The organism is Armatimonadota bacterium (genome assembly GCA_036504095.1).
Lineage (GTDB): Bacteria > Armatimonadota > DTGP01 > JAKQQT01 > JAKQQT01 > DASXUL01.
In genome coordinates this window covers 114,339-170,713 of sequence record DASXVS010000048.1, presented here as the reverse complement: position 1 = coordinate 170,713, position 56,375 = coordinate 114,339, and the positions used below count along the sequence as shown (strand labels likewise).

Here is a 56,375-nt window from a genome sequence, read left to right as displayed (position 1 = left end):
ACGGGCCCTTTCCTGGGTGAATCGCACCGATACCGGTGCGGGAATTCCACTCCAGATTGAGTGCATAGAACGTGCCAGCCCGCTTAACACGGTCGTAAGAGTCTGGGAGGCGATGTAACCTATTCGGTCGCTCAACCCAATCGCCAGTTGACACAACCGGTCCCGTTTGCTATTAATCAACGAGGAGATTAGCAGTCCATTCAGTCGAGTGCTAACAGTCCGCAGGGGCGAGCGCTATAGGCTGACGTCCCACCAAGGAGGATCGTTGTGATCAAACCCATCGGAGACAAAGTTGTGGTACAGGCGGTAGACGCCCCGGAAACGTCCATAGGGGGCATCCTGCTGCCGGACACCGCCAAGAAGCGCCCGCAAGAGGGCAAGGTCATTGCCGTGGGCCCGGGCCGCGTTCTCGATAGCGGCCAGCGCGCCCAGATGAACGTGAAGGCCGGCGACGTGGTGATATACGCCAAGTATGGCGGAAACGAAGTGACCGTTGAAGGCGAGGACTACGTCATCCTCGACCAGGACCAGATTTACGCAGTGAAAGAGTAGGATCCAGGATTCAGGATCCAGGATTCAGCAACCGGTTCGGCCTGAATCCCGATTCCTGAACCCTGAATCCTTCGGAACGAAGGAGCATAATAATGGCAGCGAAAGACCTGTTGTTTGATGAAGAGGCCCGCAGGGGCCTGGAGCGCGGTGTTAATAAGGTAGCGGATGCCGTGAAGGTCACGCTCGGACCGCGCGGCCGCAACGTCGTATTAGACAAAAAGTGGGGCGCGCCCACCATCACCAAAGACGGCGTAACGGTGGCCAAGGAAATCGAACTGAAGGACCCGTTCGAGAACCAGGGCGCCCAACTGGTGCGGGAAGTGGCCAGTAAGACCAATGACGTGGCGGGTGACGGCACCACGACCGCGACCGTTCTGGCGCAGGCGATGGTCAATGAAGGCCTTCGCGTGGTCGCCGCCGGCGGCAATCCAATGGCCATCCGCAAGGGCATCGACGCCGCCGTGGAAAAGGCCGTCGGCATCCTCAAGGAGAAGGCGATCAGCATCTCCGAGAAGAACGAAGTCGCCGACGTCGCCAGCATCGCGGGCAACGACCGCGAAATCGGCGAACTCATCGCCGAGGCGATGGACAAGGTCGGCAAGGACGGCGTTATCACGGTTGAAGAGTCCAAGGGGACCGATACCACCCTCGAGTTCACCGAAGGCATGCAGTTCGACAAGGGCTACATCAGCCCCTATTTCGTCACCGACCCCGAGCGCATGGAAGTCGTCGTCGAAGACGCCGCCGTGCTCATCTACGAGAAGAAGATCAGCAGCGCCCAGGACCTCGTCCCCGTGCTCGAGAAGGTCGCCCAGAGCCGCCAGCCGCTCCTCATCATCGCTGAAGACGTTGACGGTGAAGCCCTGGCCACCCTCGTGGTGAACAAGATTCGCGGAATCCTGAACGTGGTTGCCGTGAAGGCGCCCGGATTCGGCGACCGCCGCAAGGCGATGCTCGGCGATATCGCCGTGCTCACCGGCGGCCAGTTCATCTCCGATGACCTCGGCATCAAGCTGGAGAACATCACGCCGGATATGTTCGGCAAGGTGAAGCGCCTGGTTGTGACCAAGGAAAACACCACCCTCGTTGAGGGCGGCGGAACCGTGGACGGCGTGAAGGGCCGCATCGCCCAGATCAAGGCACAGATCGAGACCACAGACAGCAACTACGACCGCGAGAAGCTCCAGGAGCGCCTGGCGAAGTTGGCGGGCGGCGTTGCCGTGCTGAAGGTCGGCGCGGCCACCGAGACCGAGCTCAAAGAGAAGAAGCACCGCTTCGAGGACGCCCTTTCGGCCACCCGCGCGGCGGTTGAGGAAGGCATCGTCCCCGGCGGCGGCGCCACGCTGGTCAAGATCGCTCCCGAACTTGATTCCCTGCTGAAAGGCGCGGATGCCGAGTTCAAGGTGGGCGTGAACATCGTGAAGCGCGCTCTCGAAGAACCGCTTCGCCAGATCGCCGGAAACGCGGGCCTCGAAGGCTCCGTCTGCGTCGAGAAGGTCCGCAACCTGCCGTGGGGCGAAGGTTTGGACGCCAGCACCGAGGAGTACGTTGACCTCGTGAAGGCGGGCATCGTGGACCCGGTGAAGGTCACCCGCTCCGCCCTGCAGAACGCGGCCAGCATCGCGAACATGGTGCTGAGCACCGAGTGCGTGGTGGTGGAGAAGCCGGAGAAGAAGCCGGCCCCGCAAGGCGGCGGTGGCGGCGAGGACTACGACTACTAAGCGAACGATGAACGCGGAACGATGAGCGATGAATGGGGGAGCGGACCGGTTGGTTCGCTCCCTCTTTCGTGCCGGGTCGGCACTGGAGCGAACTGATTCGCTCGGTGTACGCTGATGATGGGAACACGAAGCAGGCAACGAACGCGTATAGTGTGGTGCGCGCCTGGCAGTGAGGAACAGCGGATGGATGTCACGGCCGTATTGAAGGAAGTCGGTACCTGGCCGGTTGAGCAGCGGCTCCAACTGATGGACGCCGTATGGGACAGTCTGGATGACGCGGGGACGTTACCGGAGCTAACCGACGCTCAACGGTTGGAGCTCGACCGGCGGATCGCCGAAGCCGACGCGCATCCCGAAGATGGAATACCTCGGAAGAGCTAAAGGAACGCCTGATGTCGCGTCGACCTGTCACCCCTGCAAAGATGAAATTGTGAAAATAGTCAGCCCGGTTCACAGGACGAACTCCGCCCTGAATACGATCTGGCTGGTCTGACCGTCAGACGGCTGGGGGCTGGTCGCAAGAGCTTCGGTGGAGTCGTTCGGATCGAGCCCGATGTTGCGGAGGTTTTCCCGGATGCCGATTCGGTGAATGAGGCACTGCGGTTCCTCGCGCGCATCACTCGGGAAAACCAGACTCCCGTACGCGAAGCGTAGGATCCGGTGTCGGGCACGGAGGCCCGACCTACCTTGACATGAGTCATCCCGAGTTTTCGGGAGGGTGGTAACGGGCTATCACTTTGATTCCGGCCCGTACGGGCGGCTCTGACCGGCACGAAGCCCGCCTGCGCGGGCTGATTCCGCAATCGGCGAAGGCCGACATGGGGCTCTTCATAGCCGTGACTTCAGTCGCCGGGACGAGCGCCCAGCCACGCGCTCAAAACCCGGGATGGATAAAGTTGCATCCGGCGCCGCGCCCTCTCTCCGCCGCTGCGCCGCTGCACATAATACGGCATGGCACTTCACACAGTTCTTGGAGCCGGAGGCGCGGTGGCGAATGCGCTGGTCCCGATCCTCCTGGATGCGGACGAACCCGTTCGCCTGGTCTCACGGCGCGGATACGCGGTTCCGGGGGCGGAAGCCGTAAAGGCGGATCTCACCGACGGCCAGGCCACCATGGACGCCGTGCGCGGCTCGTCCACCGTTTATCTTCTTGCCGGTCTGGCCTACGACATACGAGCGTGGCGCGATCAATGGCCGAAGATCATGGCCAGCGTGATCGCGGCCTGCCGGGAAGCGTCCGCCAGGCTGATCTTCTTTGACAACGTGTACATGTACGGCATCGTCGATGGGCCGATGACGGAGGAAACGCCGTTCAATCCGAGCAGCCGGAAAGGGGAGGTTCGAGCGCAGATTGCGCGCCGGCTCCTCGATGAGATGGCTGCCGGCAACGTGAACGCGTTGATTGCCCGGAGCGCGGATTTCTACGGCCCCGCAATCGGCGCCACGAGCGTCCCCAACCTGCTGGTGTTCTCGAATCTCGCCCGTGGCAAGAAGGCTCAGTGGATGGGAAGCGCGGACGCGGCGCATTCGTTCACGTTCATCCCCGACGCCGCCCGGGGATTGTACGCGCTCGCTCGGCGGGACGATGCTTTCGGGCAATCGTGGCATCTGCCGACGGCCGCGCCTCCCCTCACCGGTCGGGAATTTGTCGCGCGGGCGGCCGCCGCCATGGGCGGTCCGGATGGCGTCGCGCTCCTCCCGAACTGGCTGCTTACCGTCGGCGGTCTGTTCAACAGGACGATCAAGGAGACCGGCGAGATGGTGTACCAGTACGATCGCCCGTATCTGTTCGATTCCGGCAAATTCGATCGGGCATTCGGGTCGATGGCAACGCCTTACGACGATGGCATCAGGATCACGGCGGAACACTATCGTCCCAGAGCTTGACCGCGGATTCCGGCGGTGAAAAGTCTCGGGCAGGAGCGTCGGGCACGGAGGCCTGACATACTGAGGGCGGACGCGTCGGGCACCGCGGCCCGACCAGGAACGTCGGGCACGGAGGGCCAACCTGCTAAGAACGCGAACAGCGGTCAGTCGATTTGTTTCGGCTGACCGCTGTTGGTTTGGTTATAGCTGTCCGCTTCGCTAAAACAGGGATCCGTGGGCGCGGCCCAGCACGTTGAGGTCGGTTACCTCCACGTTGCCGGCCGGATCGTCCGGGCAATCCGCTTCAACGTAGACGCACGCCGCGGAGTTGTTTGGCTGCATCAGCAGCGCCTCGACTATCTTGCGGAGTTCCTCGGTGTTGAACGGTTTGGTGGATTCGTTGTCCACCAAGCCGTTGGCCGGGATGGTGACGTCGAGGATAACCTGCGCCTGTTCCGGTACCTGGCCGTTGACCACGGGAGGGCAGTCTCCAACGCTGGTGCCAAGCGTCGCCCAAAGCCTCACGCGGACCGGAGCCGTCGCTGTGGTGTGGGCTTTGTACGTCAGGTAAGCGTAATCCACGCCTCCGTGATACTTGTCATATTTGTCTCGCACGTCGCCGGTAATGACGATGTCGAAAGGTAATGGCCCGATAGGGCCGCCGGTGTCGGAGAAGCCTGTGTCGTACTTGTCGCCGTGATTACGCGTAGGGATCAGGTTCTGGGTGAAATCGAATTTCCTGGTGGTGACCTGGCGAGCGAGGGTGCAGCCCGAAAGGGTTATCGTGGCCAGGAGCGCTGCGGCCAATATGGCCCGTGTCCTCATCGTGGAGTATCCTCTCTGATACAGGGTTGGAGTTGGTGAGGCGAACAAACGCCTCTCTCCTAATATACCACGCCGGAAAGCGCAAACGGGGAATTTGAAGCAAGCCGGATCATAAGGAAGCCGGGAGACCGGTGGACTTGAGAGTTTACCGATCGCCTGGCTTCCGGATTCCTGCCGAAGGCTTCGGCTACGCGGCCATGGCGATAACCGGCGCTTCGACGTCTCGCCGGGAGATGTCGGCGCCAACGCCGGCCAGTTTGCGCACGATCTGGCTGTAGCCGCGATCGATGTAATGGACCTTATCGACCTCGGTTTCGCCCTCGGCCACCAACCCCGCGAGAACGAGCGCGGCCCCGGCGCGGAGATCGCTGGCCTGGACCTGGCAGCCGATGAGGCGATCCACTCCGAGGATGATGGCGCTCTGGCCGTCGGTGCGGATGTTGGCGCCCATGCGCTGGAGCTCGTTGACGTACTTGAATCGGCGCTCGAACAGGGTCTCGGTGATGAGCGAGCAGCCGTCCGCGATGCAGAGCAGCGAGGCCATGGGTTGCTGCATGTCCGTGGGGAAGCCAGGGTGCGGCATGGTGCGGATGTCGACCGGTTGCGGGCGCTTTGGCCCCACGACCATCAGGCCGTGCGCGGCGACGGCGGTATCGGTTTCAATGCGGCCTTCAGGCTCGAACATGCCGGCGATGGTACCGCTGGCCAGGTGATCCTGGCGGGCGGGCAAACCGAGCGGTTCGACGACGGTGCCTGTCTGCTGAAGTTTCAGCAGGGTGGCCGTCATCTGCTCGGGAATGGCGCCTTCCAGGAATATCTCGCCGCCGGTGATGGCCGCGGCCAGCGCAAACGTGCCGGCCTCCATGCGGTCTGGAATCATGTTGTGGCGGCACGGGCCCAGTTCGCCGACGCCTTCAATCTCGATTGTCTTCGTTCCCGCACCCCAGATGCGCGCGCCCATTTTGCTCAGGAAAGCGGCCACATCCATCACTTCCGGCTCCATCGCCGCGCTTTCGATCACCGTTCGGCCTTCGGCGAGGCAGGCGGTGGCCATCAGGTGGCTGGTCGCCGTCACAGACGGGTAATCCATCAGGATGTTGGCGCCGCGCAGACGCGGACACACGGCTTCCACGTAACCCTTGTTCACATGGATAACCGCGCCCATCGCCTCCAGCCCCTTGAGGTGGAAATCCACGGGGCGCGCCCCGATGTCACATCCGCCGGGCAAAGCCACACGAGCGTGGCCGTTGCGGGCAAGAAGGGGACCCAGGACGTTGAACGATGCGCGCATCCGGTTGACGATATCGTAAGGCGCTTCGCTGGTGGCCAGATTCGCGCAGTTGAGAGTGATCTCGGTCGGATCCTGGGGAGTCCGGCGGATCTGGACGCCAAGGACTTCGAAGAGTTCCAGCATGGTATCGATGTCGCCAATCTCGGGAACGTTTCGGAGGGTGACTTCCCCCTTGCTGGTGAGAGCGGCGGCGAGAACGGCCAGTGTGGCGTTTTTGCTGCCGCTGATGCGGACTCTGCCTTCAAGCCGTTTTCCGCCGGTTATATATATCTTGTCCAACTGTGAATCCCCTGAATGAGTGCGGGTAATGAGTCTTGGGGCACGCGGGGCGGGCTGAGTGCCCGGGCGCCGCGGCCGGTTTATGATGGATGAATTCTGAATGGGTTAACGGTAGTGCTGAGCGTGTGTCACGCGGTTTCTCGAGAAAAATGATCTGAAACCGCAAAGAGCCGTGGTTCTATGTTCGGCGGGCGCTTAACTTAGCATGAGAGAGTGGTTCGTCACATTTTAACCCGGCCCGGTGTCTATTTCCTTAACACGCACGCACGTTTGGGGGAGAGGTCCTACGGCAGATTGGGCGATCGCATACCATTTGCGACGGTGCAGTTTGCCTGGGGCGGCTTGCCGCCGGTTTCTACCGGCCGCAAGGGACGGTGGTTTTCGCTAGGACCACGCCATTCGGGAAATTGATGGCGTATGCCGGATCCCTGCGCCGGGATCCTACGGCTCAAGGACGCGCCAGCGGAGGATGATGAGGCGCGTCGAAAGCCAGAACTCGCGGGTGTCTGGGGATCGATACGTCTTGACAACCCGGAGCATCGGATCGGCGGCGATCCAAGTCCCGCCGCCAAGATAGGCGAGAGTGTGGTTGCCGCCAGGCGTCACCGCGAAATCGCCCGGGGCGAGCAGATCCGCCCGAGCGTTATTCAGGGTGCGAACCTCGTCCACACGCCGCGCGCGGTCATTGTATCCATCGCGTAAGGACATGGCGGTCGCATCGTTGCGCCAGAGCGCAAAGGCTCCTCTCAACAGCGCCGGGTTCAGCGTTCGGGCGCCTAGCCGGAACTCAGCTTCCGCGAGAGCACCGCGCACGAGCCCGGAGCAATCGACACCCCGATGGTTTTCCCCGCCCCACACGTACCGTATGCCCTCGTAACCGCGCAGACTCGTCACATATTGGTCGCGGAGTGCTCTGGGGTCCGACGGGCGACCAGGCACAAATGCAATCGCCAAGACGAGGACCGCTGCGACGGCCAAAAGAACGAGGGCTACCGCCCGGCGGCGCCAGACGAGGAGGCCGACAACCCATACCAATGCCGCGTCGGCAAGGATCGCATTCCGAAGCGTTCCCGAGCGGATGGGGCAAAGCCACAGGAGGACGAGAACGGCAACGAGAACGTACCAGCCCAAAGCCGGCGCGCGGCGCTGAAAGGACGTTCCGGCGGGCAAAGGGGCATTCGATGGTGCGGACGTGGGAATGGACATGGCGGCCTCGTAAATGGAGTGGTAATCGGGTTAACGGGCGTGCGGGGTTGATGTCACGTCGCGCAGTATAGGCGGAGTCGTCGCCCGCCCCCCTCCGGGCACCGACTTTGACGGCCCTTCGGCTGCAGTGGTACAATGAGCGTGGCGCTGAACGCGGCCGATACCGTTGCCCTCGTAGCTCAGTGGATAGAGCTGGGGCGTCCTAAGCCTTGAGTCGGGGGTTCGACTCCCTCCGAGGGCGCCAGTTGCACGTTAGAAAATGGAGGTTGGAGGCCGGATGAAGATATCCGGTTTCCAACCTCCATTCTGCATTTCAACCCTCTAGCTTGTTACTTGCGCCGGCGAAGGCCAAGAAGCGGCAGGAGTCCCGTCGCCAGGAAGGCGAGGCTGCCGGGTTCCGGAATGGCCGATCCAACGGTCACGTAGTGATGCGGCACGTTCGTGAAGGTTCGCAGGTCAACCGGCCCGTTGTTCAGGTTTCCCGTTCCGTTCGGCAATCCGGGCAGGAACTGGTTGGACAGCCATTGCCCGTTCTGGTTCTGCAGATAGACCATCATCTTGAAGGAGCCGGCCGCCCCGATCTTCGCGCTGCCGATCAGCATTTCGAGTCCGGTATCCGCGGTGTCCGCGCCGGAGGGATCGGACGATGTGACGCCCATCGTGTTGGTATTGTTGAGTGCAAACTGAACCGCCGGGTCGCTTCCGCCCGGTCCGCCGTTCACGGGAGCGTTGCCGATATAGGTTGACGTGGCGCCGCCGAAGTCAACCATGTCCGCATAAAGTGTGCCGCCGCTGTTGTTGAGGGCGAAGCCAAAGTCCGGCATGAAATCGTCGTCGAAGGTCAACGCGCCATTGTGTCCGGCAATCGAGGAGCCGGGGGCATTCAGCACGCTGCTGCCGCCCGGCATGGTATCGAACAGCACCACAACACTGTTTCCGTTCGCCTCCATGTTTCCCGAAACGCCGAGGTGGACGTTCGTCCCGTCACTGGTGGCCCAGAGTTGGTCCAGCTCCGAGAAGTTGTCTCCGTAGCCGGTGCCGTTGGTCTGAATGGCCTTTGAGTCGCCCACGAATTTGGCGTGGAGACCTGCGCCGTCGATGGGCGAGATCGCGAGGGCCGGAACTGCGAGCAGCGGTCCGGCCGCGAGGATAGCTATCCACAATCGCATTGGATTGTCCTTTCCGCCGCCATGGCGGCTGTTGAACGTGTCCGCCACGGGGGGCGGGTGGGCCCCGTTTTCAAAAGACGGAGCCCGTGACCTTACTGGCGCAAGCGTGTGACAAATTCCGCCACGCCGCGCGCGCATGGCCGCTCCCAGAGCCACACATGTGGCCCGAGCCTGCTTGCATACGTATTCACGTGCAAGATTCACGCCGATACGGCCCACCGAGGTGGCGCACGCGGAACGTTCTCGCCGCGAGCCCAAAAACGACGAATGCCGACCCTTTCGGATCGGCACTCTTTCTGGGAGCGGGGGTGGGATTCGAACCCACGACCTTTGGGTTATGAGCCCAACGAGCTACCAGGCTGCTCCACCCCGCGTCAACAGAGATTATTATACCGGGTTCAGCGTGGTATGTCAAGGCGTTATGCGGGAGATCTTGAACAGCCACGCCCGGGACACGCCGCGGCAAGACACGGGCATGACCCGGGACACGCATATAATGCTGTGACCTATGAACTGCCTCGAATGGGATCATGTGTGGGCGCGATACGGACGGCCGTGGGCGCTGAAAGACCTGTCGCTGGCCGCCGAGCCCGGCTGCCTGCTCGCCGTCATGGGTCTGGCCGGCGCCGGCAAATCCACGCTGCTTCGCGTGGCGTCCGGCGGGCTGGGCGCGGAATCGGGCCGCGTTTGGGTGGATGGGCGAAGCGCCAATCGCGGCCGGGCCCGCGTCCTGGGCAGCGAGGAGACCGTGCCGGGCGCGGCGACCGTTGAGAGGTTCATCGAACGGCGGATCCACAAGGCCGCACCAACTGGGCGCGGCGCGGACCGCCGGGTGAAGAAGGCGTTGCGGGCGTGGGATCTCGACGGAGTGCGGGGCGCCCGGATTCGGACGCTTCCCGATTCGGTGCGCGCGCGGGTCTCCCTGGCCGCGCAATGGGCCGCGCCGGCCGCTGCGTGGCTGCTGGACGACCCGGGAGCGCGCCTCGACCCGGAATGGCGGTCGGCCCTGCCGGCCCTGCTGAAAGCCTGGCTGGAGGCCGAGCAGGGCGCCATCGTTCTGGCCACCCACGATGCGGAAACGGCGGCTTCGGCCGACCGCGTGGCCATCCTCAGCGCCGGGCGCGTGGCTGTTGTCGGCGCGCCCCCGGTCCTCTGCTCGGCGTGTGCCCGCGAGGAGGTGCTGGTACGCACCCTCGACAACGACGCGGCGGCGGCAGACCTGCGATCGACGCTCCACATCGAGGCGGAACACGTGGCGGATGGCCTGCGCATGCGGCTTCGGCGGGCCGACGCGGCGCTGCCGGGCATCCTGGAGACGCTGGGGCCGCGCATAGAAACGGTGTGGATCCGAAAGCCTACCCTTCGCGACGCCGTGCGGCACTTCTCCTCGCTGCCCGCGGCCGCGGACGCGCCGGTTCGCCCCCCGCGCTGAGGGGGACTTTTCACGGCAGGACCGCTGTCCCGCCGGAACGCCACAAAGTAGGTTTGTCCGCGTCACATGCCCGCTCGCTCAGCGTGAAACACGGTTGGCTCCCAAAAGATTCTTTGCGTTTCGCGCATATTCTTGCTTGACCATTGTGTATTCGAGCGTGAGTGTGCTATAAACGTTGTAGTGCGACGCTTAGGCGTCCGCTGTCAGTCTCACTTCCATCCGCCGTGAAAACGGCAAAAGGAGGCACCCCGTTGCAAGGCTACTGCGTAAAGTGTAAGGAAAAGAAGGACATCAAGGACGCGAAGCAGATCGAGACCAAGAATGGTCGACCTGCGGTCCAGGGCCTCTGCCCGTCCTGCGGCACGAAAATCACCGTCATTGGCGGCAAGCTGGCGTAAGCCGGACTCTACCCAGCGGGCCGCTCTCCACACGGGGGCGGCCCGATCTGGTTTTTGGCCGGCCGAAGGACACCGGCCCGCGCTCCCATCACGACGCTTTGCCGGTGCAGAGCATCCACATGAGAAGCCCCCCCGCCAGCGTCATAAGGACCACGGCGAGCCAGCCCAGGGCATTCGATAGCCAACCGTTCGCGTTCTTGCCGACGATCTTGCGGTTATTGCAGATGAAGAGCAGAATCACGATCAACGGAGGCGCCACCAGGCCGTTGAGAACGGCGGAGTACAGAAGGGCTTTCACCGGGCTGATCGCGTGCACGAAGTTCAGCAGGTAACCCACGATGATGATGACGGCGATGGTGCCGTAAAACCCCTTCGCGCGCTTGAATCGCCGGTAAAGGCCGAAGCGCCATCCGGCGGTCTCAGCAACCGCGTAAGCGGCTGACCCGGCGAGGGTTGGCACGGCCAGCAGCCCGACGCCCAGGATGCCCAGAGTGAACAGCCAGTAGGCTGACGCGCCCAGCGGCAGCAGCGCCTGCGCCGCGTCCTGCGCCGTGTTGATATCGGTCTTGCCGGAAGCGTGCAGCGTCGCCGCGGTGGAAACGATGATGAACACCGTGATGATCTGCGAGAGGATCATCCCGACGGCGGTGTCCGCGCGAACAGCCCGTATCTCGGAACGCTTGACGCGGCTCGCGCGGTGGCCCGCATCGTCGGTGAGGCCATCGGCGATATCATCCTCAACCTGCTCCTCCGCCTGCCAGAAGAACAGATAGGGAGAGATCGTCGTGCCCAGAAAGCCGACGATGGTCAGGATGTATTCCGGCCTGGAACTCCAATGCGGGATAAACAGATGGTGGGCGACCGAATGCCAATCGGCGTGGACCTTCGGCAGGACCGCGATGACGACATACGCGAGCAGTGACAGGCAGGCATACTTCAGGAACTTGACGTAATGTTTGTACGGGATGGTGATCTGGGCGACCACCATCCCGAGCGTCAGCGCCGTCGCCCACAGCGCGAACGGCAGACCGAACAGCATCTTCATCGAAGCGGCCATGACGTTGATGTCCGCATAGACGTTGACGGTGTTGGCGACGACCAGAAGCACCAGCACGCACCACAACAGCCATCGGGAATAGTGCTCCTTGATGATGGCGGCCAGTCCCTTGTTCGTCACGAGGCCGACACGCCCGCACATTTCCTGCACCGCAATCATCAGCGGGACGCACAACGGCGCCAGCCAGAGCAGCTGGTAGCCGAACTGAGCCCCCGCGACGGAGTAGGTGCCTATTCCGGATGGGTCGTCATCCGCCGCGCCCGTGATCAGGCCCGGGCCGATTCTCAGCAGCGGGGTTCGCTGCTTCGGCTTCTCTTCCGTGATTTCCGTCTGCGCGTTCTTGATGTCCACGAGGTCATCGGCAGCGCCCTGCGCCACGGAAACGGCGTCTGTCGGCTCGATGATGTCACCAGGCGTCTCGGCTGGCGGCCCGTTAGAGTGCAATCTTGTATCTCCCTGTCTTTCGTCCGGCAGGCGCCCTTTCCTGGGTTAGCCGTGCGGGGCTTGAACGTCAGCTCGCCTCCAGAAAGCGCTGACGGACCTTTGCCGCTATCTGACGATCCGTCATTCTGTCGGCCGTCTCAATGCCCACGATACGTTTGCCGAGGCCCTCACTTTGAAGCTGTTTCGCGAATTCGCGTTTGGCCTCGCCCGGGCCGATAATCAAAATGGATTCCGCACCCTTGATGCTCGCGATTACCCCTGCGTAATACTTTGCGAGGTGGTCCAGGTATTTGCGGTCCAGCCGGTCCTCGGCGATGACTTCCTTCGCACCGCCGGAATACTCGACGCGCTTCTCCACGTTTGACGGAATCAGTTTCGTTTCATCCGTTTTGCCCGAGACCGTGACAACGACGGCCTCCCGGTGGTCAATCCACAGTCCCACTGCTTTTTCCATTGGTTCTGGCCTTCCGTGTGAAGCCCTGCCCCCGCGGCGGTTTGTTCACCTGGACGTCGCCGTCGCCGAGGCCCGATCCGATGCGGGCCGCTCGGGAAGCGCACGGGCATGGGCTGTCCCGCCCGTACGCTTCCCATCGGGTCCCTCGCTCATTCCGAGTGGTCGGTCACGCCCTCGTGGCGTGTCAAATGCAAGAGGACCTTGGCTCTGGCTGTTTCCTCCCGCGTCCCGTCGACGATGAGGACGTACTTGCCGGCGGCGATGTCCGTCTCATAAGCGTTGGCGCTCTCCCGGGGAACTCCCATGCTGACGAGAGCCGCGTTCAGCGCGTTCGCCCCTCCCATCACCACCGCGCCATCCAGCACGCTGATGATGGCGGCGACCACCGGGCCCGCCATCAGGAGAGGGCCAATGCCCGGGATGACGAAGAAGGCGCTCCCGAACAACAGCCCCCATACGCCACCCCAGAAAGCCCCGAACTTGCCCCAAGCCATCATACGGTCGCCGGTGGTGTAGTAGCCGGTTACGTGCTCCTCGGTGTGGTAGTCTTTTCCCACAACGGAGAGCTTCCTGATATCGAAGCCGGACCTCTCCAGTTCCTTGATGGCGGCTTCCGCCCCCTCATGGGTTGGGTAGATCGCGACGGTGACGTTCCTGCCGATTCTGGGTTGTTCGGGCATCTGCTCTGGCATTGGCTTTCACCTCCGACGTTTATCGCTGTACGCCTGCTCGGGCGCGGACGCCCTCATTCGATGCGCAGGACCCCGGACTTCTGGTTCCAGTACGCGGTTCTGCCGGTCAGGTGCTCGATGAAACCGGCGGGAACGTAGATGGCGCCATTGATGATTCGCGACGGGACATCCATCTTGGTCTCTTTACCGTTCGTGTCGATGATCCGTGTGCCTACCGTGTGGGTCGTCTGCACGTCATAGTTGTTGACGCTGATCTGCTTCGTCGCCGAGTCGTAGTCGAACGGCATCTCGATTGAATTCATCACCGAGCGGAACGGCACCATCAGTTCGTTCCCCCGCATCACCGGCCGCAGGTTGTCGAAGGTTACCTGCCAGCCTGCGCCCGTTGGGATAGCGTCGGTGGAGCGGGGCGAGGGGGTACCCGAGGAGTCGGGAATGGTGGCATCTTCCGTGAGGAGAATCCCGAACTGTGTGCCGGCCGGTACGACCACGTCTTTCCCGACGGCGGGTTTCGCGGCTTTCTCACCATAGAGGTAGCCCGCGGCCGCGCCGAGTACGGTGAGGAGCGTTTTGTTCTTTCCAGTGAGTTGGCCAAGAAGCCACCCGCCTCCTGCGCCATAGGCGATCATCTTCAGGTCCGCCTTGCGTGCTTTGGTGGTGCCCACAAGCCGGCCCGTTGCTTCGTCGGTCGTGACGCTGGTGTCATCGAGGGCAGTGAGCTTGCCCACGATGGGTACGCGTGTGCCATCGGGCAGCCTGGCGCCCGAGAAACTGACGCCGATCTGGCCGGCCGTTTTGCCGGACGCCCTCGTCACCGAATCGACGCTCCCCGTGAACCTCGTCTGGTCGGGGAATCCCGCGCCGTTAACGCCCGTGTGGTGAGCGTAGAATGTGCTGCCGGCCCGGCTCGTCGCGGAACCCAGAGCGGCGTCGAGTGTGACGGGGATGACCGTATCCCTCGGGACAACGGTCGCGCCCGCGATTGAGGCGGCCGGCGCTATCAACAATGCGGCTATAATCAGCCGTCTACATGTGTTCTTCATCTTTCCTACCTTTTCCATCATTCAGTTGTTGTGCCAGATCTGCCGGTTTACTGGCCGCTCGGCGGTGCCGGGGCGGAAGGCGCAGCAGGAGCAGGCGCGCCGGAAGGGCCAGGCGTGCCGGACGGGCCGGGAGTGCCCGACGGACCGGGAGTGCCCGACGGACCGGGCGCGCCGGACGGACCAGGGGCGCCGGACGGGCCGGGCGCGCCGGACGGGCCGGGGGCGCCGGATGGTCCGGGCGCGCCGGATGGTCCCGGAGCGCTTGGTGTGACGGCCGTGGGTTGCGGTGTCACTACCACGGTCTGCTGGCCAGGGGCCCACCAGGCAAAGTAACCAATTGCCAAAACGACGACGATCGCCACAAGGACCAACACAATAGCCGTCCAGGCAGATCGTTCACCCGATGACGGATCTTCTACGTAAGCACCCATACATATTCCTCCATTCCGAGTCGAAACTATGGTTTCCGCGAGGGGGCGATGAAGGCATGAGCCTTGCCCCCCCACGGGTAGTTGTTGAGCTCCGACGCTTCGTGCGCCGGTGTAAGGTAACCGGGGCTACTCCGATAGCGGTTATCCGCGATCCTTGTTGCCCTTCGCCTTTCCGTTGCCATTCCCTTTTTCGTCGCCCGAGTTACCGGGTGAATTGTCGTCGCGCCGACCTTTGCCGTTACCGTTTCCACGGGCGTCGGAGCGATCCTTGCCAGAGTTGCCGGGCGAATTGTCGTCGCGCCGCCCCCTGGCGTTCCCGTTTCCACGGGCGCCGGGGCGATCTTTGCCCGAGTTGCCCGGCGCGCCGTAGTCGCGCTGCCCTCTGCGGTTTCCATTACCGCCTGCTCCAGGTCTGACGTAGATTGGGTGGCCTTTCGCGCCGACCCCGCGCTGACTCCTCGGGTACCCGTTTTCGCCGGCTCCCGGTTTCAGGTAGATTGGGTGGGCTTTCGCGCCGACCCTGCGCTGACTCCTCGGGTAACCGTTTTCGCCGGCGCCCGGTTTCAGGTAGCCCGAGTGGCCTGGCGGAGCGTAGCCACGTCGACCCCAGGCCGGCGCCCACGGCGGAGGTCCGCCGTGCCAGGGTGGCCGGTTGTTCACCTGCATGGACCGCCAGCCGCGCGAGCCCTTGATCTTCATCACGGACTTGTTCTTGTCCCACTGCACCGGGACGTTGTAGTACTTCCTGAACGTCTCCACGGGGACATACGTCACGCCCTTCACAACCACGGGTGGTGACGGAAGCTTGACTGATCGGCCGGCATACTTCGCTGCCGTCTTGTTGGGGGTCAGCACAAGGTCTTTGCCTTGATACCGGATCGTCGTGTGGCCGGTCGCCGTATTCTGCTTCACTGGCGCGCCAAGCAATCCGGCCGTGCTCTTCAGTGGGACGTAGTTTCGGCCCAGATACACGAATGGCTTCTCTCCTGTCGTAACGACGGCGTTGGCGGAAACACCCGCCAGGCTCACGCCGGTCGCCACGAGTAGCGCCATCCGAAAGGTTCTTTTGTGCATCGCGATTCGCTCCTTCTGCAATTCCGATTTGTGCGTGATCCTCCTTCGGAGAGGATGCGCAATTGTCAAAGTTTCCAGTTCTCGAGTTCCCATATCGCCTTTGAAAGGGCGGGGCAGCCCCGCTGCAACCTCCTCGGCGCTGTTATTCGATAGACGCCCGGCCCTGCGGGTTGTTCCAACGGCCCCGGGCCGGCGGTACGCTCCGCCTGCGGCGAAAGCGCCCCGCCGGCATGCCGTAGACCTCGCCGGCCATGGCGGCGCGACCGCTAGCGCCCGCGGCCGGCCGGCCGGCTGGCCACCTTGGAGTACCGTACGCCGTTGCCCAGGAGAACGCCGATCTGCGTCCCGGGCTTGAGGGTGACATCATTGACCTGCGAGGGGCCCTTGAGAATCGAGCCGGCGGCGTAGCCGAGGCCGCCACCGAGGAGGATATCCGCGATCTTGACCTTGTTTCCGCCGAGCACCTTCACCAGCGCAACGGTACCGGCGCCGATCCCGGCGTATTTCAGCCGTTGGTTCTTGACGCTGTTCCTGGCAACCATGACGCCGCGACTGTTGGTGGTGATGTACTTCGCGTCCATGCTGGTGGGAACGCCGGAGATGGCAAACGAGCGTCCATCGGCGAGCTGCAGGCGCGTAAAGCTCAGATCGAGAAGGCCGGGGATCTTGCCGCTCTTCGGTGTAGCCTGTCGCACTACGCCGGACACGGTGCCGCCGTGCATGATCGCTCTGTACGTTGCCTTGCTGTCATCGACAGAGGCGGTGAAACTGTCGCCCTTGTGGGACTTGTCGGAGGAAAGCTGTGTGATCAGCTTCACCGGAATTACGGTTCCGGGGCTGAGCACAACCGAGTTGGCTTGAGCCGCGCGTGCTCCGGGCATGTTCCCTCCCATGAGGAGAGCCAGGGCCGCTGCGGAAAATCCGAGCGATTTCAATCGCAAGCGAGGTAACTGATGCATAGGTCCATCCTTCTTATTCGCCAGGGACCCAGGGGAGGTCCGAACGGTGGTCTCCCCCGATCGTGTATTGGCAAGAAAATCCCAAACGGCACCCCGGGACGCCGACGGAGCGCTCGGGGGTGGGGCCCGTGATTCAGTTGTCCTGTCTGCCGGCAGATAACCACCAGCAGACCTTAATGATTTACCCTATAGGGGCTGTGCTCAATCATCACGCGCCGAACCGGGGGCCTCGTGATGATTGAGCATCGTGCCGTGCGCCTGAAAGAGGACCAGCCGGAACCTCGGCCGGCATGGCAAGCGCTCCGATGTCGGGGAGAGCTGGTTTTTCCGACAATTTCGCGATTGGCTCGGCTTCGCCTACCCGCCAGCGAGTGGATGCTGATACACTTCCCTATAAGGGAATGCCCCGGAAGCAGGCATCACTTATATTCCGATTGCATCCGCTGAGTTCGCGCCATTTCGCCGCTCTCGCCGGATCCTTCGGTCCAGCATCGCACCTGACGCTGTTCACCTGACGAATGTAGTTCACCATGAACGGAGGTGGCGCGATGAAACCATCCGCCCTTCACCCAGGGGAGCGCATCGTACTGGAGCCACAGGGCCTCGACGCCCTGATTGACCTTCTCGCCCGATCGGGCTACCGCGTGATCGGTCCCCGGGTACGCGACGGCTGCGTCGTGTATGATGAGGTCGCGTCCACCCAGGACCTTCCGTCGGGCTGGACGGACGAGCAAACCCCTGACTCCTACCGTCTCAAGAAGCGCCGTGATCAGGCGTACTTCGGTTACTCGGTGGGATCCCATTCCTGGAAGCAATTCCTCCATCCCCCCCACCTGACCATCTTCCGGGCGCGCCGAAACGGGAGTGGGCTGCAGATTCTCCCCCCGGCGGCCGAGACGCCGAAGTACGCATTTCTCGGCGTTCGTCCCTGCGATCTCGCGGCGATATCGTATCAGGACCGGGTTCTCCTCGAGGGCAAGCACCCCGATGCCACGTACGCCGCGAGGCGGAAAAACTGCTTCATCGTGGCCGTCAACTGCAGCGATTCCGGCGGCAATTGTTTCTGCGCATCGATGGGAGTCGGACCACGGGCGGCCGCGCCGTTCGACCTCGCGCTCACCGAAGTAGTCGGGAAGACACGCCATTTCTTCGTATGCGAGATCGGATCCGGTGCGGGAGCCGAAGCGGCGTCTCATCTGCCCAGCGAACCGGCAACCGACGAGCACGTTGGCGCGGAGGAGGCGGTGCTGAGCCGCGCCGCCGCGCAGATGGGCAAGGCCCTCACCACGGAAGGGCTCAAAGAGAGTCTCCAGGCCAGCTATGAAAGCGCCCATTGGGAAGCCGTCGCGGAGCGATGTCTCACGTGCGGCAACTGCACCTCGGTATGCCCGACGTGCTTCTGCACCACGGTGGAAGACTACACGGACCTGACCGGCGAGAGCGCGGAAAGGCGGCGGCGATGGGACTCCTGCTTCACCCTGGATTTCTCCTACATCTTCGGCGGAAGTGTCCGGACTTCGGCGGCCGCGCGCTATCGCCAATGGCTGATGCACAAACTGGCCAATTGGGAGGACCAGTTTGGCACACCCGGATGCGTCGGCTGCGGCCGGTGCATCACCTGGTGCCCCGTGGGAATCGACATCGCCAAAGAGGCTGAAACCATCCGCGCCGGCGCATCACCCGGAAAGGAACAAGCCCGTGGAAACCCTTAGACCGATCCTGGAACAGCATCCCTTTCTAAAGGGATTGGCCCCGGAGTATATCGAACTGCTCACTGGCTGCGCGGCCAATGTCCGCTTCAAAGAGGGGGAATACCTCTTCCGCGAGGGCAAGAAGGCCGATCAGTTCTTCATTCTGCGCGGTGGCCGAGTGTCCCTGGAGACCTATGCGCCCGGACGCGGAACCATCCTGATCCAGACGGTCGGCGAGGACGAGGTCTTGGGCTGGTCCTGGCTTATCCGTCCGTACAAATGGTCGTTTGACGGCCGGGCGCTGGAGATGACGCGCGCGATATCCCTCGACGCGCGCTGCCTCCGCGATAAGTGCGCCGAGGACCACAACCTGGGCTATGAGTTCATGCAGCGGTTCGCCGACGTCATGGTTCAACGGCTCCGGGCGACTCACCTGCAGCTCATCGACATGTATCAGGGTGCGCCGCGGAAATGAAAGGGGCCCGCCGATGGCAAGTACCACGAAGACTTCCGGCGCCGCGGTTTTGAGCCCCGCTCGCGCGAAACACCCGGCGCCGACCGAGGCGATGCTGCCCCACCCGTACACGGTACGGCAGGTGCATCGCGAAACTCACGATACGTTCACTCTGGACCTTGAGCCGCTGGACGGCGATACGCCTCCATTCGCCCCGGGCCAGTTCAACATGCTTTACATGTACGGGGTCGGCGAAGTGCCCATCTCCATCAGCGGCAACCCCGCCGACTCACGGACCCTGATGCACACGACCCGCGAGGTCGGCAGTGTCACACGCGTGATGCGCACACTCCAGAGGGGCGATACACTGGGTGTGCGCGGGCCTTTCGGCACGCATTGGCCCGTGCTGGACAGCGAAGGCAGCGATGTGGTGATTGCGTGCGGCGGCATCGGCCTTGCGCCGCTGCGCCCCGCGCTGTACCAGATCCTTGCGCATCGCGAGCAGTTCGGCAAGGTCGTGCTGTTGTACGGCACCCGCACCCCGAATGACATCCTCTTCCAGCGCGAGATTCAGAAATGGCGCGCCCAGTTCGACCTCGAGATCTACGTCACCGTGGACCGCGCGATGGGAAACTGGCGAGGAAATGTGGGCGTTGTCACGACGCTCATCCCCAAGGCGCCGTTCGATCCGATCAACACGGTCGCCCTCGTTTGCGGGCCGGAGGTGATGATGCGCTTCACGGTTCAGGAGTTGCGCAAGCGAGGCGTGGACGAGCGGAACATCTACCTGTCCATGGAGCGGAACATGAAATGCGGCATCGGCTGCTGTGGCCATTGCCAGTACGGCCCGGACCTGGTATGCCGGGACGGCCCCGTGTTCCGATTCGATCACCTGGAACCGCTCTTCGGCGCGTGGGAGGTGTGAAATGGCCCGATCCAGCAAACCGAAACTAGCCGTCTGGAAATTCGCCTCATGCGACGGTTGTCAGCTCAGCCTCCTCGATTGCGAAGACGAACTCCTGGCCGTCGCCGGAGCCGTGGACATCGCCAATTTCCCCGAAGCCAGTCGCACCGTGGTGAAGGGGCCGTATGACGTATCGCTGGTGGAAGGCTCCATCACGACACCCCACGATGCCGAGCGCATCCACCACGTTCGCAGGAACTCCCGCTACCTGATCACAATCGGCGCGTGCGCAACCGCGGGCGGCATCCAGGCGCTCCGCAATTTCTCAGACGTGAAGGCGTACACGCGCTACGTTTACGCATCGCCCCAGTACATCGAAACGCTCAACAAATCAACGCCTATCCGCGACCATGTCTTCGTTGACTTCGAGTTAAGGGGTTGTCCCATCAGCAAGGCACAGCTCGTCGAGGTCATCAGCGCTTTGCTCAACGGCCGGAAGCCGAACACGCCCACGCACAGCGTGTGTCTGGAATGCAAGATGGCCGGCACCGTCTGCGTGATGGTGGCGCAGGGCCTCCCGTGTCTGGGTCCGGTTACCCAGGCGGGCTGCGGCGCGCTGTGCCCATCCTATCGAAGGCCATGCTACGGGTGCTTCGGGCCGAAGGAAACGCCTAACACAGCGGCCCTGGCGGCGGGGTGGACGGAACTGGGCGCTGGCGACCCCGAAATCGTTCGGGCCTTCCGCAGTTTCAATGCCTGCGCCGAGGACTTCCGACGGGAGAGTGAAGCCCATGAAAGGTAAAGTCATCAAGGTTGACACCCTCGCCCGCGTGGAAGGCGAAGGATCACTGCACATCAAGATCAGCGACGCAGGCGTCGTTGACGCCAAATTCGGCATCTACGAGCCGCCCCGGTTCTTCGAGGCCTTCCTTCGCGGCCGATCGTATGCCGAGGCGCCGGATATCACGGCGCGCATATGTGGAATTTGCCCGGTAGCCTACCAGATGAGCTCGGCCCACGCGGTGGAAGCGGCGCTAGGGGTCACCGTTGGGGGACAACTCCGGGCGCTGCGACGGCTCCTGTATTGCGGCGAGTGGATCGAAAGCCACGTGCTGCATATCTTCCTGCTCCACGCGCCCGACTTCCTCGGGTACGAGGACGTCATCGGCATGGCCAGGGACCATCGACCGCTTGTCGAGAATGCCCTGAAGCTGAAAAAGATCGGCAACGACATCGTGACGCTGCTCGGTGGACGGGAAATCCACCCGATAAACGTTCGAGTGGGGGGCTTCTACAAGGTGCCGACCAAGCGTGATCTGGAACCGTTGGCCGAACGCCTGAAATGGGCGGTAGACACCGCAGCGGGAGTTGTGCCCGTGCTGGCGGGCCTTCCGTTCCCGGATTTCGAGGGCGATTACGAATACGTGGCTTTGCGCCACCCGGACGAGTACCCCTTCAACGAGGGCCGCCTGGTATCCAGCAAAGGCATCGACATCCCGGTCAGTGAATTCGAGTCCAACTTTGTGGAAGAGCACATGTCTCACTCCAATGCCCTGCACTCTGTGCGGACCGCCCGCGGCGCGTATTTTGTGGGGCCGCTCGCCCGTTACAACCTGAACGCGGACCGCCTGAGCAAGCGCGCGAAGCAAGGCGCCCAGGCTGCAGGTATCGCACAAGGGTGCAACAACCCGTTCAAGGGAATCCTCGTCCGCGCCGTCGAAACCATCTTCGCATGCGAGGAAGCCCTCCGCATCATCAAGGAGTATGAGCCGCCGGGCGAACCCGCGGTGGCCGTCGAACCCCGGGCCGGCACGGGCTCCGCCTGCACCGAAGCGCCCAGGGGAATTCTGTATCATCGGTATCGCATCGACGCCGCCGGTCTGATCGCCGATGCGAAAATCGTACCGCCAACCGCCCAGAATCAGAAGACGATCGAGGACGATCTGCGCCGGTACGCGGCTCCGCGTGTTGACCTGCCCCTTCCGGACCTCACGTGGCAATGCGAACAGGCCGTTCGAAACTACGACCCCTGTATCTCATGCGCCACGCACTTCCTGAAGGTGAGCGTGGAGAGGGAGTAGCGGCGCAGGTTGGGGTGCGACATGACGCCGCACCCCAACCACCGGCGCGCGCAAAGATGAAAACCGCTCTCGTAGTGGGAATCGGCAACGCGTGGCGCGGCGACGATGCCGCTGGCCTGATGGTTGCAGACCTGGTTGACGCGGACACTGCGGACGTCGCGGCCGTGCGGCATGAAGGGGACGGGGCCGCACTGCTGGACCTTTGGGCGGGCTACGAAATGGTTGTCCTCGTCGATGCCATCGTCTCGGGCGCGCCGCCGGGAACGATTCGTCGCTTCCGGGACCGGCATTCCCTGCCACGCCCCTGGTTCGGGGGCGGCTCCCACCTCATCAACGTGACAGAAGCCGTGGATCTCGCCCGCACGCTCGGGCGCCTGCCGCCCCAGCTTCTGGTCATCGGCATCGAGGGGCGGTCATTTCAGCCGGGCGATCCCATGTCCGCCGAAGTCGAAGCGTCGGTGCGACGAGTGGCCGACGACCTGGCCACCCGCATCGCGGACGGCTTTGAGGTCGCCGGCTGAGCGGACCACCCTCTGCCCGGACGGCCGGGCCGTCACCCCCGGGATTGTGGCGTGTCATCGACCGCGTTCCCGCGGCGTTCACGGCAATCCCGGGATGGCAAACGGCGGCATCAAACGAGGTTCGCCCGGCTATTTGCGGGTTCCGTAGATGTCGTGCAGGTGCTCCTTCGTCGCGTTGAGGCGCTGCTCCACGAGGCCGGCCATTCGTTTCATCAGGGCATAGCCGAAATCGTTGTGCATCTCGCATATCGAATTCAGGCGGGCCGTTTCGAACACGAGCGCGACGGTTGGCTGCACCGCCTTGGCATCGAAGCGCCAGTCGAAAGGTGGGATAAACCCTGACCAGCCGATCGAGTCGCCGGCTTCCAGGGATTCGATCGGAATGGGGCCGTATTCCTCGTTGAAGGTCTCGAGCATTACGGAGCCATGAAGGATCAGATAGACGCGATCCGCCGGCTCACCCTCCCGAAACAAGTAGCAGCCTGAGTCGAAATCGACCTGCTGGACAATGTCGGACATTATCTGCAGGTGCCGCGGATGCATGCCCTCGACGAGGGGGTGTTCCGCGAGGTGTTGGCGGAGCTCCTCATGGGAGAGGGGTTCCAAGAGTGCGCGACCGGGATTTTCCATCGGACGTCTCCTCCATGCGTGACGTCCCGAACTCGGCCACTCGGGCGGCCTTTACTGATCCAAGTGGCTCAGGTTGTGGGCACGTCCTCCTCCCACGTGCGCGAAAGATGCCGGAATCGTCGGGCGGAACTCCGGGAGCGCCGGCCTTTGGCAAGGCGTTCCTGCTCGCTTCGGCTGCACCGGGCTGGACGGGCGCCGGCACGCGGAAAGGCTACCCGCCATATCGATAGTTTACTCTGTCGCGCCGATTTCGACCACTGGCGTGCAAACGCAAGATCCACCGCGCGCCGCCGGATGACCCGGGCGCGCCGAACCACGCGGCGCCGGCTCGGATACCTGGCGACGGCGTGGACGCCCCACATTTTTACACAAGCACAATCACCGGGCAGCACCCGGATCTGCGGCCCGCGCGTGGACACGCTGTCCCTTCGTGGACTGGTCCATCCTGGCAGGGGAGGGTATAATGGCTGTTGTCCACGGCCGGCACACCGTCCACGCGTCGGCCGATTGGCTGGTTCACACCGCTCGGCCCCGTCTGGCCGAGGTGATTCTACCTCCCCGTGTTGTGAATGGGTCACGGCACGGAAGTGCGGCGCTCAGCGCACTGCATCGGGTGCGGGTGGAGGTCTTCGGATGGGATTCGGCTCCCGCCGGGTCGACATAGGCGATGAAGCGCCGCTCATCGAATGGCGTCGGAAGGCGACCGATGCCCTGACGATTGTCGCCTCGGTGGTTTATCTGCCCGGTCTGGCGCTCTGGCTTGCCGGACACGGGCCGCCGGCGGGTTGGCAAGTGATGGCCCTCGCGGTGGCCGGCTACCTCATCGTCTTGGCGGGCGCTCTGCTTCGCCGAATCGACCATCGGCCAAGGGTGTGGGCTGTTGTCGGCGTCGGGTACGTTCTCGCCCTTATCGCGGGCATCGCATTTCCCGAAGGTCCGTTCCTTCGCTCCCTGCCGATCTCGCTGTCGATCGCGGCGCTGGCGCTTATCGGCGTGCGCGCGGGACGCGTCGCCACCCTCATCGGGGCCGTTATCCTTATGGGCGGTCCCTTCCTACGGGCCGTTCCCGCGGTCGCCCGCCTTCTTTTGAACGGCCCGACACGGGCGCCGGCTTCGTCGGGCCTTCTCCTGACCCAGGGGTTGGCGATGACGGGGGTGCTCCTGATTGTGATGGCCCTGTTGGAGCGCTTTCACGGGTTTCTCCTGCAGTCTCTCGCCGCGGAACGAAGGGCAGCATCTGACCTGTTGGACGAGATGCGGGAGCGACGGCGCCTAGAGCGGGAGATCGCCCGCACGGCCGATGAGGAACGCTGCCGGCTGGGACAGGACGTGCACGACGGCGTGTGCCAGCAGATTACCGGGGCTCTGCTGCGCTGCCAGGCCCTGGAACGCGGGCTGGCACGGAACGGGACGGTATCGCCGGACGAGGTCAGGGCGCTGTCGGGCCTGCTGGAAGAGGCGATCGATGAAGCGCACGCGGTTGCCAAGGGCCTCTGTCCGCTGGGAAGAGAGCCCGGCGCGCTCGTCTCCGCGCTTCGAACGCTAACCAACCGGGCGCACAAGACCTCAGGGCTTCGGTGTGAGTTCATCGCTTCGGGCGACGTGAAGGTGGGCGACCCGGAGGCGGCGCACAACCTCTATCGTATCGCCCAGGAAGCCTTGAGCAATTCGGTGAAACACGCTCGGGCTCAACGCATCGTCCTGGAACTCCGCGGGACCGAAAACGAGCTGGTCCTGCGGGTGGCTGATGATGGCGCCGGCCTGTCCGCTGAGCAACCGACCGACGGCATGGGCATGCGGACGATGGAATACCGCGCTGAGTCGATGGAGGGAACGCTCACCGTGGAGGCTGCGCCCGGGGGCGGCACCAGCGTTGTCTGCAGGGTGCGGCGCAATGGTATCCCGCTGCCTGATGTCAGGCCCGGCGATTCGAGAAGGGACGGGCACAATGGAACCTGAGCCGCAGACCGAACCGGAGATCCGGGTCCTTCTGGTCGACGACCACCCGGCGGTGCGCGAGGGCCTGGCCCTGTTGCTGGCGCCGGAGGGAATCGCCGTCTGCTGCGAGGCTGGTGAGCACGCCGGGGCCCTCGCGTGCCTGAAGGCAAACCGTCCCGATGTGGCGTTGGTTGACCTGTCGCTGGGCGGCGAAGATGGCTTATCCCTGGTCGCCGATCTGCACGCGCGCGGGGTGCCGGCTCTGGTCTATTCGATGCACGAGGACTCTCGCCACGTGGAAGGCGCGTTCACGGCGGGGGCGCTGGGATACGGCACCAAGCGGGAGGCCCATCGGGTGCTGGTCGAGGCGATCCGTGAAACCGCCGCGGGGCGCGTGTTCGTCAGTCCCTGCGCCGCCGTGACGCTGGCCACCCGCTTTTCGGGCGCGACGGACCACGCCGGAGACCGCGAACTGAGCGAGCAGGAACGCCAGGTCTACAGCCTCCTCAGCCAGGGCGAGGGCACGATCGAGATTGCCGCCGCCCTGGAAATCAGCGCGCGTACCGTTGAGTCCTACTACGCCCGCATTCAGGATAAACTGGGCCTGGAAGGCATGCACGAACTGCGCCGGCACGCCATTAACCACCTCAACGCGCCGGTGCGTTAATGCTCCCGCAGCGGGTCGCCCCTAACCCCCTGATTTCCTTCGCCTGCTTGCTGTAACGCCCCTCCCCGGTCCCATGTAAGGGACTTCCCCCACACCCCGACGGGGATTTCCGCTACAGACAGCGCCCTGGTTCGCCTGGTACCATTTCCTCAGGCCCGGGATGGCCGGGCAGTTGCCCCAAAGGAGGCCACCTCGTGGCACTACAGGCACCTCAATATCCAGGTGTCGTTCTGGTAGACGACCACAGTGCCGTGCGTCAGGCCCTCGCGGAGCTGCTGGAGGAAGAGGGAATCCACGTGTGCGCCCAGGCGGCTGGGCGCGATGAGGTTCTCAGATGCGTGGGGCTGGAACGCCCCGACGCGGTGCTGGTGGACCTCTCTTTGGGGAAGGATGACGGATTTGTGCTGGTGGAGGACCTTCACCGCCGCGGCATCCCGGTGGTGGTCTGCTCTTCTCACGAGGACCCGGAGCATGTGCGACGGGCCATCGCCGCCGGAGCCCGTGCGTACGTCACCAAGCGCGAGGCGGGGCGGGCTCTGGCCCACGCCATTCGCGAGGCCCTGGAAGGCTGGGTACTCATAAGCCCCCGCGCCGCCGGCGACCTGCCCGACGACGGGTGACCAGACCAACTTGCGCTAAGTCGCTTGACCACAGCCGAACTCTGCAGAAGGGTTCGGATCAGGAAGGAGGGCGGGATGATTTGAGATCCGTACGCGTTACGGAAGCCCTTTCACCTTTCGCGGCCGCTCGGGTGGAGGCGCGGATCTGATCCTGAAGCGGTCGGTATGACCCGCAATTCAATTGGTAAGAGGAGACAAAGGAAATGAGAGCACTGAAATTGTTGTTCGCTGTAACGTTCATCGTCGCGATGACGGTCTCTGCCTCGGCTCAGACCATCATCGCTGAGTACTGGCCCGGTTATTCCGGCGTTATGTCGCCGTTCTACGAGAACTAAATCCAGGCCCAGGGCTTCCTGGCCACCACGACTGCTACTGTGGGGTCCATCGACGTCCCAATCTACAAGTACGCGACCACCAGCGTCCCGCTCTCGTTCGAGATCAGAACGGTATATTATTAAGCTGGTTTCCCGTGGCCCCTTGTGGACCTCACCACAGCGGGTCTTCTGTCGACCGGCTCGGTGGATGCAAGCGATCCTGGGCTGACGAGTTGGCCCCCTAGTGTCCATGTGCCAATGACGCCGTACCAACTGCAGGCGGGGCAGACCTACGCGGTCGTCGTCTCCGCCCTCGGATCTGTCTGCAGCTACGAATGGTTGGTGGCCCTGAATGGTTATCCCAATGGAACGGGTTACTGTGGATTTGCTGGGGGCACCTACATTCCGGGCCAGTCAGTTCAATTCCCGTTCCGTGTCAACGGAGTGGTCGGGCCGACTGTGATCCCCATTAACTTCGACGCGATGCCAGGGGTCGTGCCGAACCAAATCAACATAAAGGCAAAGGGCAAGGGTGTGCTCCCGGTGGCAGTCCTGGGCAGCGCCGATTTCGACGTCACCACGCTCGATCCCAGCACGATTGAGCTGGGCGATCCGGCGCTTACTGGAACGGTGCAACCCGTACGGTATTCGTTGGCGGACGTCAACCTGGACGGGCGGATCGACCTTGCACTGAAATTCGACACGTCCGCCATGGTCGCGGCTGGAGCCATCGACGCAGCCAGCAAGGAGTTGCTGCTGACCGGCAAAACAACCGACGGCTCCGTCGTCGAGGGCAAGGACGCAATCGTCGTCGTGCACTGAGCGGTAACACTCGGTTCGCGCCCGGCGGGCCGGGGCAGCGCCGCCGGGCGCAGCGACAGGAACACGACATCGACGCCACTGAGTCGCAAAGGCCACCGCGAACGTTATCGCGGCGGCCTTTGCCGCCCGGTCCGGCAGATTCGGATCTGTCCGGCAACCCCTCACAGGAGGTGAAATGTGATACGAGTCAAGATGACTGCGTATGTTCCCGCAGTAGCGGCATGCCTGCTTGCAGCAGGTGCTCCAGAAGCCAAACCGGTGGCGCCGGTGACGGACATCGCCGCGGATGCGTACGTCTACGGTTATCCCCTGGTGCTCATGAAATTCACCAGGGAGCAAGCCTGGGCGTACGGATATCAGGCGAACTGCTTCCATCACGACCGAGAACTCAAGGACGCCGACGATAAGGGCGTGGTGCGCCAAAACACCGACAACCTCTATTCGAGCGCCTTCCTCGACCTCACCGCCCAGCCCCTCGTCCTGCACGTGCCGGACACCACCGGTCGCTACTACCTGCTCCAATTGCTGGACGCCTGGACGAACACTTTCTCCAGCCCCGGCTCTCGGACTACCGGCACGGCTGCCCAGGACTTCATCCTGGCCGGCCCGGAGTGGCGCGGCCCGCTTCCGGGCAATACTCCGGTGATCCGCTCGAGCACCAGCCTCGGTTGGATCATCGGCCGCACCGAGGTGAAGCACTATCTGGATCCGGCCGAGCAGGAAGCGGAGCTGGATGCGGTCCACGCGATCCAGGACCAGTACACGCTCACCCCGCTCAGCGAATGGCGCCAGGGCAATCCGTCGCCCTGCCTCCCGCCGGCGCCGGGGGCGCTCCTCGCACAGACTCCCCTTCAGCGATTGCAGAGCCTGTCCGCGGTCGAGTTCCTTCAGGTGCTTTCCGACCTGATGCAGCAGAGCCCGGCCGCCGTCTGGGATAGGCCCACGCTCAAACGGTTCGAAGCAATCGGATTCTATCCCGGCAGGTCCTTCAACCCGCCCGCGTCCATGCAGGCGGACATCAACGCGGCCAAGGCTGTCGCGGGAGCCCGAATCGAAGTGCAGTGGCGCGCTCTGGCCACGTTGGTTAACGGCTGGGGAATGGTTCTCACTGAGATCGGGACGTTCCAGACCGACTACCTGAAGCGCGCCGCCGTCGCCCGGCACGGGCTGGGCGCCAACCTGCTGGCGGACGCTATCTACCCGACAGCATACCTCGATATGAACGGCGTGCCGCTTGGCGTCGCCTCGCGCAGTTACCGGATTCATTTCGCGGCTGGGCAGACTCCCCCAGTGCAGGGGTTCTGGTCCATCACTCTCTACAAAGGCGACTACTTCTTCGACAACGCTTTGGACCGGTATGCAATCCATGGCACGGACCCCCTCAAATACAACGCGGACGGTTCCCTGGATCTGTATGTCCAAACGGTGGCGCCGGTCGATCCGGACCTCCTCGCCAACTGGCTGCCGGCCCCGCCGGCCCCCTTCAACATGACCTTGAGGATGTACTGGCCGGACAAGACGGCCATCGAGGGCCGATGGGCGCCCCCGCCGATCGAACCGCTCTAATCGCATCCCCGGGGCAAGCGTCCCCCCCGTCCAGACGAGGGACGGGGGGAACGCGAGTAGGGGATGGTGCGGCACCAGGCGCCGGCCCTCCCGGAGCGCCGAATAAAGCGCGCATTTAAAGCGAGAAAGCGGGACCTGGAGCCTCACGACGGGGGATGTTGACGTATTCGGGGCCGGCTCTGGGTGCAAGCCGGTGGGCGGTTTGCGGGTCGGCTGCCGGTACGAGCCGAGCGCCCGCCGGGCGCCATAAAGGACCAGCAACAAACGATTTGCAGTTCAGACAGATTACCAAAGAAGGAGAAAGCGGATGAAAGCAACAATGCTAATGACCGTCATCACGGCCACATTGATGTGCCCGGTGTCTTCCGCGTTGTCTCAACCCGCGGGACAGCGCCCTGACGCGCTAAAGACGTTCACCAATGCGCTCGAACGTGACGGGTTTGATGTGAACACGGGTGCTACGGCCGCCATCAACGTGGTGGCAGCGTGGTGCGCCGGCACAACCATACCTGGATTCCCGTTCGACCACGCCCTGTATTCCAACAACCAGCCGTATCTCGGACTGCGGGTCCCCATATCCGCGCAGGAGCCAGGTAAACTGACCGGCCCCTTCAAACTGGGACCCGAGGAGGCGATCGTTTTGATCGGGCTGACGCCTCCGCCTGAAAGATACTTCGGCTTCTACCCATTTCTAAAAACAAAGGTGAACCCTGACGGGGTTCGCCAGCCGCTTTGGGCCACCCTGGGAGACGCCGTCAATAACGCCACTGTCAAAACCACCGGGCCTACGCCCTTTAACAGCCCCGTGGCGCTGATCTTCACGCCGGACCAGGGAACAGACGCCCGCGTTCGTGCGGCGCTGCGACACGCCGGTTATCCGGCAGCGATCATCAATACGGTCGTCTTCCCTGCGTCGATGCTGAACCTCGGGCACGACGAAAACGCTGATGAACTTTTCATTGTGATGCGCAATGCGATCTGGCTGAAGGAGGCCGATGGCGACTCCTATATCCAGAATCCGCCGCTCCATGTTTTTCGGGTGACGCCACGCACCCCGGCGATCGCTAAGCCCTTCCCCGCGCCACCTCTGCGCGTTCGCGGAACGGGACAGACCGAGATGAACCTGATGAACAAGCTGGGCCAACTTCGTCAGGGTATTATCGCAGCCAATCCGGGACTGCATGCCACCGATATCCAGACGAGGCCAAACTTTTACGAGGGCTATGACTACATCCAGCGCGGCCTTGACCCGTGGGGTGACTCCCGGGATGCGTTGTTCCTAACTGCAGGTTACCTGCCTGAATTTGGTTCGACTAACGAGGTCACGTTGGCTGATGACGAGTTCCTGGTAGTCTATGGCGTTAACCACGTCGCCACCGCCAAGGCAACGTACATGAGCGTCAATGTCTATGCCAGCGAGACGGCGAAGGTACCAATAGGCGGCCTCGACGACCGTGACTTTCCGAACACCGCCACGCCGTATCTCCCATCTGGCGATCCTGCCGCGGACGTGATGTACGCGTACAGGATTTCGCGCAACTGCGCTGCAGGCGAAGCGAACTGCAAGCAACTCTCCGCCCCCGAAGGTTGCACGCGCCTGACCATCGATTCCAGCACTGTCCTGGGCATCATTTTCCGTGCGTATCTTGAGCCTGCGACCGGGGTCGGACCCGCGATGCAGGAAATCCTTTACGACCGCGTCATCAAGTTTTCGCCGCGGCCTTAACCGTAGCCGTTCAAAAGCAGCTCATACCAGCCGCGACCAATCAGCAACAAGTAGTCATCCAAACACTCAGATTACCAAAGAAGGAGAAAGTGAATGAAAGCAAGACTGCTACTGACGGTGACAATGGCGACGATACTATGGCCGGTGCCTTCCGCGTTGTCTCAACCCGCGGGACAGCGACCTGACGCCCTCAAGACGTTTGCCAATGCGCTCGATCAGGCCGGATTTCAGGTGAGCGTCGGCGCGTCCCGACCGTTGAACCCGGCGGCAGAGTGGTGCGCTGGTAACCCGGCGTTCCCGCACGCCCTCTACGCCAATAACCAGCCGTATCTCATGTTCCTCGTCCCGAAATCGGCTGACGATGCAGGGCTCGGCGCTGTCTTTCAGATGCGGGAGGATGAGGCAATCGTCATCATCGGCCTGACGCCGCCGCCCGAGAAGTACTACGGCTACCACGCGTTTCTCTCGTCAAAGGTGTATCCCACCGGGAGAAAGAGAGTTTGGTCCACCCTCGGCGACACCGTCAACAACGCCACTATCAAGACCCTCGGACCGACACCCTTCAACAGCCCTGTAGCGTTGATCTACACCCCCGATCGAGGAACCGACACCCGCGTTCGGGCGGCGCTGAAACGCGCCGGCTATCCGGCGGCGATCATCAATACGATCGTAATCCCGTCGTCGATGCTGAACCTCGGATACGGCGACGCCGCTGACGAACTCAGGATAAACGCCCGCAATGGAATCTGGCTGGACCCGATTGCAGGCGAAGCCTACTTGGCCCATCCGCCGCTCAGCGTTTTCCGCGTCACGCCGCGCACCCCGGCAACAGCGGACCCATTCCCGATGCCCGCGCTGCGGGTTCGCGGCACCGGACACACTGAAATGGCGTTACTGAACAAGCTGGACGAACTGCGCAAGGGGATTATGGCAGCCAATCCTGGATTGCATGCCACCGATATACCAACGAAGCCCAACTTCTACGAGGGATTCGATTACATCCAGCAGGGACTTGACCCATATGGAGACAGCCGGGATGCGTTCTGGATGACAGGGGGTTGGCTGCCCGACTTTGGATGCACGAATCGACTCACGCTGGCGGATGACGAGTTCCTGGTAGTCTATGGCGTCAACCACGTTGCCTCCGGCAAGGCGACCTACGCGAGCGTCAATGTCTATGCCAGCGACGAGGCGAAACTAACTCTCGGCGGAATCGATGACCGAGACTTTGCGGGCACCGCCTCGCCTTATCTCCCCGGGGATCCTGCGGCGGACCTGATGTATGTGTACAAGGTGTCTCGGAACTGTGGGAGCGACACACATTGCATCCCGCTCTCCATCGATAACTGCTCGCGCCTGACCCTAGATTCCAACACTCTCCTCGGCGTCATCTTCCGCACGTATCTTGAGCCGGCGACCAAGGTCGGCCCCGCACTTCCCGAGGTGCTCTATGACCGCATAATCAAGTTTTCGCCGCGGCCGTAGCCGTCAGGTAAACCGTGATTATCGGATGTTCGTCGTGTATATTGGTAGTGCGCCTCCCGCGTTCAGACGGCCTGCATCCCACGCCATGGCCCATGGTGAAGCAGCCCCGCACGCGATGACCACCGGGGCCAGGCATACGGCGCCGGGCTCTTCCACCCGTCGGCACGGCTGATTACGCACAACACGTCGTGGGGGCTCGCGTTCCTCCCGTCCAGACGAAGGACGGGGGGAGCGCATCCCGGGACGGCGACGAACGGCGCGGCGACGGTGGGCGGTGGTCGGCATCACCGAAATACCCAGCACAAAGGTGGTGCAGGGGTAGGGGGTGCAGCAGACCGAACAAAAAAGGCCCCGCAGGGCCTGTGTCGTGCGCAGACATATGTCTGGAGCGGGAAAAGGGGCTCGAACCCTCGACCTACTGCTTGGATTGCGTCCGATGCAGACCCACACCCTCCAAGCGTGATCAGAACCCCATATCCGCTATAGGTTTTCGCGCCTTGTCTCGGAGGGGGTTTCAAGGTTTGCGCGTCCAGGGTGACACGGTGTGTCAGGGAAGGGTGTCAATCCTTCGCCCCGACGACCCAGTGGCCGTCATAGTCGTCGACCATCTTCTGATGGGTGAGGCGGTCAATACGGACCATGCCGCCGGATAGGCACTGGTAGCGCCAGATACCCGGCCAGACGTAGAGGAATACGAACAGAACCACGCCGACGATCCACCACTTGAGTTCACGGAGTATCTTCATCGCTCATCCCTTCGGGCGCGCTCTTGACATCAAAGCGGTTTGTCCCAGGCGTTCCAGGAAGCAATAAGAGCACCGGGACGAAGATCAGGACGCCGGCCGGGACCAGGCACCCGAGCGCATACTCGCCCGGCCAATCCAGATCGTGCATCCTCTTCACGGCTTGCATGACTAACCACGCCGCTAGCACGCAGGAGATCGAAACACTGAAGATATCCCTTCCGTGATTCCACTGGGGATGGAAGAGGATCAGGCATGGGGCGTAGGCGGCGACATACAACGCGTAGAAAGCCGCGATACAGCCGGCGAACTCCGCGCGGTTGATTCGCCCGGCAATGGAGAACGGTTTGAATCCTGGCCGGAAAACCCCTAACCGCTTTGACGAAGCAGCCATCAGTCCTTACCCTCCGCCTTAATACCGTATTTCGCTTAACTCCAGCGATGATGTAAGCCGCGGGAACCCCACTCTCACCGCTGACATACTCCGCCGTCTACCGGATTGCTCTCCGCTCGCAGGGCTACGGGGCTTCGAATCGTGGCATGGTGAAACCCGACGCGTCAATCCGAGGGCCTCTAAGGACCGGGCGGACCTCCCGTGTAAGTTCGAAGGTAGGGCCGATGCCAGCGTAATCCAATAGAATCATCTCGACCGCTGCCGGTGGGGGTGGTGTCGTACCGCCTTGCGACAACTTCCGCGACCATCGCCCCACAAACGGTTTTCGCCTCGGGTCCATTTGGCTATGGATGGTTATCGCGTCTAGACCCATCAACCAAGGTGGCCAACCTCATTCTTGTGGTGGGTTTTGGTGCGATTTCGTGCTTAAAAACCGGGAGTGGAGCGGGAAAAGGGGCTCGAACCCTCGACCTACTGCTTGGAAGGCAGTCGCTCTAGCCAACTGAGCTATTCCCGCGCAACAACCCTATTCTACCACCTCGCGCGCGCATCGGTCAAAGCGCCGGGAGCGCGCGGCCGCTCCGCCCTCGCGGGGGATCGTGGACGCGGCATTTCCACCGCGTCCACTTTCCCGTCATATACGCAGTCCATTACTGGCCGGACGGCGCGATCATCTGCAGGTAGGCCAGACGAGCGGCATCCAGCACGTCCACGACGGTCGCGGACGGAGGCGTTATCACCACGTTGAGGCGCAACACGGAATCCGGCGTTCCCGCGCTCAGGCCGGCGGCGATTCTCAGCGCCTGGGATACGTCCACCAGCGTGTACGTAGTCACATACGCCGAGAACTCCCGCCCCACGGCAGAGTTGGGCATGATTTGGGCCAAGGGTTGGTTCAGCAGCGTGAACTCACGGCCAACGGCCATGTTCACCGGCATCACGGATTCCGGCGCCGTAAACACCGTGATCTCACGCCCCACTGCGCTGTTGGCGGGAATCACGGAGTCCGGTACGTTGAATACGGTGAGCTCCCGCCCCACCGCGCTATTGGCGGGGATCACGGAGTCCGGTACGTTGAACACCGTAAACTCACGCCCCACTGCAAGGTTGGCAGGGACCGTGGAGCCCGGCGCATTGAACACGCTGAACTCACGCCCGACGGCTCCCGCTGCCGGCGCAGGGCCGCCCCGGCACGCGGCCGCAATCAGCAGGAGCGCCACGATGAATCGTTTCATGGCGTCCTCACTTCGGGTCGACGCGTGGCTGCATGGCGCTGAAGCCCTGCGGCACGGAAACAGGAGCCGTCCAGAGGGCGGTCGCGGTGGTCCCGCTGGCGTACGTGGCGGCCACGAGGACCGCGGGCCCGTATTTCGGCGTTACGCGCAGAGTCACCTTGGAGTTGACGGTATCGACGTTTTTCGTTTCAATCGTCACGGTCAGCGGCGCGGCGCTGTAGAACCGCACGTCCGCCGGCGCGGGGCCGAGGCTGGACGACGGATCCGACGGAACGGCGCTCGCGCCAACGGAAACCACGCGCACCGAGGGGGCTGTGGTCGGCGCCCAGAGCGTCACGGGGCTCGTCGGCGGCTCGACCGCCGTGGCGGGCAACACATTGAGGTTGCCACCCACCGAGAGCGCCTCCAGGCGGATGAAACCGTCGCCGCCGGAAGTGCTGCCTGCAATTCCCCCGATTGCCCTGATGATGCCGGTTCCACCGAGCGCGTTTGCCATGATGCGTACCGCGCCTCCGCTGCCGCACCCTTCGACCGAACTGATGTCACCACCGACGGCGCTGATGGTGCCGTTCACGGTAACCTGAGCGGTGGCGGCGATCAATATCGCGCCTCCCCCGGCGCCCCCGGAACGGTCCGATGTAGCCGAATATGCCGCTCCGCCGGAGCCACCCACAAGCGGAACAATGAGGGTGTTGCCATACGCCGTTCCCGGCGACGTGCCCGCACCCACCTGGCTATAGGATCCACCCGTGTGGTAGCCAACCGGTGCGCCGGGGCCAAACCCATATCCGGGGAGCAGAGTGGCGGATTGGAAAGGCGGTCCGCCTCGAAACCCGCCGGGTCCGGGCTCGGTGGGTCCGGGCGTCGTCGATGAGATCACCCCGTTGGCGCCGTCGAGGTTGACCGTTCCGCTGATGGTCACGTTTCCGTTGACGAGCCAGACGACGGGCGCGTGCGAAGCGTTGTTCTTGAAGCTCAGGGTCACGCCGGAGGCGATGTTGACGCTGGAGTACTTGAAGACAACCGCCCACTTGGCGCCATCGTAAACTCCCTTGCCCGGGGACGGGCTGGTCGCATCCCAACTGGCCGCCACGGCCTGGGAGAGGTCGATGGTAGTGTTGGCCGTAACGTTGAGGGCGCCGTCGGAGCCGTTGGCGCCGGGGATGACAATGTCCGCGCGTGAGGCGGGAACGAGGAGTGCAAGCACCGCCAGCGCGGCGAGGAGCCTGTCCGGCCGCAACGGCGGACAAGGCGGGTTACGCAGGGTTCGGTCCATGGTGTTCCTTTCGTGATCGATGAGAGATTCACGTTCGGCGCGGCCCAGAGCGCGGCGTATTCGATTTGCTGATCGCGAGCGTCGATGCACCGAGGGTGCGCCCGCTGAAGCGTGCAACCAGTGAAGGTATTCTATCACATTGTGATGCGTAGCGCAAGGGGCTCCGCCCGCGCTCCGCTCCCAATGCCGGAACGGAAACGATGGATTCCGAACGGACCATGCTCCCACAAGGCAACCATCAACCCTCAAATCTCAATTCTCAATTCTCAACCCTCAACCCTCAACCCTTCTCCCCGATACAGCCGTTGCCTCAAAATGACTTCGTCATACCAGAGACAGTCGGGGCACGGCGGCGGCGTGTATTCATTCATCGTCGAGGCGCAGAAAGATGTCCTCTGGTTGGGATAGTAGTATTCGCACGACCGCTCCGGTGTGTACCCGCTCACTATCGCAGCGCGCCGGAGGGCGTCGATGTGACGGTCGAGGGCATCATGCCCGGTTTCGTTGAGCACCCACTTCGGCATGGTGATGCAGCCCCGTTGGACACGACACCCGGTGATGTCGGTCAGGAACCCGGCAGCGCGAAGGCGCTTTATCCCTCTATCGGTCGTGCCAAGGCAACCGGTATGCCTCGCAATCTCCAGAGCATTCTGACCGGGCCACCCGATAAGTTCCTCCACAAGCGCCATCGAGGATGGGCGGAGGAACTCATGCCGCGCGTAAAGACGCAGTGCCTCCAGCGGCTCATCCGGCACGTCGGAGCGCAACGGGAATTCCCAGGCCTCCGAGAATCTCAGGCGCGACGTCACCTGCGCGAAGCGCCATAGGTCGCGGCGTCCGTCCGCGGCGAGGGTGACAACCCCGAACCGCTCACCGGATTGGCGCCCTTTCACCCTGCAAATGGTCCAGGCCGCAAAGCGCCTCCCCACCCAGTTGCGCACAATCTGATATACTCCGCAGTAGCTGCCTCCCGAAAGATCACGGAGATCCTCGATCGATGCGGGCCCTATCGCCAGGCGTGTAGCCATCATGAGCCGGGGGATGCTCGTGTACTGGCTCGGGACCCACCACCTGTAAGCTTCGCCGCGGGATGATGGTTTCGTGCCGGTGCCGCCCGTGTCGTAGAAATTCTTGCGCTTCTGTTTCGCTTCCTCCATTTCTGCCCTCCTACTTACTAGCCCGCGGGAAGGCGGTTTTGTCTGAAGTTTTTTCAGGAGGAAGGAGGCAGGAGACAGCAACCAGACCCCGATCCAACCTCCACCCTCCGACCTGGTAGGTCGGGCCTCCGTGCCCGACACCGCTGTCATTCTGAGCGAAGCGAAGAATCTCAACGACAACAATCGCCGAACTCACCGCGGAGGACGCGGAGGACGCGGAGGTAACGCAGAGGATCCCAGTAGAACGGGCGTCCCGCCCGTTGCCCGCGCGCCTCGCCCGTTGCCCGCGCGGGCGAGCCCATCCGTCCGCATCCACCATCCAACTTCCATCTTCCAGTAGCGCGGGCGCCCCGCCCGCATCCGTCGCGCCGCGATGGCGTCACCCTGGATGCCGGCTGCCGCCCCAACGTAGCGCGGGCGCCCCGCCCGCATCCGTCGCGAAGCGACGGCGTCACCCTGGATGCTGGCCCACGGTACGAGCGGCGTCCCACCGGTTACCAGCGCGCAGCGACGGCTCCGCCCTGGATGCCGGCCCACGGTACGATCGGCGTCTCGCCCGTTGCCCGCGCGCCTCGCCCGCATCCGTCGCGCAGCGATGGCCCCACCCTGGATGCCGGATGCTGAATGCTGGATGCTGAATGCCGGCTCTTGAAATCGCCGCGCATCGCGCGCACACACACTCGCAACAGATGTTCGGAGGCCCATCCCATGCGCAACACCCTGTTCTACGGCGATAACCTCGAAATCCTCCGCAAGCACGTGCCCGATGCGTGCGTGGACCTCGTTTACCTAGATCCACCCTTCAACACCAACCGGGACGACAACGTCCTCTTCAAGGAACAGACCGGCGAGGGTACTGGTCGTCTTGAGATTGCTCCCTAAATGACCTGCGCATCGCGGGCATCCAATTCCGTACCGTGGAGCAACTCCTTGCCAGCCACGGGTTTGTGTTTCCAAGCCAACCGGTTCATAAGGGGTCGAAACAAGCTGGCGCTTTCAGCTAAGGCTGAGAGTGGGCAGGGAAGCTTGGAGATGCAGGAGGGACGAGGCAATGGAGGTTTCGGGCACAACGGCGAACGTAGGAGATATCGCGCCGAGAAGAAGTGATCTCGAGAGGCGCTTCAAGATTCTGTGGGATGACTTCGCTGGAGGCTGGCTGTGCCTTTGCACTTGGCAGGCTATCGTTGAGGCCATCGGAGACGACCGTTTGCCCGGCAACACCTGGTTTCTACAGAGCATTCTTAAGGGCTGCCGTTGTGAGGCCATTATGGCGCTCAGCCGGATACTTGATCCCGTTCATCAGCGCTTTGACCATGCCAGTCTTCCAAGGTTCCTGGCCGAAGCCGAGAACCAACCGGATGGGTTCATTCATGCTCCGACCCGTGATGAGTTGCTCGGAGCAGTCGAGGCCTCTGAAAGATGGATCAGGGAGCACTATCTCGTTAAGCGGTTGCGCACGCTACGAAACAAGTTCTTCGCTCACTCGGCCCTATACGGACCCGGCAGAGGTGCGCCTCCTGTATCCGTTCGGGTGACAGAAGCTGAGGCGCTCTATATCGAAATCTCGGAGGTCGTAAACATTTTCGAAGGCTACTTTGAGGAGTGTGAGTGGTCGTCGTTCGATTTGGCTAAGCAGGACATACTGCGCGAGTTTGAGTGGATGCTCGGCTCGGCTCTAGATGCACATGCGGCAGGAAAGGTCAAGCGCGGCGCCTCGGAGCCCCTCAGCCCCTAGCCTCCTCCCCCTGCGGGCGAGGGGGAATCGGAATGGGTTTCGCGGAAACACCAAACTGGACGATTCTAGCAAACGTGCTCCCTCTCCCCCGGGGAGAGGGCGAGGGGTGAGGGCTCCACGCGGCGCAAGACCGGACAGCATTTTGTATTTGGCCGACCCATTCACCCGTATGGATGAGCGGTGACGCTACGTCCCGAAGCCCTCACCCACTAGCCCCCCCTCCCTGCGGGCGAGGGGGAACCGGAATAGGTTTCGCGGAAACGACAAACTGGACGATTCTAGCAAACGCGCTCCCTCTCCCCCGGGGAGAGGGCGAGGGGTGAGGGCCCCACGCGGCGTACGGCCGGACTCCATGCCATATTTGGCCGTCGTATTCTCCTATACGGGGCGGTGAGGGCCGCCACCATGCCGACTACCGATGAACAATCGATCTTGGCCGGACGTGCCCGGAGGATACAAGACCCACTCCTTTCACGCGCTCGGGAGCTTCGGCACGACCAGACGCCCGCCGAGGAATTGCTCTGGGAGCGCCTCCGCGACCACCGGCTTGGCAAGGCGAAGTTCCGGCGCCAACACAACGTCGGGCCATTCATCGCAGACTTCTATTGCCACTCCGCGGCGCTGATCGTCGAGGTGGACGGCGGAATTCACGCGCAGCAAGCCGAGCGCGATTCGGTGCGCGATGAGTGGGCGGTGGCGAATGGTTTCGCGGTGCTTCGCGTGACGAATGACGAAGTGACCGGCGATATTGAGGCGGTACTGGCCAGAATCACCGAAGCCCTAACCCCCTAACCCCCTCTCCCTGCGGGCGAGGGGGAACCGGAATCTGGCTTTGGGCTATACGGAAAATCGATCAGATGGGGCAGACGTGCTCCCTCTCCCTGGGGAGAAGGCTGGGGTGAGGGCTCCGGAGGGCGGCGGGGACGCCGCCCCTACCGTGAAACGGCCGAGGCTGTAGGTCCGATCGGGCATTTTGATATTTGCATTTTGCATTTTTCAATTTGCAATGCCCGGCACCCCCGCCGCCCCTACCGTGAGAACGAACGCCGGCACGGAGGCCGGCGCCACATCGTGCCACCCTCCCCGTTTGGTCCCCCAGCATTGGGGGGTAGGGGGGCTCCGGACGCCCCGATGGGCGGCGAGGACGCCGCCCCTACCGTGAAACGGGCGAGGGCGCCCGCGCTACGCCGGTCGGTATTCTGCATTCCCAATTCATCGCTTCCTCCGTGTTCCTCCGTGCCCTCCGTGAGCCTCCGTGGTAGGTTTGGGCGTCACGAATCAGGCGGGCTACCCCGCGAACGTCGAATACAGCAGGTACACGTTCAGCGCGATGATGACGGCGGCCACAAAGTATGCCACCAGATTGGTCAGCGGCAGGTTGGCGTGCTCCCCCATGAGGTCCTTCCGGCGCGTGAACATGATGAGCGGGACGATCGCGAACGGCAGGGCGAATGACAGGCACACCTGGCTCCACACGAGAACCGATACATCACTCACCACCTTCGGGCGGTACTCCATCAGCGCCAACACGCACAGCGCGGGTACCATCGTCACGAAGCGCCGAAGAAATACGTTCACTTTCCGGTGCAGAAACCCCTCGAACACAATCTGCCCCGCAAGCGTGCCCGTGGCGCTGGACGAAATCCCGGCCGCCAGCAGCGCAACACCGAACACCAGCGGAGAGCCTGCCCCGAAGAGGAAGGCCATCGTGGAGTGAGCGTCGCGAATCGACGTCACGTTCAGAGGCGGCTTGTGGTAGTAGAACGCGGCGGCCGCGACGATGACCATGGCCGAATTAACCAGCCACGCGCCGTTCATCGCGAAAATCGAGTCGATGATCGCCAGGCGGAAGAGCTTCTTCGTGTGAAGGTCGCGCCAGCCGCTGTGATTGCGGTGGTTGCCGAGGCCCTTGCGCTCTTTCGGCTGTCTCGCCTGAACCAATCCGCTGTGCAGGAAGAGGTTATGCGGCATCACCGTGGCGCCCAGCATGCCGATGGCCACCAGAAGCGCTGCAGCGTTGGGTACTCTGGGGATCAGCGTGCCATGCACCACCGCCATCCAATCGGGCTTCACGTAGAAGAGCTCAACCACATACGCGAGGGCGATGATAGCCACGAGGCCCGCGATGGCGAGTTCAACGTAACGATAACCGAAGCGGTACAGCCCCAGGATCAGGTAGACCACGATGGCCGTCGCCAGCCCGCTCCAGAGAAGCGGCCAATGGAAGAGAATGGTGAATCCCAGGGCCGCGCCGAGGAACTCGGCGAGGTCGGTCGCCATCATGGCGATCTCGATGACCACCCAGAGGAAGAAGGTCACGCCGGGGGAGAACTCATCGCGGCACATTTCCGCCAGCGTCTTGCCGCTCACGATTCCCAGCTTCGCCGCGAGAGTCTGGAGGAGGAGGGCCATGAGGTTGCTCATCAGCAACACCCAGAGCAGCGCGTACCCGAACCCGGCGCCGGCGGCGATATTGGTGCCCCAGTTGCCGGGATCCATGTACCCCACGCTGACCATGAAGGCCGGCCCCAGGTACGGGAGGAGCGAGCGTACCGGCCCCCGACGCCGCAGGCGGCGCTCCGCGGGTAGTTCCGGCCGATAGTAGACGGGCGGACCGCCGTTGGTCGCGGGGATTCCGGCGGCGATATCTATCTGGTCATGCATGTCCATCAGTACCTATATCGGTAGACAGGCTGCGTCTCTGATGGCAAGGGGGTGCGCGTTCGGCCCGGAGTGCGGTCCTCACGGGCCGCACTCCCAGGCAGAGCGGTATCGTAAACCTTCCGGTGTTACATGCCGTCGAGTTCAGCGAATGCCGGCAGGTAATCGCGCCAGGTTTCGTTCTGGCGGCTGTCGAGGAACTTCGCAAGGCTGATGAAAGGCACGTACCGCGGCTTCCGCGGAACGCGCGCCGGCTGGATGCCCCACTGAGCCGGCGTCTTGTCGCCTTTCCTGATGTTACAGGGCCGGCAGCATGCAACCAGGTTATCCCAGGTTGTCATACCGCCGAGGCGGCGCGGTATCACGTGGTCGAGCGTGAGTTCACGCGGCGATCCACAGTACACGCACACGTGCCCGTCCCGCGCGAAGATACCGCGGCGGGAAAGCCGCAGTTCCGGGTACGGGCGCTTTACGTGATGCTTCAATTTGACGACCGTCGGCCGCGGCCATGCGCCCTGCATGGTAGATACCGGCCGGTCGTGGTGGTGCAAAACGTCAGCCTTCCCCCGAAACACCAGGTTAATGGCCCGACGTGCGTTGCACACGTTAAGGGGTTCATAGTCGTTGTTTAGAACCAGTACTTCGCCTGTCATTTAGTACTCTCCGCCGCCCCTGCCCTTGGGGCCGGCATCCCGGCTGCGCGGGCGCCTGGCGCTGTGCACAAGTGCCTTACAACCAAAACGGAAAAGGCCCGTCGCGTGCTAGACGCGGCGGGCCGTATTCGTGGAAACGGGTATAACCGGGGTGTAACTACGCGTGCGTATCGTGAAGGCACGCGATTCCCGAGGCAGACGGACTAACCCGACCGCTGAAAACGCGCCTTCACATAGATATGGATGGCAGTTGCTCCGCATCGTCTTTCCCGATCCCCCTTTACAAGGAACCTGTATAAATTATAACACAACGCAACACACATGGGCGAATTTTCGCCGGGGCGCTGAGCGGCCGTACGGCAAGGCTTCCGTCTCGCGCGGCGCCGCCTGCGGCCGGATAAAATCGGGTGTCTTTCACGAGGTTGGGGTTGACGTCGGGTGGCGGGGCAGGGTATCTTGTGTGTAAGTAATTGCTTACGCACAGACAGATGAACACGCAGGAACCTGATACTCGAGAAAGATTGCTGATCGCGGCGGCGCACATTTACACACAGCGCGGCAGTCGGGGCATGACGACGCGCGCGGTCGCCCAGCGGGCCGGCGTAAGCGAACTGACCCTTTTCCGCCAATTCGGCACCAAACAGGGGTTGCTGGACGCGCTCGGCGAGCGGTTCGCCAGCGTCGAGAACGTCGACCACCTTTTCGCCGGGGCGGATACAGGTGACCTTTACACGGATCTGTGCGCGGTCGCCAGGAACGCCATGGCGGCTATGCGGGAGGTTCAGTTGTTGATGCGCGTTCAGTTGATGGAGGTGTCCAGCCATCCGGAACAGGAGCCATTTCTCGCAAAGCGCCCCCTGGCGGCTATCAGACTGCTCGGTGCGTTCTTCGCGCACCGGCAGGATACCGGCGAAGTCGGGCCGGGGGATCCGATACTCTTTGCCCATATGTTCCTCGCCCTCCTGTTCGCGCGCACGATTGGCGCCCCGATGTTCCGGCACGTCATCCCGCACTCCGAAGACGTCGTCATCGAGACGTTCGTGGAAGTGTTCGTACACGGTGTGGCCTCCCGCCCGGAGAATGAATAAATGGCGAAACCGAAATTCAACCGCAAGATGATCCCGCTAATTCTGGCCGTCGCAATCGTTGGAGTCATTGCGTACAACTGGATACAGGACCGGCGCGCCGCGCTCGCGCCGCCCGAAGCCAGCGGCACGGTGGAGGCGACCGAGATCGAGGTCGGCCCGCAAGTGGCGGGGCGGATCGAGAAGGTGTTGGTGGCAGAGGGCGACAAGGTCAAGGCTGGGCAGGTGATCGCGCGGCTTGACGATCGGGACCTGCGGGCGCAGCTTCGGCAAGCCGTCGGCCAGCGTGATGCGGCCCTGAATACGTACCTGAACATCAAGTCTGGTTCGCGGGCGCAGCAAATAGCGGCCGCACGGGCACAGGCAGCGGCGGCGGAGGCCACGTATGCCGGCGCGCGGACGAACCTCGTGAATGCTGAGATCGCGTTCAGCCATGCAACTGACGTAAAGCAATCTTTGACAGCGGCGGAGGCGCAGGTACGCGCCCTGACCGCGCAATATTCAGCGGCCCTTAGAACGGCGCAGGCGGCGGGAGCGACGGCTTCCGGGGCGGGTGATACGCTGGCGACGGCTCAAGAGGAACTGGACGCTGTGACGGAACTCCGGCAAGCGCGGGACGCGGCGCAGGGGCAGTACGATTCAGCGCGCGCGGCACGGGAGCGCGCCCTCACAGCAATGGCTACCTCTCGCGCGGACTACGACCGGATCACCGGTCTGTTCACTCAGGGCGCCGTCGCGAAACGCGATATGGACAACTCGCGGTTGGCGCTGGACACCGCGAAGGCCGGTCTGGACACCGCGGAGGCCCAGGCGACGGCGGCCAAGGCGGGACTGGATAACGCCACGCGTGCGCTAAAGGACCGATTGGCGGCCAGGCAAGGCGTGATTTCCGCCCAGACGGCGAAGGCCGCCACCTCGAAACAGAAAGACGCGGCGGAGGCTCAGGCCCGACAGGTCGCAGCGCAACTGGAAGGGGCGCGTCAGGCCCTGACGAACGCCCAGACCGCGTGGGCTGACCGAATTCAGTCACGAACGCTGCGGGATTCCTCGGCAGCGGCGGTGGCGGCCGCGAGAGGACAGGCTGACGCAGCGCGGCAGAACCTGTTGTTGCTTGAGGCGGGCAACACGGCCGATGCCGTGGCGGCGGCAAAGGGGCAATGGCAGGCAGCCGAGGGGGCCGTCACCCTGGCTCAAAGGCATCTTGCCGAGGCCCTGGTGAAGGCGCCAGGCGATGGGCAGATATCGACGATTGTGGCGCGTGAGGGCGAAGTCGTCTCTGCGGGGCTGCCCATCGTAAAGATGCTGGACGTTGGGCATGCCTACGTCAGGGTGTACCTGCCGTTCCGGAGCTTCGGGAAGGTGAAAGTGGGCGACAAAGGAACTATCGATACGGACGTTACCGAAGGGACCTTCAGGGGGAAGGTGACGGAAGTCGCCACCGAAGCGGAGTTCACGCCTAAGAACGTGGAGACCCGCGATCAAAGGCTGCAGCAGGTGTACTGGGTGAAGGTCGCCATCGATAACCCGGACGGACGTCTGAAGCCAGGCATGCCGGCGCACGTGGTTCTGCCGAACCGGTGAGCCCTAGTAAAGGGCTGCGCGCCGAGGGCACCGACCGTTGCGCGGGCGCCTCGCCCGCATCCCTCGCGGTTGCCCGAAGCGTATGGTGAGAAGGCACTATTCCAGCGATGGCCCAAACCGGAGCAACTGAACAGGCGGTTTACGCGGAAGGTCTCTCAAAGGCGTTTCGCGGGCGGCCGGCCGTCGCGGGGCTCGACCTGGAGATTCCACCGGGAGAGGTATTCGGGCTGGTTGGGCCGGACGGGGCGGGAAAGACCACGACTTTTCGCCTTTTATGCGGCATCCTCCTGCCCGACGCGGGCCGGGCGTGGGTGGGCGGCGAGGATGTGCTTGGCAATCCGGAGGCGGCAAAGCGACATATCGGCTACCTGAGCCAGACCTTTGCCCAGTATTCGGACCTAACCGTTTGGGAGAATCTGGAGTTCGTGGCGGCGATGTACTCCGTGCCGGACGGAGAATGGCAGGCCAGCGCCAATGAACTGCTGCAGGCCAGCCGGATGATACCGTTCAAAGATCGCCTTGCGGGCAACCTCAGCGGTGGGATGAAACAGAAATTGGCGCTGTCCTGTACGCTGCTGCACACCCCACGGGTTGTGTTTCTCGATGAGCCGACGACCGGCGTGGATCCTGTCTCGCGCCGTGACTTCTGGGGGATTCTGTATGACCTTCCCCGGAAAGGCGTCACAATCGTGGTCAGCACTCCCTATATGGACGAGGCGGAGCGGTGCCGCCGCGTGGCTTTCATGTCGCACGGACGAATCATCGCGTCAGGGACCCCACAGGAATTGAAACAACGGGCGGGCGGCGACATCCTCGTGTTCGATACCGATCAACCGCGTGCGGCGCGCGATACGCTGCTGGGACGCGAGGGCGTGTTGGAGAGCGTGCTTTTCGGCGACCTCCTGCACGTCCTGACGGTGGATGGCCTTACGGCCGAACCGGCCCTGCGGGCGGCATTGCAGGGCGCGGGGATAGGGGTAAGGTCCGTATCGCCGACGGAGCCGGGCCTGGAGGACATCTTTGTACACCTCGCCGCGGAGGCTGCCGCTGTGCATGCCGTGCCGGGCGGCCAGAACGGCGGTCGCAGATGACTGAGCGAACATGTCCGGAGACGGCGATCGTGGTGGACGGCCTCGTAAAGAAATTCGGCGATTTCGCGGCGGTGGATGGAGTCTCGTTTGAGGTGTGCAAGGGCGAGATATTCGGCTTTCTGGGGCCTAACGGCAGCGGTAAGAGCACAACGATCCGGATGCTGTGCGGCCTTCTGACGCCGACGGCGGGTTCGGGCTCGGTGGTTGGCCTGGATATCGTGAAACAGGCGCAGCAGATCCAGACGCGGATCGGCTATATGAGCCAGAAATTCAGCTTGTACAACGACCTGTCGGTGCTGGAGAACATCCAGTTCTACGCGGGCGTGTACAAGGTGCCGCCGGACCGGCTCAGCGAGCGGATCGACGTGGTGCTGAACCTGGCGGATCTGGTCGAAGACCGCGACCGCCTCACGCGGACGCTTTCCGTTGGGTACAAGCAGCGGCTGGCGCTTGGGTGCGCGGTCGTACACGAACCGGACGTCCTGTTTCTGGACGAGCCCACGAGCGGCGTGGACCCAGTGTCGCGGCGCCGTTTCTGGGACCTGATCGACAGCCTTGCGCATTCCGGCGTGACGATCCTCGTGACGACGCATGTCATGGAGGAGGCCGAGTACTGTAACCGCCTCGTGATGATCTACAGGGGGAAACGTGTGGCTCTGGGCACTTCGGCGGAATTGAAGAGCCAGTACCCGAACACGGTCCTGGAGGTTACGACCGATGCTCCGATGGATGCCATGCGCGTGGCGGAGACCTGGCGAGACGTGGAGGAAACTGCGCTCTTCGGGGCGGCGATGCATCTGACAACCGCGGGTAAATCCGTCGATGCGGCGGAGAACCGGCGGGACGCCGGCCCTGCCATAGGGATGGATGCAAGTGCTTGGGTGGCACGGTTTCGGGAGGCCGGCGTGGCGGTGCAGTCCGTGCGGCCGGTGGAAGTGACGCTTGAGGATGTGTTCGTGGCGCTGGTTGCCGGCGTCGATCGCGCGGAGGCAGCGCAATGACCGACAGGCAAAGCCTCTGGTCGTGGCGGCGGCTGCGGGCGGTGGCGCGCAAGGAATGGACGCATCTCCGGCGCGACAGGCAATCGCTCGGCGTGATCCTGCTGCTACCGATCGTGACGTTAATCCTGTACGGATACGCGATCAACTTCGACCTCAAGCACATCCCGTTGGGAATACTCGACCGGGATCACACCCCGCGGAGCAGAGCCCTTCGCGAGGCGCTTCAGGGGAACGAGTATCTCAAGTACGTAGGCGATGTGAGCGGCGAAGCTCAAGTGGAACGGTTGTTCAACCACGGTACGGTGCGGGCGGTCATCGTGATCCCGCAGGGGTTCGATTCCGATTTGAGCGCGGGGCGAAGGGCAGAGTTGCAGGCGATCTACGATGGTTCCGACAGCACGACGGCGGGCGTGGCGATCGCATACGCCGATGCGCAGATAGGGGATTTCCTCGCGAAACAGGGGGCTTCAGCGGCGCTCAAGCGGGCACCCAGAGCGATGCGGAAGCAGCCGAACATCACGATCGCGCCGCGCATCCTCTATAACCCCGAACTCAACAGCACCAATTACATCGTGCCGGGGCTCCTGGTGCTTATCCTGAGCATCACGGCGGCGCTGCTGACATCGACGACGGTGGCGCGGGAGCGCGAAGTCGGCACTTTGGAGGGGCTGGTGGTGTCGCCGGTACAGGCGCGGGAATTGATGGTCGGGAAACTGATCCCGTACGTATGCGCGGGGATGGTGGACGTGACGCTGCTGATCGTGTTCGGGTACGTGCTGTTCGGTGTGTTTCCGGTAGGTTCGCTTGCCTTGCTCATGTCCGGCATGCTGATTTTCCTGGCCGGGGTTATGGGGCTGGGGCTCCTGATTTCCGCTCGCGCGCCAAGCCAGGCCTTCGCTCTCCAGTTGGGGTTCCTCGCCACATTGTTGCCGACCCTCCTTCTGTCCGGCTTCGCGTATCCGCGGCAAAGCATGCCGGCGCTGCTCTATGACTTCACCGCGCTGCTGCCTTCTACCCAATTCCTGATCTTTGTTCGTGAGATCTACCTGAAAGGCTCGGGCATCTCGCAATTGTGGCCGCAAGTCGCGTGGCTCGCGATCACAACGGTGGTTTTCCTGCGTGGAGCTTCGACGCGGTTTGTGAAACGATTGGATTAGGAGGCGGGAGACAGGAGGCAGGAGACAGGAAGGTTGGCTATGTGGCGGCGCGCAGATAGCACGCGAGCCGCCAGGCCGAGCCCCGAAACCTGACTCCCGAAACTCGGAACTCGGAACTCGAAACCCGGAACGTGAAACCCGGAACTCGGAACTCGAAACCCCCACCATGATTGATGTCCAACGATTGAAGGCGATGGTGCGCAAGGAGTTCCTGCAGAACCTGCGGGATCCCCAGACGCTGCGCATGCTGGCCGTGGCGCCGGTCATTCAGTTGATCGTCCTCGGCTATGCCGTGACCAACGACCCCAAGGACCTGCGAGTGGGTTACCTTGACCTGGACCACACCCAGGCGTCGCGGCAGGTGGTGGACCACCTCCGCAACGTGGGCTACTTCATTGTGCACCCCGTCGATTCGCAGAAGGGGCTGATGGACGATCTCGATTCCGGCCGTTCGCAGGTGACGATTCAGATTCCACCAGGGTTTGCGCGGCGCCTGGATCGTGGCGACAACTCGCCGGTGCAGGTGGTGGCGGACGGCAGCGACACAAACACCGCGACGCTCACGGTGGCTTACCTTTCCGGCACGCTGAGGAACTACGCGGGTGACGTGCAGGCTGAGTGGTACGAACGGAGGGGGCATGCTCCCGCCTCGGTGATGGTGGCGAGGTCGGTGTGGTACAACCCGGAACTCAAGAGCCGCAACTTCGTGCTGCCGGGCATCGTGGCGCTGCTCATCAGCATCCTGGCATCCAGCCTCACCGTTCTCAGCATCGCGCGTGAACGCGAGATCGGGACGCTGGAGCAGATCATGGTGACGCCGCTCTCCACATGGGAATTCATGCTGGGCAAGATGACGCCGCCCGCCGTTCTGGCCCTGGGCCTCGGCAGCATCGTATCTGTGCTTGCGGTCCTGCTGTTTCGCGTTCCATTCCGGGGTAACGTGTTTTTCCTCGCGATGTCGATGATCCCGTTCGTGCTATCCACGCTGGGGCTGGGCCTGCTGATTTCAAGCGTGGCGAAAACGCAGCAACAGGCGCAATTGCTCAATTTCTTCAACAACCTTCCACAGAGCCTTTTGAGCGGATTCATCTTTCCGATCGCGACCATGCCCGCTTGGGCTCAGGGGGTTTCGGCGTTTGTGCCGCAGCGCTATTTCCTGGAGATCGTGCGCGGGGTATATCTGAAGGGGCTGGGGATCGAGACGCTATGGCCGCAGGTGCTGGCGTTGTGCGCGCTGAGCGGCGGACTCTTCTTCATCGGTGTTCGTTCGTTCCACCGGCGGCTGGACTGAGCCGAATCCTCTTGCGGAGGGTGCAGACGCTCTCAATGCGCGCGCCTATATTCCCTTGACACTCGTGCTATCATGTAACGGAACTACCCGGGCGAATATCCGTTCGCCCGCCCTTCCTGCTTCCCGACCGGGAGGCCTCAATTGTCCAAAGGGAGGACACATAATGCCTGTACGGCCCTACGAAGTCGTCTATATCATCGATCCCGACGTCACCGAAACCGATTCCGCGGCCCTGGTCGAACGGTTCCGCGCCCTGGCAGAAGCTCAGGGGGCGACCGACATCAGAGTCGACACCCACACGCTTGGCAAGCGCCGCCTCGCCTACATCATCAACCACAAACGCGAAGGTCATTACATTGTAATGCACTTCGAGGGAGAGGCCACGGTGCCGGCCGAGCTCGAGCGCGTCTTGAACATCACCGACGGAATCCTGCGTGCGCTCGTCGTCCGCCTCGAAGTGATGCCGCCGATGCCGGAACCGCCGCCCGCGCCGGTCGCGCCCGCCGCAGTGGAAGCCCCGGCGCCGGCCGAAACGCCCGCCGAGGAAGCCGAGCCCGTCGTCGAATCATCGCCGGCCGAAGAAGTCCCGGCTGAAGTCGCCGAGCCCACCTCCGAAGAAGCCCCGGCCGTCGAAACCGAGCCCGAAGCGGTTGCGGCTCCGGCCGAAGCAGCCCCGGCCGAAGAGGCCGAGTAATCCAGCCGAACCAACAATACTGCCATTTGGAGACGTTTGAATGAACAGAATCATCCTGATTGGACGCCTGGCAACCGACCCTGAACTCAAATACACTCCCAGCGGAGTGGCCGTCACCGATTTCCGCCTGGCTGTGGATCGCCCTTTCAAGAACGCCAGCGGTGAGAAGGAAACGGACTTCATCACCATCAAGGCGTGGCGTGAACAGGCGGAGTTCATCTCCAACTATTTCCACAAGGGCCGCAGGGCCGCCGTGGAAGGGCGCCTCGAAATGCGCAATTGGGTCGCGCAGGACGGCACCAAGCGTTACGCAGCCGAAGTCGTCGCGGATCGTGTCGAATTTGTCGACAGCCCGAGGGACGAAGATCGCGCCCCGCGCGAACCCGGCGAAGCGCCGCCCACCTATGGCAACCGGCCGCAGCCAACCGGCGCCGCAGAACGCCCCGCGGCCACATCGGCCTCGGCGGCGCCGTCCGATGAGCCCGATTACGGCGATCCGTTCGCCGATCAATAACACACGCGCCTTAACCGGCGCTTTCTTCGGCAGGCCCGGCGAGGCTTGCCCGATAGCCCAAGGAGAAACCGAAAATGAGACCAAGTCCCCGACAGGGACGCGGAGGCGGCCCGAAGCCTTTCAAAGGCACCCGCCATCGCAAGTTCTGCGCGTACTGCGTGGACAAAGTTGACACTGTCGACTACAAGAACATCGCGCGGTTGCGCCGCCACGTGAACGACCGCGCCAAGATCCTGCCGCGCCGCGTTACCGGCACATGCGCCAAGCACCAGCGAATGGTTGCCGTCGCCATCAAGCGGGCTCGCGAGATCGCGCTGATCCCGTTCGTCGCCGACTAAATAAACGCTCAGCGGTGAGCGATCAACGATGAGTCCCGATAGGGGATTCATCGTTGGTCGCTCACCGCTTAGCATTTCACCAGGCCGCTTTGGCGAACGCCTCAAGGTCGTCGTATCGGTTCTGCCACGTTGTGTACATCACGCCGTCAACGCCTGAAACGCCGCGAATATCGTTCAGCCACGTCTTGATGCTCTCCGGCTTGCCGTCGTAATAACCCGCCAGGATTTGTTTGTTCCCCCGCTTGTTGATCCATGCCGCGTTTTTGGCCCGGGCGTCGAAGTTCCAGTTAACGTAACCTACGCCCTTATCCAGGCCCCGCCACGAACCGAGCAGGGCGCCATTGACCAGATAGTACTTATCCCGAGCGTTGTGGTACGGGTCGAACATATCCGACCATACGTACAGTTCCGCTTTCGGGCTGGCCTTCCGGATCATCGCCGCGCAACGCTTCACATTGTCGGCAAGGAGTTCACCGGGAGTCAGTTTGCGCTTGAGGCAGGTTTCACACCAGTTGGCCACACGTAATTCGTCGTGCGACATCAGAAAGCCCTTCGGGTGGAAAAGGTCGTTCACGCGCCGTATTTGATCGGCCAAAAGGGTGTACACCTTTGGATCGGACAAGCAGGAGCAGACCTGCCCACCGTAAATCGTTACCGCGTGGTAGAAACTCACCTTCAGCATCTGTCCATCCTTGATGCGTGACCCCCGGAGCAGCCGTAAATGGGGCGGAGTATGGTACACCTCGTACTCCCCCGGCCACGGTACCGTTCCCATTCTCTCGTCCTTCACAACGTCGAAATCCGAGCCTTCGGAGTATGGGGTCCCGTCCTCGCCCTTGACGGTCAGCGGGCACCCTTGGCGTCGCAGCACGTTCAGGAAGCCGACCTCCTCAACGCGGGCGTCGTCCCACCAGATAGACCCGTGCTTGCCGCCCCAGACGCCAAAGTAGACATTCACGCTGGTATTGGCGAGGCTGTTGAAGACCGCGTGGTATTCGGTCCAATCCTGCGTTGGCGCGATGCTCCAGCCTGGAAACGTCAACTCCGCTCCGGCGGCCGTGAGGACAGTACAACGGGTTTCACCGGGTGAATCATAGTCCTTGGTCTTGATCCAGACCGAGACATGGTATTGCCGGAACGGCTTCACGGGAACGGTGCGCATCAGTCGCCCGTGCCCGGCCTGAGGATCACCGGCGCCGATATTTGTCATGCGGATCGACCGGGCGCCTCCGTGATGCTCGCTCGAATCAGAAAACGAGACGACGCCCGGAGCGTCCTGCATGGTCCAATCGTCGAGTTTGTCGCCATGAACCGCCTCGAAGCCGCCGTTCGATAGGAGGTTTGTAGAGACCACGTCGGCTTCTCGCCCGCTCACGACAAATGTCGCGTCCTTCACGGGGAGGCCTTCGGCAAGATTGGGATCGTGGCTGAGCAGGCCGTTTGAGTATCCGATGGGACAGACGGCGGGATAGACGTCGAACCCCAGCGCCGCCGCGGTCTTCGCGAAGGTCCTGGCGTTGTCGAAGTACTGTGGAGGGACCGAATCCAGGCGGTTCAGTTTGTAGTCCGAGAGGACCACACCGTTGTACCCTGCCGCCTTGGCGCGGCGGAGGATTCCTTCCGCCACTCCCACGTTATCGGCCACCTGGAGGTTGGTGCTCAGGTAAACCCAGCGGTGTCTGGGCGCCGCCGCGCGGCATGTAGTGATGACGCCCAGCCCTACGAGCAGGCAAACGCAACGCCGCCAATGGATGTGCATGGGACGGGGCTCCTTTCGCCGGTTAAAGTACACTCATAGTAGCCCGTAGCGCCGCGCGCATGCGACGCTTCCCTGCCTCACTGCTTCCACTCCGGGCTCACTTCGCCCGCGGGCCAACCAGCGTGTTGAGAGGGATGAAGCCCTCGCTCTGGACATGCAGGTCCATGGCGGCGATGCTCGCCGCCGCGGCGACCTTCGACGCAAGTTCCATGAACGCCACCGCCTGAGGGCTCCCGGGTTTCGCCGCCACAATAGGCATTCCCGTGTCGCCTCCAATGCGGACGTCCACGTCCAGCGGGATCTCGCCCAGGAACGGCACTTTCATCCGCTCCGCCGCCTCGCGGCCGCCGCCGTGGCTGAAGATGTTGGTCTTCTCGCCACAGTGCGGACACGCGAAGTAGCTCATATTCTCGATGATGCCCAGCACCGGAACCTTCACCTCACGGAACATGCTCAGGCCGCGCGTGGCGTCGAGAAGCGCGATGTCCTGGGGGGTGGTCACGATCACCCCGCCCGACACCGGTACGGACTGGGCCAGGCTCAACTGCGCGTCGCCGGTGCCGGGCGGCAGGTCGATAATCAGATAGTCAAGCTCGCCCCAGACGCATTCGCGCACCAGTTGGGTCACGGCCTTGCCCACCATCGGCCCACGCCACACCACGGGCGCATTCTCGCCGAGGATAAATCCGATCGAAACCATCTTCACCCCGTGCGCCTCCAGCGGCATGATATGCCCCTCGGCGTCGCCCATGACGTGCGCATCCTGGGCGCCCATCATCATCGGGATGCTGGGGCCATAGATGTCCGCGTCCATGAGGCCGACACGGGCGCCCTGCCGGGCCAACGCCACCGCCAGGTTGACGGCCACGGTGCTCTTGCCAACGCCGCCTTTGCCGGATGCTACCGCCACGATGTTCCGCACACCCGGCACCGGCGCGCGCTGCGACCACGGGTCCATGCTCTGCCGTACTTGCGCCGTCATGTGAACATCCACCTGCGTCACGCCCGGGATGACCGCCACCAGATCGTGCGCCTGGGACTTCAATTTCTCTTTTACCGGGCAGGCGGGCGTGGTGAGCTCTACCGTGAACCCGACCGTGCCCTCGTGGATATTCAGGTCTTTGATGAAGCCCAGTTCCACGATGTCACGATGCAGGTCGGGGTCGATCACGCCGCGAAGCGCGTTCAACACCGCGTTTTCGGTCACCGCCGGCGCTTCGGGCGCCGGTCCGTTCTTATTTCCGAACAATTTCATGGTTTGTAGTCAGGAGACGGTAGTCAGGAGGCGGGAGACAGGAATATAACGCTGCGAGAGTGACCTCTGGGCCAGGGGGCTCAATTCTCACTTCTCGGCCCTCAGCCCTTCCCTCCAGGCCCTCAATACGGAATCAGCAGCCACTCTACGGGCAGGCTCGCCGCGCCGGGCGGCGTCCACACTATGGTAACTTCGGGGGTGACGCGCGGGTTCCACTTGCCCAGGATAACCGCCTCTTCCTTCGCGTTCACGGTGCCCAGACCCAGGTCCGGGGTGTAGCCGGTGGATCGGCCGTGCCCCGGCGTCTCAACGGAAACGGCGCCACCCAAGCCGCCGCCGCGCGGGTTCAGAACCAGCGCAACCCTTCGGCCGTCCGGCGAGGCCAATCTCAGGTGAACGCGGTAGATAACGCCATAGGCGCCGCGATACGGCTCATCCGTCTTCAGCGTTGCGTCCCCCCCGGGCAGCCACCCATCGGTTTTCCCGTCCGCCAGCCGCAGGTGCCGCACGCCGTCCGCCGTGGAATACGTATCGATGGCGTTGAGCCTGATGGTCAGGCCGTCGTATGTGCCCCGGTCGTGATTCTTGTCGCGGCTCAGCAGTGTCAGCGTGGGGAACCGGGCGACCGTGTCCGCTCTTTCCTCAACCGCGACCGAGCTCACGCGAACCGTTCCGCTCACCACGCGCAAATCGTGGAGGCTGTGAACCAGCGGTTCCGTCCGCCCCGGTGGGCATACCCTTCGGTCGAGATCCTCGTCCAGGAGCGTGATCCCGTCGACCCTTATGCGACGCGGTTCGCGCGGCACGGGCCGGCCCAACTGGATGAACGATGAGAGGCGGCCGACGGAGAAATAGTCAATGCTGGGGCCGATTACGATGGAGTTCTTCACGTCGACGACCGCCGGTCCGCCGACCGGTTCGAGCACGATGCTGAAGCGCATCGGCCTCTTCGACGCGTTCACGTGGTAGAGATAGAGCCGTACGTCCGTGTCGGTGGTGAACGTGTCGCGGTAGAGGACGCCGCTGCCCGGGCAATATTCAGGACTGCCGCAGTAGATCATCTTGCCGGGAGAAACCGCACGGTCCACGGCAATGGTGGCTGTGGTGAGCGGGTCGAGGCCATCCAGGGCAACAATGGAGCCCGTCCCTCGTGTGCGCAGGGCCGACTGCAGGGGGATCGACGGCTCGCCGGCGTGGACCGCGGCACCCGCGCTCGCGACCGCCAGCCCGATACAGAGGATCTTCATACCTTTAAGGTGGCACGCTAAGGGAGAGCGTGGCAATGCAACTCACGCGTCCATACGCCAAAAAGCGCCGGCGAGAACGCCGGCGCTCCTGAACACAGGTCTGGTACCAGAGGAGGGACTTGAACCCCCGACACCGCGGGTATGAACCGCGTGCTCTAAACCAACTGAGCTACTCTGGCAAAACAGGCGCCCCCAGAGCGGCGGCGCCTCTAGAAGTATATCACCCGATTGGCGCGTTGGCAAGTTCGCGCGCTCAATGGGTGCGTGTCTGAATAGCGGTGAGAGACCGCGGTGCCTAATGCCCCACACGTTCGCCGTTCTAACGGCGCGGTGGCGCCCCCATTCGGCTTCAGCCGATGGGGTGGAACGTGACCAACACGTATCACCGTCCATACCTTGACGGATGCCCGGAGTGCAGTCCGGAGGACGGCGATGCTGCGCCGCCCTCCGGAGGGTGGGGATGCCGCGCTGCGGTCCCGTCAGTCTCCCAGGCTCAGGAGTTCGTCCGGCAGTCCTCCGACGGAGACGACGCGCCAGCGCTGGGTGGGAATGACGCCCCACACGTGCGTGTCCTCAAGCCGCATGCTGAGCGTAAGCGGATAGGTGCGCTGCGTCGGTTCACCGTCGATATTTACCGCCGCCAGCAATTCCACGCTGGCATCGCGGCCATCGACCGTTGGTGTGATCTTGCGCGCGGTCACGTCCCACAACTGCCTGTTATCGGCGGCGCGGTGGAGCAGTAACCAGAGGCGGTCGCGGTTCAGGCCCGTGCTATCCTTGTAGTCGGAGGAAACAGCGTCCATGGCTTCGGACACGCGGCCCATATTTGCCGCCTGAAAGGCAGCCAGGATGGTCGAGGTGACCTGCGCGGAACCGCTGCCCTCAAGGCGCGCCGCCGAGCGGGCCCAAGTGTACACACCGCCGAGAAGAAGCGCGCAAACCGCGAATCCGACGAATCGTTTCAGCATGGATATTCTCCTTCCAACAGCGTTGCTTGTTCTATCCACCATGACGTGGTCATCCCGATGATTGTTCCAGTTCCATCGACAATCGAAGAGGCCGTCGCCGCGGACGGCGTGATCCTCGCCATCGGCGCCTCCGACACCGGCAAGTCGTCGCGGATCGCCTCGTTGGCGGCGCAACAGGCTGACACGGGCCGGCAGGTCATGGTGCTGGACCTGGACGTGGGCCAGTCC

At 63.1% G+C, this 56,375-nt stretch carries 56 protein-coding genes and 4 tRNA genes (1 of these 60 only partly in view); 35 read left to right on the top strand and 25 right to left on the bottom strand.

The genetic code is table 11. The annotated features are described in order from the left end of the window. Positions 1-267: 267 nt before the first annotated feature. The 4 genes from groES (at position 268) to VGM51_12190 (ending at position 4,160) form a co-directional block, all read left to right on the top strand. Complete coding sequence (gene groES / locus VGM51_12205) at positions 268-552, top strand: co-chaperone GroES (GenBank protein ID HEY3413797.1); 285 nt, start codon at positions 268-270, stop codon at positions 550-552. Between the two features lie 92 nt (positions 553-644). Then, positions 645-2,273, top strand: a complete 1,629-nt coding sequence (gene groL, locus VGM51_12200; GenBank protein HEY3413796.1) for a chaperonin GroEL — start codon at positions 645-647, stop codon at positions 2,271-2,273. Between the two features lie 183 nt (positions 2,274-2,456). After that, positions 2,457-2,654, top strand: coding sequence for an addiction module protein (locus VGM51_12195; GenBank protein ID HEY3413795.1), 198 nt, complete (start codon positions 2,457-2,459; stop codon positions 2,652-2,654). 570 nt (positions 2,655-3,224) lie between these two features. Then, on the top strand, positions 3,225-4,160 hold the full coding sequence (locus VGM51_12190) for an NAD-dependent epimerase/dehydratase family protein (protein ID HEY3413794.1): 936 nt from the start codon (positions 3,225-3,227) through the stop codon (positions 4,158-4,160). A gap of 198 nt (positions 4,161-4,358) precedes the next feature. Here the strand turns inward: VGM51_12190 and VGM51_12185 are convergent, their stop codons facing one another. From VGM51_12185 to VGM51_12175, 3 genes are all read right to left on the bottom strand, one after another. Beyond that, a complete protein-coding gene (locus VGM51_12185; protein ID HEY3413793.1) occupies positions 4,359-4,964 on the bottom strand; it encodes a hypothetical protein in 606 nt (201 codons plus the stop codon). A gap of 187 nt (positions 4,965-5,151) precedes the next feature. Continuing rightward, positions 5,152-6,534, bottom strand: coding sequence for a UDP-N-acetylglucosamine 1-carboxyvinyltransferase (gene murA / locus VGM51_12180; GenBank protein HEY3413792.1), 1,383 nt, complete (start codon positions 6,532-6,534; stop codon positions 5,152-5,154). 441 nt (positions 6,535-6,975) lie between these two features. Further along, a complete protein-coding gene (locus tag VGM51_12175; protein HEY3413791.1) occupies positions 6,976-7,740 on the bottom strand; it encodes an NlpC/P60 family protein in 765 nt (254 codons plus the stop codon). Positions 7,741-7,908: 168 nt separating this feature from the next. Here VGM51_12175 and VGM51_12170 point away from each other — a divergent pair. Then, positions 7,909-7,984: transfer RNA gene (locus VGM51_12170), tRNA-Arg, on the top strand. 85 nt (positions 7,985-8,069) lie between these two features. On the opposite strand, the gene VGM51_12165 is transcribed toward VGM51_12170, so the two are convergent. Beyond that, positions 8,070-8,909 (bottom strand): hypothetical protein, encoded by an 840-nt coding sequence (locus VGM51_12165; GenBank protein ID HEY3413790.1) that lies wholly within the window; start codon positions 8,907-8,909, stop codon positions 8,070-8,072. Between the two features lie 297 nt (positions 8,910-9,206). After that, a tRNA-Met gene (locus VGM51_12160) sits at positions 9,207-9,283 on the bottom strand. Between the two features lie 134 nt (positions 9,284-9,417). Between VGM51_12160 and VGM51_12155 the strand changes: the two genes are divergently transcribed. Both VGM51_12155 and VGM51_12150 read left to right on the top strand, forming a co-directional pair. Beyond that, entirely contained in the window at positions 9,418-10,341 is a 924-nt protein-coding gene (locus tag VGM51_12155) for an ATP-binding cassette domain-containing protein (protein ID HEY3413789.1), read from the top strand. Positions 10,342-10,592: 251 nt separating this feature from the next. Continuing rightward, positions 10,593-10,739: a DUF5679 domain-containing protein gene (locus VGM51_12150; GenBank protein HEY3413788.1), complete on the top strand. Its 147-nt coding sequence runs from the start codon at positions 10,593-10,595 to the stop codon at positions 10,737-10,739. Positions 10,740-10,827: 88 nt separating this feature from the next. On the opposite strand, the gene VGM51_12145 is transcribed toward VGM51_12150, so the two are convergent. The 4 genes from VGM51_12145 to VGM51_12130 all read right to left on the bottom strand — a co-directional run bounded on the left by VGM51_12145 (position 10,828) and on the right by VGM51_12130 (position 14,429). Next, positions 10,828-12,240 carry an Nramp family divalent metal transporter gene (locus VGM51_12145; protein ID HEY3413787.1) on the bottom strand — a complete coding sequence of 471 codons (1,413 nt, stop codon included), beginning with the start codon at positions 12,238-12,240 and terminating at the stop codon, positions 10,828-10,830. Between the two features lie 67 nt (positions 12,241-12,307). Further along, positions 12,308-12,694: a hypothetical protein gene (locus tag VGM51_12140; protein HEY3413786.1), complete on the bottom strand. Its 387-nt coding sequence runs from the start codon at positions 12,692-12,694 to the stop codon at positions 12,308-12,310. A 149-nt stretch (positions 12,695-12,843) separates the two neighbouring features. After that, the gene (locus VGM51_12135; protein ID HEY3413785.1) at positions 12,844-13,386 is read right to left on the bottom strand and encodes a general stress protein; all 543 of its coding nucleotides are present in this window, start codon (positions 13,384-13,386) and stop codon (positions 12,844-12,846) included. A 53-nt stretch (positions 13,387-13,439) separates the two neighbouring features. After that, entirely contained in the window at positions 13,440-14,429 is a 990-nt protein-coding gene (locus VGM51_12130; protein HEY3413784.1) for a copper amine oxidase N-terminal domain-containing protein, read from the bottom strand. 30 nt (positions 14,430-14,459) lie between these two features. Between VGM51_12130 and VGM51_12125 the strand changes: the two genes are divergently transcribed. Continuing rightward, entirely contained in the window at positions 14,460-14,762 is a 303-nt protein-coding gene (locus VGM51_12125) for a hypothetical protein (GenBank protein HEY3413783.1), read from the top strand. A gap of 239 nt (positions 14,763-15,001) precedes the next feature. Here the strand turns inward: VGM51_12125 and VGM51_12120 are convergent, their stop codons facing one another. After that, positions 15,002-15,934, bottom strand: coding sequence for a stalk domain-containing protein (locus VGM51_12120; protein HEY3413782.1), 933 nt, complete (start codon positions 15,932-15,934; stop codon positions 15,002-15,004). A gap of 266 nt (positions 15,935-16,200) precedes the next feature. Further along, positions 16,201-16,815, bottom strand: a complete 615-nt coding sequence (locus VGM51_12115; GenBank protein HEY3413781.1) for a hypothetical protein — start codon at positions 16,813-16,815, stop codon at positions 16,201-16,203. 626 nt (positions 16,816-17,441) lie between these two features. On the opposite strand from VGM51_12115, the gene VGM51_12110 reads away from it, so the two are divergent. From VGM51_12110 to VGM51_12085, 6 genes are all read left to right on the top strand, one after another. Next, positions 17,442-18,605 carry a 4Fe-4S dicluster domain-containing protein gene (locus VGM51_12110; GenBank protein ID HEY3413780.1) on the top strand — a complete coding sequence of 388 codons (1,164 nt, stop codon included), beginning with the start codon at positions 17,442-17,444 and terminating at the stop codon, positions 18,603-18,605. Next, positions 18,592-19,059, top strand: coding sequence for a cyclic nucleotide-binding domain-containing protein (locus VGM51_12105; protein ID HEY3413779.1), 468 nt, complete (start codon positions 18,592-18,594; stop codon positions 19,057-19,059). Before VGM51_12110 ends, VGM51_12105 begins: the two co-directional genes overlap by 14 nt. Before the next feature lie 91 nt (positions 19,060-19,150). Continuing rightward, entirely contained in the window at positions 19,151-19,963 is an 813-nt protein-coding gene (locus VGM51_12100) for an FAD/NAD(P)-binding protein (protein ID HEY3413778.1), read from the top strand. Position 19,964: 1 nt separating this feature from the next. Next, on the top strand, positions 19,965-20,744 hold the full coding sequence (locus VGM51_12095) for an oxidoreductase (GenBank protein HEY3413777.1): 780 nt from the start codon (positions 19,965-19,967) through the stop codon (positions 20,742-20,744). Beyond that, positions 20,734-22,023 (top strand): Ni/Fe hydrogenase subunit alpha, encoded by a 1,290-nt coding sequence (locus VGM51_12090; GenBank protein ID HEY3413776.1) that lies wholly within the window; start codon positions 20,734-20,736, stop codon positions 22,021-22,023. The genes VGM51_12095 and VGM51_12090 overlap by 11 nt, the downstream gene beginning before the upstream one ends. A 56-nt stretch (positions 22,024-22,079) precedes the next feature. Then, the gene (locus VGM51_12085) at positions 22,080-22,544 is read left to right on the top strand and encodes a hydrogenase maturation protease (GenBank protein HEY3413775.1); all 465 of its coding nucleotides are present in this window, start codon (positions 22,080-22,082) and stop codon (positions 22,542-22,544) included. Between the two features lie 129 nt (positions 22,545-22,673). On the opposite strand, the gene VGM51_12080 is transcribed toward VGM51_12085, so the two are convergent. After that, positions 22,674-23,174 (bottom strand): cyclic nucleotide-binding domain-containing protein, encoded by a 501-nt coding sequence (locus VGM51_12080; protein HEY3413774.1) that lies wholly within the window; start codon positions 23,172-23,174, stop codon positions 22,674-22,676. Positions 23,175-23,807: 633 nt separating this feature from the next. Here VGM51_12080 and VGM51_12075 point away from each other — a divergent pair. The 8 genes from VGM51_12075 to VGM51_12040 all read left to right on the top strand — a co-directional run bounded on the left by VGM51_12075 (position 23,808) and on the right by VGM51_12040 (position 32,312). After that, positions 23,808-25,133, top strand: coding sequence for a sensor histidine kinase (locus VGM51_12075; GenBank protein HEY3413773.1), 1,326 nt, complete (start codon positions 23,808-23,810; stop codon positions 25,131-25,133). Continuing rightward, positions 25,123-25,779, top strand: a complete 657-nt coding sequence (locus tag VGM51_12070; GenBank protein HEY3413772.1) for a response regulator transcription factor — start codon at positions 25,123-25,125, stop codon at positions 25,777-25,779. The genes VGM51_12075 and VGM51_12070 overlap by 11 nt, the downstream gene beginning before the upstream one ends. Before the next feature lie 194 nt (positions 25,780-25,973). Continuing rightward, a complete protein-coding gene (locus VGM51_12065) occupies positions 25,974-26,399 on the top strand; it encodes a response regulator (GenBank protein ID HEY3413771.1) in 426 nt (141 codons plus the stop codon). A gap of 203 nt (positions 26,400-26,602) precedes the next feature. Beyond that, entirely contained in the window at positions 26,603-26,734 is a 132-nt protein-coding gene (locus VGM51_12060) for a hypothetical protein (protein HEY3413770.1), read from the top strand. A 237-nt stretch (positions 26,735-26,971) separates the two neighbouring features. After that, positions 26,972-27,535 carry a hypothetical protein gene (locus VGM51_12055; GenBank protein HEY3413769.1) on the top strand — a complete coding sequence of 188 codons (564 nt, stop codon included), beginning with the start codon at positions 26,972-26,974 and terminating at the stop codon, positions 27,533-27,535. A gap of 177 nt (positions 27,536-27,712) precedes the next feature. Beyond that, a complete protein-coding gene (locus tag VGM51_12050) occupies positions 27,713-29,101 on the top strand; it encodes a DUF1254 domain-containing protein (protein ID HEY3413768.1) in 1,389 nt (462 codons plus the stop codon). A gap of 307 nt (positions 29,102-29,408) precedes the next feature. Continuing rightward, positions 29,409-30,827, top strand: coding sequence for a hypothetical protein (locus VGM51_12045; protein ID HEY3413767.1), 1,419 nt, complete (start codon positions 29,409-29,411; stop codon positions 30,825-30,827). A gap of 93 nt (positions 30,828-30,920) precedes the next feature. Beyond that, complete coding sequence (locus VGM51_12040; protein HEY3413766.1) at positions 30,921-32,312, top strand: hypothetical protein; 1,392 nt, start codon at positions 30,921-30,923, stop codon at positions 32,310-32,312. Positions 32,313-32,872: 560 nt separating this feature from the next. Here VGM51_12040 and VGM51_12035 read toward each other — a convergent pair. From VGM51_12035 to VGM51_12010, 6 genes are all read right to left on the bottom strand, one after another. Beyond that, entirely contained in the window at positions 32,873-33,058 is a 186-nt protein-coding gene (locus VGM51_12035) for a hypothetical protein (protein ID HEY3413765.1), read from the bottom strand. Next, a complete protein-coding gene (locus VGM51_12030) occupies positions 33,042-33,449 on the bottom strand; it encodes a DUF805 domain-containing protein (GenBank protein HEY3413764.1) in 408 nt (135 codons plus the stop codon). Before VGM51_12030 ends, VGM51_12035 begins: the two co-directional genes overlap by 17 nt. Positions 33,450-33,889: 440 nt before the next feature. Further along, positions 33,890-33,966: transfer RNA gene (locus VGM51_12025), tRNA-Gly, on the bottom strand. Between the two features lie 133 nt (positions 33,967-34,099). Beyond that, positions 34,100-34,684 (bottom strand): hypothetical protein, encoded by a 585-nt coding sequence (locus VGM51_12020; GenBank protein HEY3413763.1) that lies wholly within the window; start codon positions 34,682-34,684, stop codon positions 34,100-34,102. A 7-nt stretch (positions 34,685-34,691) separates the two neighbouring features. After that, positions 34,692-35,960, bottom strand: coding sequence for a hypothetical protein (locus tag VGM51_12015; GenBank protein ID HEY3413762.1), 1,269 nt, complete (start codon positions 35,958-35,960; stop codon positions 34,692-34,694). Positions 35,961-36,226: 266 nt separating this feature from the next. Beyond that, on the bottom strand, positions 36,227-37,117 hold the full coding sequence (locus VGM51_12010; protein HEY3413761.1) for a hypothetical protein: 891 nt from the start codon (positions 37,115-37,117) through the stop codon (positions 36,227-36,229). A 708-nt stretch (positions 37,118-37,825) separates the two neighbouring features. Between VGM51_12010 and VGM51_12005 the strand changes: the two genes are divergently transcribed. The 3 genes from VGM51_12005 to VGM51_11995 all read left to right on the top strand — a co-directional run bounded on the left by VGM51_12005 (position 37,826) and on the right by VGM51_11995 (position 39,644). Next, the gene (locus VGM51_12005; protein HEY3413760.1) at positions 37,826-37,999 is read left to right on the top strand and encodes a hypothetical protein; all 174 of its coding nucleotides are present in this window, start codon (positions 37,826-37,828) and stop codon (positions 37,997-37,999) included. A gap of 169 nt (positions 38,000-38,168) precedes the next feature. Further along, complete coding sequence (locus tag VGM51_12000) at positions 38,169-38,852, top strand: hypothetical protein (GenBank protein HEY3413759.1); 684 nt, start codon at positions 38,169-38,171, stop codon at positions 38,850-38,852. 405 nt (positions 38,853-39,257) lie between these two features. Beyond that, positions 39,258-39,644, top strand: a complete 387-nt coding sequence (locus VGM51_11995) for a DUF559 domain-containing protein (GenBank protein ID HEY3413758.1) — start codon at positions 39,258-39,260, stop codon at positions 39,642-39,644. Positions 39,645-40,139: 495 nt separating this feature from the next. On the opposite strand, the gene VGM51_11990 is transcribed toward VGM51_11995, so the two are convergent. Together VGM51_11990 and VGM51_11985 are read right to left on the bottom strand one after the other, a co-directional pair. Beyond that, positions 40,140-41,516, bottom strand: a complete 1,377-nt coding sequence (locus tag VGM51_11990; GenBank protein ID HEY3413757.1) for an Nramp family divalent metal transporter — start codon at positions 41,514-41,516, stop codon at positions 40,140-40,142. A gap of 125 nt (positions 41,517-41,641) precedes the next feature. Beyond that, complete coding sequence (locus VGM51_11985; GenBank protein HEY3413756.1) at positions 41,642-42,166, bottom strand: HNH endonuclease; 525 nt, start codon at positions 42,164-42,166, stop codon at positions 41,642-41,644. 488 nt (positions 42,167-42,654) lie between these two features. Between VGM51_11985 and VGM51_11980 the strand changes: the two genes are divergently transcribed. The 9 genes from VGM51_11980 to rpsR all read left to right on the top strand — a co-directional run bounded on the left by VGM51_11980 (position 42,655) and on the right by rpsR (position 50,918). Next, positions 42,655-43,254 (top strand): TetR/AcrR family transcriptional regulator, encoded by a 600-nt coding sequence (locus VGM51_11980; protein HEY3413755.1) that lies wholly within the window; start codon positions 42,655-42,657, stop codon positions 43,252-43,254. Continuing rightward, the gene (locus VGM51_11975) at positions 43,255-44,832 is read left to right on the top strand and encodes an HlyD family efflux transporter periplasmic adaptor subunit (GenBank protein HEY3413754.1); all 1,578 of its coding nucleotides are present in this window, start codon (positions 43,255-43,257) and stop codon (positions 44,830-44,832) included. A 107-nt stretch (positions 44,833-44,939) separates the two neighbouring features. After that, positions 44,940-45,923 (top strand): ABC transporter ATP-binding protein, encoded by a 984-nt coding sequence (locus VGM51_11970; GenBank protein ID HEY3413753.1) that lies wholly within the window; start codon positions 44,940-44,942, stop codon positions 45,921-45,923. Next, positions 45,920-46,924: an ABC transporter ATP-binding protein gene (locus VGM51_11965; protein HEY3413752.1), complete on the top strand. Its 1,005-nt coding sequence runs from the start codon at positions 45,920-45,922 to the stop codon at positions 46,922-46,924. Before VGM51_11970 ends, VGM51_11965 begins: the two co-directional genes overlap by 4 nt. After that, positions 46,921-48,081: an ABC transporter permease gene (locus tag VGM51_11960; protein ID HEY3413751.1), complete on the top strand. Its 1,161-nt coding sequence runs from the start codon at positions 46,921-46,923 to the stop codon at positions 48,079-48,081. The genes VGM51_11965 and VGM51_11960 overlap by 4 nt, the downstream gene beginning before the upstream one ends. A gap of 166 nt (positions 48,082-48,247) precedes the next feature. After that, the gene (locus VGM51_11955; protein HEY3413750.1) at positions 48,248-49,372 is read left to right on the top strand and encodes an ABC transporter permease; all 1,125 of its coding nucleotides are present in this window, start codon (positions 48,248-48,250) and stop codon (positions 49,370-49,372) included. A gap of 163 nt (positions 49,373-49,535) precedes the next feature. Further along, positions 49,536-50,066 (top strand): 30S ribosomal protein S6, encoded by a 531-nt coding sequence (rpsF, locus tag VGM51_11950; GenBank protein ID HEY3413749.1) that lies wholly within the window; start codon positions 49,536-49,538, stop codon positions 50,064-50,066. 40 nt (positions 50,067-50,106) lie between these two features. Continuing rightward, positions 50,107-50,580 (top strand): single-stranded DNA-binding protein, encoded by a 474-nt coding sequence (locus tag VGM51_11945; protein HEY3413748.1) that lies wholly within the window; start codon positions 50,107-50,109, stop codon positions 50,578-50,580. Positions 50,581-50,654: 74 nt separating this feature from the next. Next, entirely contained in the window at positions 50,655-50,918 is a 264-nt protein-coding gene (gene rpsR, locus VGM51_11940; GenBank protein ID HEY3413747.1) for a 30S ribosomal protein S18, read from the top strand. Between the two features lie 76 nt (positions 50,919-50,994). Here rpsR and VGM51_11935 read toward each other — a convergent pair whose 3' ends face one another. The 5 genes from VGM51_11935 to VGM51_11915 all read right to left on the bottom strand — a co-directional run bounded on the left by VGM51_11935 (position 50,995) and on the right by VGM51_11915 (position 56,147). Next, positions 50,995-52,677, bottom strand: a complete 1,683-nt coding sequence (locus VGM51_11935; GenBank protein ID HEY3413746.1) for a carbohydrate binding domain-containing protein — start codon at positions 52,675-52,677, stop codon at positions 50,995-50,997. 97 nt (positions 52,678-52,774) lie between these two features. After that, complete coding sequence (apbC, locus tag VGM51_11930) at positions 52,775-53,932, bottom strand: iron-sulfur cluster carrier protein ApbC (protein ID HEY3413745.1); 1,158 nt, start codon at positions 53,930-53,932, stop codon at positions 52,775-52,777. Positions 53,933-54,054: 122 nt separating this feature from the next. Next, positions 54,055-55,179 carry a hypothetical protein gene (locus VGM51_11925; GenBank protein ID HEY3413744.1) on the bottom strand — a complete coding sequence of 375 codons (1,125 nt, stop codon included), beginning with the start codon at positions 55,177-55,179 and terminating at the stop codon, positions 54,055-54,057. A gap of 101 nt (positions 55,180-55,280) precedes the next feature. Then, a tRNA-Met gene (locus VGM51_11920) sits at positions 55,281-55,358 on the bottom strand. 300 nt (positions 55,359-55,658) lie between these two features. Continuing rightward, positions 55,659-56,147: a hypothetical protein gene (locus VGM51_11915; protein ID HEY3413743.1), complete on the bottom strand. Its 489-nt coding sequence runs from the start codon at positions 56,145-56,147 to the stop codon at positions 55,659-55,661. 57 nt (positions 56,148-56,204) lie between these two features. Here VGM51_11915 and VGM51_11910 point away from each other — a divergent pair, with 57 nt between their 5' ends. Continuing rightward, positions 56,205-56,375: the 5' portion of a Clp1/GlmU family protein gene (locus VGM51_11910; protein ID HEY3413742.1), read on the top strand. It continues 873 nt past the right edge of the window; only the first 171 of its 1,044 coding nucleotides appear in the window; the start codon lies at positions 56,205-56,207; its stop codon lies off the right edge, out of view.

Excerpts from the sequence above, each read along its gene's own strand:
- VGM51_12070 (HEY3413772.1), top strand. The coding sequence starts at position 25,123 with ATGGAACCTGAGCCGCAGACCGAACCGGAGATCCGGGTCCTTCTGGTC.
- VGM51_11955 (HEY3413750.1), top strand. The coding sequence starts at position 48,248 with ATGATTGATGTCCAACGATTGAAGGCGATGGTGCGCAAGGAGTTCCTG.
- VGM51_12135 (HEY3413785.1), bottom strand. The coding sequence starts at position 13,386 with ATGCCAGAGCAGATGCCCGAACAACCCAGAATCGGCAGGAACGTCACC.
- VGM51_12130 (HEY3413784.1), bottom strand. The coding sequence starts at position 14,429 with ATGAAGAACACATGTAGACGGCTGATTATAGCCGCATTGTTGATAGCG.
- VGM51_11935 (HEY3413746.1), bottom strand. The coding sequence starts at position 52,677 with ATGCACATCCATTGGCGGCGTTGCGTTTGCCTGCTCGTAGGGCTGGGC.
- VGM51_12060 (HEY3413770.1), top strand. The coding sequence starts at position 26,603 with ATGAGAGCACTGAAATTGTTGTTCGCTGTAACGTTCATCGTCGCGATG.
- VGM51_12045 (HEY3413767.1), top strand. The coding sequence starts at position 29,409 with ATGAAAGCAACAATGCTAATGACCGTCATCACGGCCACATTGATGTGC.
- VGM51_12095 (HEY3413777.1), top strand. The coding sequence starts at position 19,965 with ATGGCCCGATCCAGCAAACCGAAACTAGCCGTCTGGAAATTCGCCTCA.
- VGM51_12000 (HEY3413759.1), top strand. The coding sequence starts at position 38,169 with ATGGAGGTTTCGGGCACAACGGCGAACGTAGGAGATATCGCGCCGAGA.
- VGM51_12035 (HEY3413765.1), bottom strand. The coding sequence starts at position 33,058 with ATGAAGATACTCCGTGAACTCAAGTGGTGGATCGTCGGCGTGGTTCTG.
- VGM51_12020 (HEY3413763.1), bottom strand. The coding sequence starts at position 34,684 with ATGAAACGATTCATCGTGGCGCTCCTGCTGATTGCGGCCGCGTGCCGG.
- rpsR (HEY3413747.1), top strand. The coding sequence starts at position 50,655 with ATGAGACCAAGTCCCCGACAGGGACGCGGAGGCGGCCCGAAGCCTTTC.
- VGM51_11970 (HEY3413753.1), top strand. The coding sequence starts at position 44,940 with ATGGCCCAAACCGGAGCAACTGAACAGGCGGTTTACGCGGAAGGTCTC.
- VGM51_11985 (HEY3413756.1), bottom strand. The coding sequence starts at position 42,166 with ATGACAGGCGAAGTACTGGTTCTAAACAACGACTATGAACCCCTTAAC.
- VGM51_12075 (HEY3413773.1), top strand. The coding sequence starts at position 23,808 with ATGGGATTCGGCTCCCGCCGGGTCGACATAGGCGATGAAGCGCCGCTC.
- VGM51_12195 (HEY3413795.1), top strand. The coding sequence starts at position 2,457 with ATGGATGTCACGGCCGTATTGAAGGAAGTCGGTACCTGGCCGGTTGAG.
- VGM51_12100 (HEY3413778.1), top strand. The coding sequence starts at position 19,151 with ATGCTGCCCCACCCGTACACGGTACGGCAGGTGCATCGCGAAACTCAC.
- VGM51_12140 (HEY3413786.1), bottom strand. The coding sequence starts at position 12,694 with ATGGAAAAAGCAGTGGGACTGTGGATTGACCACCGGGAGGCCGTCGTT.
- VGM51_11945 (HEY3413748.1), top strand. The coding sequence starts at position 50,107 with ATGAACAGAATCATCCTGATTGGACGCCTGGCAACCGACCCTGAACTC.
- VGM51_12005 (HEY3413760.1), top strand. The coding sequence starts at position 37,826 with ATGCGCAACACCCTGTTCTACGGCGATAACCTCGAAATCCTCCGCAAG.
- VGM51_12190 (HEY3413794.1), top strand. The coding sequence starts at position 3,225 with ATGGCACTTCACACAGTTCTTGGAGCCGGAGGCGCGGTGGCGAATGCG.
- VGM51_12040 (HEY3413766.1), top strand. The coding sequence starts at position 30,921 with ATGAAAGCAAGACTGCTACTGACGGTGACAATGGCGACGATACTATGG.
- VGM51_11925 (HEY3413744.1), bottom strand. The coding sequence starts at position 55,179 with ATGAAGATCCTCTGTATCGGGCTGGCGGTCGCGAGCGCGGGTGCCGCG.
- VGM51_11965 (HEY3413752.1), top strand. The coding sequence starts at position 45,920 with ATGACTGAGCGAACATGTCCGGAGACGGCGATCGTGGTGGACGGCCTC.
- VGM51_12185 (HEY3413793.1), bottom strand. The coding sequence starts at position 4,964 with ATGAGGACACGGGCCATATTGGCCGCAGCGCTCCTGGCCACGATAACC.
- VGM51_11990 (HEY3413757.1), bottom strand. The coding sequence starts at position 41,516 with ATGCATGACCAGATAGATATCGCCGCCGGAATCCCCGCGACCAACGGC.
- VGM51_11960 (HEY3413751.1), top strand. The coding sequence starts at position 46,921 with ATGACCGACAGGCAAAGCCTCTGGTCGTGGCGGCGGCTGCGGGCGGTG.
- VGM51_11975 (HEY3413754.1), top strand. The coding sequence starts at position 43,255 with ATGGCGAAACCGAAATTCAACCGCAAGATGATCCCGCTAATTCTGGCC.
- VGM51_12165 (HEY3413790.1), bottom strand. The coding sequence starts at position 8,909 with ATGCGATTGTGGATAGCTATCCTCGCGGCCGGACCGCTGCTCGCAGTT.
- VGM51_12055 (HEY3413769.1), top strand. The coding sequence starts at position 26,972 with ATGACGCCGTACCAACTGCAGGCGGGGCAGACCTACGCGGTCGTCGTC.
- VGM51_11995 (HEY3413758.1), top strand. The coding sequence starts at position 39,258 with ATGCCGACTACCGATGAACAATCGATCTTGGCCGGACGTGCCCGGAGG.
- VGM51_11915 (HEY3413743.1), bottom strand. The coding sequence starts at position 56,147 with ATGCTGAAACGATTCGTCGGATTCGCGGTTTGCGCGCTTCTTCTCGGC.
- VGM51_12080 (HEY3413774.1), bottom strand. The coding sequence starts at position 23,174 with ATGGAAAATCCCGGTCGCGCACTCTTGGAACCCCTCTCCCATGAGGAG.
- VGM51_12110 (HEY3413780.1), top strand. The coding sequence starts at position 17,442 with ATGAAACCATCCGCCCTTCACCCAGGGGAGCGCATCGTACTGGAGCCA.
- groL (HEY3413796.1), top strand. The coding sequence starts at position 645 with ATGGCAGCGAAAGACCTGTTGTTTGATGAAGAGGCCCGCAGGGGCCTG.
- VGM51_12090 (HEY3413776.1), top strand. The coding sequence starts at position 20,734 with ATGAAAGGTAAAGTCATCAAGGTTGACACCCTCGCCCGCGTGGAAGGC.
- VGM51_12155 (HEY3413789.1), top strand. The coding sequence starts at position 9,418 with ATGAACTGCCTCGAATGGGATCATGTGTGGGCGCGATACGGACGGCCG.
- VGM51_11980 (HEY3413755.1), top strand. The coding sequence starts at position 42,655 with ATGAACACGCAGGAACCTGATACTCGAGAAAGATTGCTGATCGCGGCG.
- VGM51_12015 (HEY3413762.1), bottom strand. The coding sequence starts at position 35,960 with ATGGACCGAACCCTGCGTAACCCGCCTTGTCCGCCGTTGCGGCCGGAC.
- VGM51_12085 (HEY3413775.1), top strand. The coding sequence starts at position 22,080 with ATGAAAACCGCTCTCGTAGTGGGAATCGGCAACGCGTGGCGCGGCGAC.
- VGM51_12175 (HEY3413791.1), bottom strand. The coding sequence starts at position 7,740 with ATGTCCATTCCCACGTCCGCACCATCGAATGCCCCTTTGCCCGCCGGA.
- apbC (HEY3413745.1), bottom strand. The coding sequence starts at position 53,932 with ATGAAATTGTTCGGAAATAAGAACGGACCGGCGCCCGAAGCGCCGGCG.
- VGM51_12010 (HEY3413761.1), bottom strand. The coding sequence starts at position 37,117 with ATGGAGGAAGCGAAACAGAAGCGCAAGAATTTCTACGACACGGGCGGC.
- VGM51_12120 (HEY3413782.1), bottom strand. The coding sequence starts at position 15,934 with ATGCACAAAAGAACCTTTCGGATGGCGCTACTCGTGGCGACCGGCGTG.
- rpsF (HEY3413749.1), top strand. The coding sequence starts at position 49,536 with ATGCCTGTACGGCCCTACGAAGTCGTCTATATCATCGATCCCGACGTC.
- VGM51_12115 (HEY3413781.1), bottom strand. The coding sequence starts at position 16,815 with ATGCCCGGAGCACGCGCGGCTCAAGCCAACTCGGTTGTGCTCAGCCCC.
- VGM51_12030 (HEY3413764.1), bottom strand. The coding sequence starts at position 33,449 with ATGGCTGCTTCGTCAAAGCGGTTAGGGGTTTTCCGGCCAGGATTCAAA.